This window comes from Aestuariivivens insulae (genome assembly GCF_022662195.1).
GTDB lineage: Bacteria > Bacteroidota > Bacteroidia > Flavobacteriales > Flavobacteriaceae > Aestuariivivens > Aestuariivivens insulae.
This window is the reverse complement of sequence record NZ_JAKMCS010000015.1, coordinates 1-57,671: the sequence shown is the minus strand read 5'-3', so window position 1 is coordinate 57,671 and position 57,671 is coordinate 1. Positions and strand designations below refer to the sequence as shown.

42 protein-coding genes (1 of these 42 running past the window's edge) are annotated in these 57,671 nt (G+C 37.2%); 27 read left to right on the top strand and 15 right to left on the bottom strand.

The genetic code is table 11. The features are described from left to right. Positions 1–441, bottom strand: the beginning of a protein-coding gene (locus MR062_RS15150) for a DEAD/DEAH box helicase (RefSeq protein WP_242205786.1). The gene continues 912 nt to the left of window position 1, outside the view; the window shows 441 of its 1,353 coding nt (coding positions 1–441); it begins with the start codon at positions 439–441; the stop codon falls past the left edge of the window. Positions 442–477: 36 nt separating this feature from the next. Next, the gene (locus tag MR062_RS15145) at positions 478–1,368 is read right to left on the bottom strand and encodes an aldose 1-epimerase family protein (protein WP_242205784.1); all 891 of its coding nucleotides are present in this window, start codon (positions 1,366–1,368) and stop codon (positions 478–480) included. Positions 1,369–1,447: 79 nt separating this feature from the next. Between MR062_RS15145 and pabB the strand changes: the two genes are divergently transcribed. Then, on the top strand, positions 1,448–2,743 hold the full coding sequence (gene pabB, locus MR062_RS15140; protein WP_242205783.1) for an aminodeoxychorismate synthase component I: 1,296 nt from the start codon (positions 1,448–1,450) through the stop codon (positions 2,741–2,743). 12 nt (positions 2,744–2,755) lie between these two features. On the opposite strand, the gene MR062_RS15135 is transcribed toward pabB, so the two are convergent. Beyond that, positions 2,756–3,448, bottom strand: coding sequence for a hypothetical protein (locus MR062_RS15135; protein ID WP_242205781.1), 693 nt, complete (start codon positions 3,446–3,448; stop codon positions 2,756–2,758). Between the two features lie 369 nt (positions 3,449–3,817). On the opposite strand from MR062_RS15135, the gene tilS reads away from it, so the two are divergent. The 3 genes from tilS to MR062_RS15120 all read left to right on the top strand — a co-directional run bounded on the left by tilS (position 3,818) and on the right by MR062_RS15120 (position 7,907). Further along, positions 3,818–5,128, top strand: coding sequence for a tRNA lysidine(34) synthetase TilS (tilS, locus tag MR062_RS15130; protein ID WP_242205778.1), 1,311 nt, complete (start codon positions 3,818–3,820; stop codon positions 5,126–5,128). A gap of 136 nt (positions 5,129–5,264) precedes the next feature. Further along, a complete protein-coding gene (ade, locus tag MR062_RS15125) occupies positions 5,265–6,887 on the top strand; it encodes an adenine deaminase (RefSeq protein ID WP_242205776.1) in 1,623 nt (540 codons plus the stop codon). A gap of 3 nt (positions 6,888–6,890) precedes the next feature. Continuing rightward, entirely contained in the window at positions 6,891–7,907 is a 1,017-nt protein-coding gene (locus tag MR062_RS15120) for a YheT family hydrolase (RefSeq protein WP_242205774.1), read from the top strand. A 16-nt stretch (positions 7,908–7,923) separates the two neighbouring features. Here the strand turns inward: MR062_RS15120 and MR062_RS15115 are convergent, their stop codons facing one another. Beyond that, positions 7,924–8,517: an RNA polymerase sigma factor gene (locus tag MR062_RS15115; protein WP_242205772.1), complete on the bottom strand. Its 594-nt coding sequence runs from the start codon at positions 8,515–8,517 to the stop codon at positions 7,924–7,926. Positions 8,518–8,634: 117 nt separating this feature from the next. Here MR062_RS15115 and MR062_RS15110 point away from each other — a divergent pair, with 117 nt between their 5' ends. The 13 genes from MR062_RS15110 to MR062_RS15050 all read left to right on the top strand — a co-directional run bounded on the left by MR062_RS15110 (position 8,635) and on the right by MR062_RS15050 (position 30,521). Then, positions 8,635–9,783, top strand: a complete 1,149-nt coding sequence (locus tag MR062_RS15110) for a FecR family protein (RefSeq protein ID WP_242205770.1) — start codon at positions 8,635–8,637, stop codon at positions 9,781–9,783. Positions 9,784–10,021: 238 nt separating this feature from the next. Next, a complete protein-coding gene (locus MR062_RS15105) occupies positions 10,022–13,243 on the top strand; it encodes a TonB-dependent receptor (protein WP_242205768.1) in 3,222 nt (1,073 codons plus the stop codon). Between the two features lie 25 nt (positions 13,244–13,268). Beyond that, the gene (locus MR062_RS15100) at positions 13,269–14,924 is read left to right on the top strand and encodes a RagB/SusD family nutrient uptake outer membrane protein (RefSeq protein WP_242205766.1); all 1,656 of its coding nucleotides are present in this window, start codon (positions 13,269–13,271) and stop codon (positions 14,922–14,924) included. A 16-nt stretch (positions 14,925–14,940) separates the two neighbouring features. Next, positions 14,941–15,510: a discoidin domain-containing protein gene (locus tag MR062_RS15095; protein ID WP_242205764.1), complete on the top strand. Its 570-nt coding sequence runs from the start codon at positions 14,941–14,943 to the stop codon at positions 15,508–15,510. Between the two features lie 320 nt (positions 15,511–15,830). Then, positions 15,831–19,163 (top strand): VCBS repeat-containing protein, encoded by a 3,333-nt coding sequence (locus MR062_RS15090; RefSeq protein WP_242205762.1) that lies wholly within the window; start codon positions 15,831–15,833, stop codon positions 19,161–19,163. Positions 19,164–19,519: 356 nt separating this feature from the next. Beyond that, on the top strand, positions 19,520–21,346 hold the full coding sequence (locus tag MR062_RS15085; RefSeq protein WP_242205760.1) for a DUF3472 domain-containing protein: 1,827 nt from the start codon (positions 19,520–19,522) through the stop codon (positions 21,344–21,346). Between the two features lie 208 nt (positions 21,347–21,554). Continuing rightward, the gene (locus MR062_RS15080; protein WP_242205759.1) at positions 21,555–22,010 is read left to right on the top strand and encodes a (2Fe-2S)-binding protein; all 456 of its coding nucleotides are present in this window, start codon (positions 21,555–21,557) and stop codon (positions 22,008–22,010) included. 11 nt (positions 22,011–22,021) lie between these two features. After that, a complete protein-coding gene (locus MR062_RS15075; protein WP_242205757.1) occupies positions 22,022–24,226 on the top strand; it encodes a molybdopterin cofactor-binding domain-containing protein in 2,205 nt (734 codons plus the stop codon). Positions 24,227–24,233: 7 nt separating this feature from the next. After that, positions 24,234–25,262 carry an XdhC family protein gene (locus MR062_RS15070; RefSeq protein WP_242205755.1) on the top strand — a complete coding sequence of 343 codons (1,029 nt, stop codon included), beginning with the start codon at positions 24,234–24,236 and terminating at the stop codon, positions 25,260–25,262. After that, on the top strand, positions 25,262–25,879 hold the full coding sequence (locus tag MR062_RS15065; RefSeq protein WP_242205753.1) for a nucleotidyltransferase family protein: 618 nt from the start codon (positions 25,262–25,264) through the stop codon (positions 25,877–25,879). Before MR062_RS15070 ends, MR062_RS15065 begins: the two co-directional genes overlap by 1 nt. A gap of 183 nt (positions 25,880–26,062) precedes the next feature. Continuing rightward, a complete protein-coding gene (locus MR062_RS15060; RefSeq protein WP_242205751.1) occupies positions 26,063–27,550 on the top strand; it encodes a xylulokinase in 1,488 nt (495 codons plus the stop codon). Positions 27,551–27,574: 24 nt separating this feature from the next. Continuing rightward, positions 27,575–28,900, top strand: coding sequence for a xylose isomerase (xylA, locus tag MR062_RS15055; protein ID WP_242205749.1), 1,326 nt, complete (start codon positions 27,575–27,577; stop codon positions 28,898–28,900). 4 nt (positions 28,901–28,904) lie between these two features. Then, complete coding sequence (locus MR062_RS15050) at positions 28,905–30,521, top strand: sodium:solute symporter (RefSeq protein WP_242205747.1); 1,617 nt, start codon at positions 28,905–28,907, stop codon at positions 30,519–30,521. 4 nt (positions 30,522–30,525) lie between these two features. Here the strand turns inward: MR062_RS15050 and MR062_RS15045 are convergent, their stop codons facing one another. Beyond that, entirely contained in the window at positions 30,526–31,554 is a 1,029-nt protein-coding gene (locus tag MR062_RS15045; protein ID WP_242205745.1) for a LacI family DNA-binding transcriptional regulator, read from the bottom strand. A 124-nt stretch (positions 31,555–31,678) separates the two neighbouring features. On the opposite strand from MR062_RS15045, the gene MR062_RS15040 reads away from it, so the two are divergent. The 9 genes from MR062_RS15040 (at position 31,679) to MR062_RS15000 (ending at position 47,478) form a co-directional block, all read left to right on the top strand. Further along, the gene (locus MR062_RS15040) at positions 31,679–33,961 is read left to right on the top strand and encodes an FdhF/YdeP family oxidoreductase (protein ID WP_242205743.1); all 2,283 of its coding nucleotides are present in this window, start codon (positions 31,679–31,681) and stop codon (positions 33,959–33,961) included. A 189-nt stretch (positions 33,962–34,150) separates the two neighbouring features. Next, a complete protein-coding gene (nirB, locus tag MR062_RS15035) occupies positions 34,151–36,670 on the top strand; it encodes a nitrite reductase large subunit NirB (protein WP_242205741.1) in 2,520 nt (839 codons plus the stop codon). 236 nt (positions 36,671–36,906) lie between these two features. Further along, positions 36,907–37,284: a nitrite reductase small subunit NirD gene (gene nirD, locus MR062_RS15030; RefSeq protein WP_242205739.1), complete on the top strand. Its 378-nt coding sequence runs from the start codon at positions 36,907–36,909 to the stop codon at positions 37,282–37,284. A 19-nt stretch (positions 37,285–37,303) separates the two neighbouring features. After that, positions 37,304–37,891 carry a DUF4202 domain-containing protein gene (locus MR062_RS15025; RefSeq protein ID WP_242205737.1) on the top strand — a complete coding sequence of 196 codons (588 nt, stop codon included), beginning with the start codon at positions 37,304–37,306 and terminating at the stop codon, positions 37,889–37,891. 17 nt (positions 37,892–37,908) lie between these two features. After that, positions 37,909–39,729 (top strand): sensor histidine kinase, encoded by a 1,821-nt coding sequence (locus tag MR062_RS15020; RefSeq protein WP_242205735.1) that lies wholly within the window; start codon positions 37,909–37,911, stop codon positions 39,727–39,729. A 92-nt stretch (positions 39,730–39,821) separates the two neighbouring features. Then, positions 39,822–40,484 carry a response regulator transcription factor gene (locus MR062_RS15015; RefSeq protein ID WP_242205733.1) on the top strand — a complete coding sequence of 221 codons (663 nt, stop codon included), beginning with the start codon at positions 39,822–39,824 and terminating at the stop codon, positions 40,482–40,484. A gap of 208 nt (positions 40,485–40,692) precedes the next feature. Then, positions 40,693–42,216 (top strand): MFS transporter, encoded by a 1,524-nt coding sequence (locus MR062_RS15010; protein WP_242205731.1) that lies wholly within the window; start codon positions 40,693–40,695, stop codon positions 42,214–42,216. A 298-nt stretch (positions 42,217–42,514) separates the two neighbouring features. Next, entirely contained in the window at positions 42,515–46,036 is a 3,522-nt protein-coding gene (locus MR062_RS15005) for a nitrate reductase (protein ID WP_242205729.1), read from the top strand. Next, positions 46,036–47,478, top strand: coding sequence for a rubredoxin (locus tag MR062_RS15000; RefSeq protein ID WP_242205727.1), 1,443 nt, complete (start codon positions 46,036–46,038; stop codon positions 47,476–47,478). The genes MR062_RS15005 and MR062_RS15000 overlap by 1 nt, the downstream gene beginning before the upstream one ends. A gap of 529 nt (positions 47,479–48,007) precedes the next feature. On the opposite strand, the gene moaA is transcribed toward MR062_RS15000, so the two are convergent. From moaA to MR062_RS14955, 9 genes are all read right to left on the bottom strand, one after another. Continuing rightward, the gene (gene moaA, locus MR062_RS14995) at positions 48,008–49,015 is read right to left on the bottom strand and encodes a GTP 3',8-cyclase MoaA (RefSeq protein ID WP_242205725.1); all 1,008 of its coding nucleotides are present in this window, start codon (positions 49,013–49,015) and stop codon (positions 48,008–48,010) included. Between the two features lie 55 nt (positions 49,016–49,070). Further along, positions 49,071–49,982, bottom strand: a complete 912-nt coding sequence (moaCB, locus tag MR062_RS14990; protein ID WP_242205722.1) for a bifunctional molybdenum cofactor biosynthesis protein MoaC/MoaB — start codon at positions 49,980–49,982, stop codon at positions 49,071–49,073. Positions 49,983–50,205: 223 nt separating this feature from the next. After that, positions 50,206–50,649 (bottom strand): molybdenum cofactor biosynthesis protein MoaE, encoded by a 444-nt coding sequence (locus MR062_RS14985; RefSeq protein WP_242205721.1) that lies wholly within the window; start codon positions 50,647–50,649, stop codon positions 50,206–50,208. An 85-nt stretch (positions 50,650–50,734) separates the two neighbouring features. Beyond that, positions 50,735–50,968 carry a MoaD/ThiS family protein gene (locus tag MR062_RS14980; protein ID WP_242205718.1) on the bottom strand — a complete coding sequence of 78 codons (234 nt, stop codon included), beginning with the start codon at positions 50,966–50,968 and terminating at the stop codon, positions 50,735–50,737. Continuing rightward, on the bottom strand, positions 50,952–51,536 hold the full coding sequence (gene mobA / locus MR062_RS14975) for a molybdenum cofactor guanylyltransferase (protein WP_242205716.1): 585 nt from the start codon (positions 51,534–51,536) through the stop codon (positions 50,952–50,954). The genes MR062_RS14980 and mobA overlap by 17 nt, the downstream gene beginning before the upstream one ends. Continuing rightward, positions 51,536–52,276, bottom strand: coding sequence for a sulfite exporter TauE/SafE family protein (locus MR062_RS14970; protein WP_242205714.1), 741 nt, complete (start codon positions 52,274–52,276; stop codon positions 51,536–51,538). The genes mobA and MR062_RS14970 overlap by 1 nt, the downstream gene beginning before the upstream one ends. Before the next feature lie 377 nt (positions 52,277–52,653). Then, the gene (locus MR062_RS14965; RefSeq protein WP_242205712.1) at positions 52,654–53,004 is read right to left on the bottom strand and encodes a four helix bundle protein; all 351 of its coding nucleotides are present in this window, start codon (positions 53,002–53,004) and stop codon (positions 52,654–52,656) included. A 351-nt stretch (positions 53,005–53,355) separates the two neighbouring features. Then, positions 53,356–53,694, bottom strand: coding sequence for a winged helix-turn-helix domain-containing protein (locus MR062_RS14960; protein WP_242205710.1), 339 nt, complete (start codon positions 53,692–53,694; stop codon positions 53,356–53,358). Between the two features lie 2 nt (positions 53,695–53,696). Continuing rightward, a complete protein-coding gene (locus tag MR062_RS14955) occupies positions 53,697–54,923 on the bottom strand; it encodes a molybdopterin molybdotransferase MoeA (protein WP_242205708.1) in 1,227 nt (408 codons plus the stop codon). Between the two features lie 199 nt (positions 54,924–55,122). Between MR062_RS14955 and MR062_RS14950 the strand changes: the two genes are divergently transcribed. After that, on the top strand, positions 55,123–56,208 hold the full coding sequence (locus tag MR062_RS14950) for an amidohydrolase family protein (protein ID WP_242205707.1): 1,086 nt from the start codon (positions 55,123–55,125) through the stop codon (positions 56,206–56,208). Positions 56,209–56,377: 169 nt separating this feature from the next. Here MR062_RS14950 and MR062_RS14945 read toward each other — a convergent pair whose 3' ends face one another. Next, complete coding sequence (locus tag MR062_RS14945; protein ID WP_242205705.1) at positions 56,378–57,172, bottom strand: hypothetical protein; 795 nt, start codon at positions 57,170–57,172, stop codon at positions 56,378–56,380. Between the last annotated feature and the right edge of the window lie 499 nt (positions 57,173–57,671).

The following is a 57,671-nucleotide window of genomic DNA, read 5'->3' as shown; positions in this document are numbered from 1 at the left end:
TTTTTGTATCGATTTTAATTGAAGCACCCTGCTTACGGCCAAATCGTATAAGCGGCCTGGTGTAGCTACTAAAATATCCAACCCTTCGGCAACAGCTTGCTTTTGGGTATTGATATTGGTACCTCCATAAACGCCCAATACACGGTTGTTAATGTATTTAGAAAGTTTTTCAATTTCTTCAACAACTTGTATGACCAGTTCTCTTGTAGGCACTAAAACCAAAACCCTTGGGTTCTCTTGCCTGGAAAACGGCAAGTTTTTTAAAATGGGCAGCATATAGGCAAAGGTTTTACCTGTACCTGTTTGAGCTATGCCAACGGTATCTTTACCAGAAGCCACAACGTTAAAGGCTTTTTCCTGTATGGGAGTGGGGGTGATAAACCCTAAATCGTCAAGGGCATTTAAAAGTGGCGTGTTTAATTTTAAATCGGAAAATGTCACAGCAAGTATTTAGATTGCAAATCTACCACTAATTTATTAGACCAAAAGGGAATTGTTAATTTCTATGGTATAACTGGCTTTAAACAATTTGTTGGGAACCAATGTCAAGATGCCTTCCTTGGTTTTAAAATCCTGGTTGGTAGTTTCACTATCAGCGATGCCTAACCAAGGTTCTATACATACAAAATCACCTTCGGGTTTTGCCCAAATACCCAAATAGGGGAAGTCAGGATAGCTTACCGTTAGGATAGCACCATATTTGTTGCTCATTAAGGTTACTTTTCTAGATCTTAAATTCTTAAAAACCAAAGCATCATTATCAAACAAGTCGTGCCTTAATTTTATAATGTTGGAATCATTAAAAACAGGTTCTGTATTATCAGCTATCAGTCCGTTTTCTAAATTGATTAAGTGCCTTTTTGCGGTTTCGTTGTGTTCTAGTTCTAATTTGTAGTCGTTGTAAGTTTCATCATCAAAAACAGGGCATTTAAAGGCAGGATGGCCTCCCACCGAAAAATATATGGTTTTATTATCACGGTTTTTTACGGTATGGGTTACTTCAAGCGTGTTATCTTTAAGCAAGTAGCTTATATAAAATTCAAATTTAAAAGGGTACATTTTCAATAGCGCTTCATTGTAACCCAATTTGAAAATTAGACTATTACTGTTTTTTTTATCCAATAGCATGTTTTCATTATGCCTAATAAAACCATGTTTAGGAAGTTTATAATCAGCACCATTAAAGTTATATGAACCATCCTTTAGCGCTCCAATTATTGGGAAGAGAACTGGCGAAATCCCGTTCCAAATATTTGGGTTGCCATCCCACATAAAATTGGTGTTGTGCTTTGCCGATTTAATTTTACACAGTTCAGCTCCAATTTGCTTTATGGTAATTTCCAGTTTGTCGTTTTTAAGTGTGTGCATCAAAATTCATTTAAAGTAGGTGCAAAATTCCTGATTTTTTAAGTAATCTAACTAACTTTACGGCTTAATCTTTTTTTTGTTGAGAACATCACAGACTTTTAATATAGATTTTATTGATGAGTTTAAGAATAAGATACTGCTTTGGGGACAGCAATACGACGATGTCGTTTGGCTAGATTCCAATAGCTATGAGCAGGAGTACTCTAATTTTGATGCTATTTTAGCTGTAGATGCCTTTACGGGGATCCAGACCGATTATTATCAGGCTTTTGAAAAGTTAAAAGAATATCAAATCCATACCCAAGATTGGATTTTTGGCTATTTAACTTATGATTTAAAAAATGCTGTGGAGCATTTAAACTCCGCCAATTTTGACGGATTGGCTTTTCCCGATTTATACTTTTTTCAACCTAAAAAGTTGTTTTTGGTTAAAGGGGACACCGTAGAAGTACTATATTTAAAATGTGTTGAAGCTGAAGTTGCCCAGGATTTAAAAGCAATTGAACAAATAACCACACCAAATAATTCACCAAGCAAAGATGATGTTAGAATAAAGTTGCGTATCCATAAGGATGAGTATTTTGAAAAGGTAACCCAAATGCTTGATCATATTCGTAGGGGAGATGTTTATGAGGCGAATTTTTGTCAGGAGTTTTATGCTGAAGATACTCAAATAGATCCGCTAGAGACGTACAATAAATTAAATAAAATTTCCAAACCGCCATTTGCGTCGTTTATAAAGTTACATGATAAGTATGCCTTAAGTGCTTCGCCGGAGCGTTATTTAAAAAAAAAGGGGCAAAAGGTCATTTCCCAGCCCATAAAAGGTACAGCAAAACGGTCGGTGGATTTGGAAGAGGATAGGCTGTTAAAATCGGCTTTATTAAACGATAGCAAAGAGCGTAGTGAGAATATTATGATCGTGGACTTGGTACGTAACGATTTATCCAAAACAGCTATAAAAGGTAGTGTTGCGGTTGAAGAATTGTGTAAGGTATATACCTTCAATCAAGTGCATCAAATGATATCGACCGTTACGGCAGATGTTGATCCTGCTATTCATCCAGTTGACATTATTGAAAGTACTTTTCCTATGGGAAGTATGACGGGCGCTCCCAAAATCTCGGCCATGCAAATTATAGAGGCCTTAGAGGAAACCAAGCGAGGTGTTTACTCTGGAGCCATTGGTTATTTTACACCCCATGGTGACTTCGATTTTAACGTAGTTATTAGAAGTATTCTGTACAACGCTTCTAGGCAGTATGTATCCTATTCGGTAGGTAGTGCCATTACAGCAAAGAGTGACCCGCTAAAGGAATACGAGGAATGTTTGGTTAAAGCCAAGGCTATGCGTACTGTTTTAGAGAATTCGTAATTAAACAGGCTTTTAGTCTAAATTCTTTTTTATGGCTTCTTCAGCTAAGGTTAGAATACGCTCAACACGTTTTGGTTCAATGTTTTTTACTTTGGCAATGGCATCAAAGTCCAATCTACCAAAAACAAAAAGATCGATAATATCAGACACGTTAAAAGGTAAAAAGGAGTAAAATTTACCAAGCGTATTTTTTAGCTGTAAACCTTTAATATTTTCAATTTCAAAAGCACTGGCCAAAGTGATATCTGTATCGTCGTAAACAAAAACATGTTGGTGCTTACGGCTTTGTTTATATGAAATATCATTTAATTCCTCATGCATAATAAAATCAAAGTCTTCATCAACGGTAAAATTTTCCTCCAAGCCGTCGAGCTCTTCATTTAAAATAGCATCAGTGCTGAAGGTATTTTTGTGAAATGCTTCTTTTTGGAAAAGGCTATCTATATCGGTATCAACAATTTTAAAGAGTTTCAGTTTAATAGCTAAAGTATCAGCATCAATATTAAAGCCTTGTTCGTAGAATTTAGCAATAGCTTCATCTATCAAGTCATTGGAATTATACATGTTTTTGGGGATAATTCCTGTAGATTCAGCAATATATAACCTATGCTTTACATAAGCCCTTAAATGCTGTGTTACAGAAACTACTTTTTTATTGAAAGCCTTTTGGGCTGTTTTATCGTTTAATCTTTCTAAAGAGCTCATAATACTAAGGTTTAAGATGATACTCTAAAGTTACAAAATTACTAGAGTTGGTTTATGACAAATATCAACTTTGCATAAGGTTTTTTAAGCCAAATAGATGACAAGTCATCGTTTCCCTTCAGTGTTCAGTCGCAGTATTCAGTGTTCAGTAATCAGTAATCAGTAATCAGTATTCAGTATTTAGTGTTCGGTTAATCAAATTTCGTTAATCGTTAATCATCAATCTTCAATCTTCAATCATTAATGTTTTCATCATTATCAATCCCTTCAATTTTTATCAATCCTTTCAATCTTTAAAATGATGTATGCCGTAGATTCAATAAAAAGTATCATGCAAATTTCAAAAGGCAATGTTGTATATTTGAACACATGCTAGAGACATTCAAAAACCATATAAATTCTCGATTGCCTTTTTTAAATGATGGGAAGCTTTTAATTGCCATTTCTGGCGGTGTGGATAGTGTTGTATTGACCCATTTATGTTATAAAATGGGCTTAAATATAGCGTTGGCCCATTGCAATTTTAATTTAAGGGGTGATGAAAGTGATTTGGATGAATCCTTTGTACTGGATTTGGCCGAAGACTTAGATGTTGAAGTTTTTGTTGAAAGTTTTGATACAGAAACCTATGCCAAAGCACAGAAGCTTTCCATTCAAATGGCCGCTCGGGAACTGCGCTACAACTGGTTTACGGAATTGGCAGAACAATTGCATTTCAACTATATTTTAACGGCACACCATGCCGATGATAATCTGGAAACCTTTCTAATTAATTTCACAAGGGGAACCGGCTTGGAAGGGCTTACAGGAATTCCAGAAGTTAATGATAAATTTGTTAGGCCATTATTACCTTTTTCTGAAGATGATATTGTGGATTTTGCTAAATCCCATAACATTAAATGGCGGGACGATAGCAGTAACAAATCGGTTAAATACTTGCGGAATAAGCTAAGGCATGAAGTGGTGCCAATTCTAAAGACCATTAACCCAAGTTTGTTGCAAAGCTTTCAAACGACTTTGGATAATTTAAATGCGTCGTCAAATATTATAAAGGACAGTATTGAAACGTTTTTAAATAACACCATGGAACGTTTGGGTGGTAATGTTATGGCGTTTAAAGTTTCAGAATTTAAAAAGCTGGATAACCCCAAGGCCTATCTATATGAAGTCTTTAAGAGCTATGGTTTTACCGAATGGGAAGATGTTACCCATTTGTTAGATGCCGAAACCGGCAAGTATGTGCTTTCCAAAACCCATCGTTTAATAAAAAACCGGACGCATTTACTGTTAAGTGAAATTAATAAGGGAGAGCGTGAAGCTGTGTTGGTTTTAGAACAATTGTCAGCTGTAGAAACCCCTTTAGGTACATTGCGTTTTACTGAAGTTGATACAATTTCAGAAACAAACGCAAATTGCATTTATGTAGATAAAGCCCTGTTGCAATTTCCGTTGAAGCTTCGAAAAAAGAAGGAAGGCGAGTATTTTTATCCTTTGGGCATGACCGGAAGAAAGAAGTTGAGCAAATATTTTAAGGATGAAAAACTATCGCTTTTAGATAAAGAAAATGCTTGGTTGTTATGTACAGAAGATGCCATTGTATGGGTAGTTGGCAGACGCGCAGATAACCGTTTTCGGGTTACAGACCATACCAAACACATTCTTAAGATAGAATTGAGATGATTTGTCATTCCTGCGTATTACCCTGAGCTTGTCGAAGGGGAGGCAGGAATCCACATATAAAAATTAAAATATAAATGAAGCCACTTAATAAGTAATCGAGAATATATTGAAAGAAATATTGAAATAAGTTTATAAATTGAAACTACAAGGCCAAATAGTAGACATCCCAAACCAACGCATTTTTAAAGGAGAAATAACGATCTCTAATGGACGTATTGCTGCTATTGAAGCCAAAGACCATGATGTTAATCATTATATCCTTCCTGGTTTTATTGATGCACATATCCATATAGAAAGCTCTATGTTGGTGCCAAGCGAATTTGCTCGATTAGCGGTTAAGCATGGTACAGTTGCTACGGTTTCCGATCCGCATGAAATTGCCAATGTATTGGGTGTTAAGGGTGTTGAGTTTATGATTGAAAATGGCAAGCAAGTGCCTTTCAAATTTAATTTTGGGGCGCCGTCCTGTGTGCCGGCAACAGCGTTTGAATCGGCTGGAGCGGTAATAGATTCAGATGGCATAAAAAAGCTTTTAGAAAATCCAGATATTAAGTATTTGGCAGAAATGATGAACTATCCCGGGGTGTTGCTTAATGATGAAGAAGTCCTAAAGAAACTGGCCTGGGCAAAACAGAATGGAAAACCCATAGATGGCCATGCACCCGGTTTAAGAGGAGATGCGATTTCCAAATATATCAGCAGTGGGATTTCCACAGATCATGAATGCTTTACTTATGATGAAGCCTTGGAAAAGCTACAAAAAGGCATGAAGATTTTAATTCGGGAGGGGAGTGCAGCCAAAAACTTTGAAGCCCTTATCGAGTTGTTGCCTGATCATTTCGAAAACATGATGTTTTGTAGTGACGATAAGCATCCAGACGATTTAATGCTTGGGCATATCAATCAGCTATGTGCCAGGGCAATCGCTAAAGGGATTGATCTTTTTAAAGTCTTGCAGGTGGCTTGTATCAATCCGGTTAAGCATTATAATTTGGAAGTGGGGTTGTTAAACGAAGGTGATGCAGCCGATTGCATTGTTGTTGAGGATCTTAAGACGTTTAAGACGCTACAAACCTATGTTAATGGTGAGTTGGTTTTTAACCAAGGAAAGTCTTTAATAGAGTCAGTAAAAATAGCCATTCCCAATAATTTTAATTGTAATAAGAAAGAGGTTTTAGATTTTAAAGTAGAATCTTCCGCTAGGCAAATTAGGGTTATCGAGGCCTTGGAAGGGCAATTGGTCACCAATGAAATAATTGGCAATGCAACTCTAGAAGGTGGTAATTTAGTATCAAATACAAAAACAGATATTTTAAAGATGGCTGTGGTAAACCGCTATAAAAATCAAAAACCTGCTTTAGCGTTTATTAAGAATTTTGGATTGCAGGAAGGCGCTATAGCCTCTTCAGTGGGACACGATTCCCATAATATTATTGCTGTTGGAGTTTCAGACGAGGCTATTTGTAAAGCCGTTAACTTAATCATAGAACATAAAGGAGGTATTTGCGCCATATCTGATACAGAAAGTCATATAATGCCACTACCTGTTGCTGGAATCATGAGTGATAAAGATGGAGATACCATTGGACAGCAATATGCCAAATTAGATGCCATGGCTAAGCGATTGGGATCTATGTTAATCGCACCATATATGACCTTGTCCTTTATGGCATTGCTGGTTATTCCTGCGTTGAAATTAAGCGATAAAGGATTGTTCAACGGAAATACTTTTGAATTCACAACCTTAGAAATTAATTAGTTTATGCCCATAGTAGAACCTACCTACAAACCTCCATTTTATTTTAAAAACGGATTTATAGCTACCGTTTATTCAGGATTGGTAAGACGCATTTCGTTAAACCAAGAACGTGAACGCATTACTTTAAGTGATGGGGATTTTTTGGATTTGGACTGGAGTTTTTCAAAGGAGAAAAACAACAAACTTATTATTTTATTGCATGGGCTTGAAGGCCACGGTCAGCGTCCCTATGTAACAGGGGCAGCTAAGCTTTTTAATGATAATGGTATAGATGCCGTTTGTGTGAACTTTAGAGGCTGTAGTGGCTATGATAATTTAAAATATTACAGTTACCACTCTGGTGCTACCGACGACTTAAAAGCAGTTGTAGAACATGTTGTAAATGAGAAGGAATATGAAGAAGTATATATAAAGGGTATTAGCCTAGGGGGTAATATGGTTCTAAAATATTTAGGAGAACGGAACGAAGTGCCTTTCCAGGTTAAAGCAGCAATAGCGGTATCGGCACCCTGCTATCTTTATGGATCGGCCAAGGAATTACTTCGTACAAAAAATAGGTTGTATCACGATAGGTTTAAGAGACACCTAGTAAATAGGTTAAAGAAAAAGCAGCAACGATTTAAGGATGTTTTGAGTGAAAATGACATATATTCCATAAAGACACTAATTGATTTTGATGAAGTGTATACAGCAAAAGCACACGGCTTTAAAAATGCAAGGGACTACTATGAAAAGGCCAGTAGTTTGCAGTATTTGCATGATATAACAACACCAACCTTGGTAATAAATGCCTTAAACGATTCGTTTTTATCTCCAGAGTGCTATCCGGTAAAAGCGGCCAAAGAAAATCCTAACTTATATTTGGAAATGCCTAAGCATGGAGGGCATGTAGGTTTTATTGATAAAAAGAACATTTATTATAATGAGCACCGTGCTTTGGATTTTATCAAAACCCAATTACAAGAGATTGAAATAACAAGGGATATACAAAAAAAACTGGACGAAGGATTGAGGAGCTAAGCGCTAGTTATTAAATCTATTCAGTTTTTATATGTCTATCAAACAATAAAAATAGCACGCCGTTTATTTTATGGCCTACTGCTTTACGAAGCAATGCAAATGCTTTACTAATATGAGCTTCAACAGTTTTAATGGATACATCCAAGTATTCTGAAATCTCTATATTGGAGAGACCTTCTTCTTTACTTAATAAAAATGTTTTTTTACATTTTGGTGGCAGATTTTCTATTTCTTGCTTAACAATAGCGATGAGGCGTTCCAATGATTTTTCGTCTTTTTCTTCAACAATAGAACTTAAGGCATCTATATGTTTCTTTTCCAGAACCAAGGTTATTTTTTGCTTTCGGTATTGATCAATAAATTCGTTATATATCATTTTATATAAATAACTTTTAACCGAAAAGTCATCTTTTAACTTGCTGCGCTTTCTCCAAATTTTAACAAAAACGTTTTGGACGATATCTTCAGACTGGTCATTATCGCTTGTAAGGCTGTATGCATAAACACAAAGTTTATGATGATAATTCTTCACCAGAAAGGTATAAGCCTCAGGGTCTCCTTTTTTTAAGGACTTAATAAGGGCAATGTCATCTGTGAAAGAAAATCTCATATTTTTTAACGAAATGATAATGATTTAATATCAAACGAAGCGAAAATAAAAAAAAAGTTATGATAAAAGTTAGGGTTATGTAAAATTATAACGTTGTAGTACTATAGATTAAAAGAAATGATATCACCAAAAATCCAAAAAATAATAATAAAATACTTTACCAAACAGGCTTCATTTTCAGATATGGAAACATTGGAAGCATGGCTAGAGAATCCTGATCATGTAGAGGAGTTTAAGAATTATGTTGAAGTTAATTATGCTATAGACTTTAATATTCAAACCTTTAATGAAGAACTTTCCAATAAGAGATTGCTAGAATACATTAATAAAGATAAACGCGTGTACCGATTGCGTAAAGTAAAGCATGTATTGAAATATGCTGCTATTGTTATTGTGCTTTTAGGAACGGGCTTTATGTACCAAAAAGGTTACTTTACGGCAAAACAAGAACCCATTATACCAGAGGAAAGCATAACACTCCAGTTGGATAATGGTAATATAGAAGTGATTAAAGAAGATGGCTCTACTCAAATTGTTGATAAAGAAGGGACAGTAATAGGTCAGCAAAAAGGAAATCAGTTAACCTATAGTAATAATATCACAGAGGACAAGTTGGTTTATAACACATTAACCGTGCCTTATGGTAAACGTTTTGAAGTAAAGCTATCAGACGGAACGAATGTGCATTTAAATGCGGGTACGTCTTTAAAATACCCCGTTAAGTTTATAAAAGGAGAAAAAACAAGACAGGTATTCCTTGATGGGGAAGCTTATTTTGATGTGTCTAAGGATATAGACCACCCATTTATTGTGCATGCCGATAACTTAAACATACAGGTATTTGGTACAGAGTTTAATGTAACAGCTTATCCTGAAGATGCAGCTACCGATGTGGTTTTGGTAGAAGGCTCGGTGGGCTTGTACACAGATGAAGAATCGCTAAAGGAAAATACAACAATAACGCCAGGGACCAAAGGGTCGTTTGATAAGGGACTGTATAAAATTACAACCGAAGCGGTTGATACAGATCTTTATACGGCGTGGATGCAAGGCGGTTTAATGTTTAGGAACATGCCGTTCAAAAATATCACCAAAAAACTAGAGCGCTATTATAATGTAAATATCATCATAACCGATAGGGAATTGAATGATGAAATCTTTTATGCGAATTTTAATGAAGAGCCCTTGGAGAATGTGCTAAGTTATTTTAGCGACAGTTACGATCTGGAATATAACATTAAAGGGAATACCATATTTATTAACTAACAATATACTTTAACCAAAATAAAACCATAATCTATGAGATAAAACAACGCTAAAATCAAATCAACAAAATTCACTTTCAAACACCGATAAAAAAAACGGGAAATGATGCCACATTTCCCGAGAGTTTGAGTGAAATACCAACAAAAATTTAGTATTCACTATTTAACACCTTAAAAGTATGAAAAAACTCCATGAGAAAAAAGGGAGGCGCCTTCCTTTTATTAAACTCGATTTAAAAATGAAATTAACTTTACTATTGGTCTTTGCTTCTTTTTTCAGCATGTTTGCTAATGATAGTTACTCTCAGACAATTTCATTGGATGTAGAGGACATGACTGTCGCAAATGTTATAAGTAAAATTGAGTCTACCACCGAATATAGATTTGTATACAATACCAAGTTTGTTAATTTAAAACGAAAGGTTACTGTAAATGCAAAAGAAACCGATATAGCCGATTTTTTGGAAAACCTTTTTGGCAATACGCAAACCTCGTTTAAAGTAAGAGGAACACAAATTGTTTTGAAGAAAAAGAAAAAAGCCGATTTGGTATTAAACACTACAGTACAAGCACCAAAAGTTCAGGAGCTTGAGGTTACTGGACAAATAATAGATAATACTGGAATGCCATTAGCAGGAGCTACCATTACAGTAAAGGGGACGTCTAGGGGGGTAACTTCAGATTTTGATGGTAATTACAAGATTAAAGTCAATGAAAATGAGGTTTTGGTATATTCTTATGTAGGCTATAAAACCCAGGAGCTTCCAGTAAATGGACAAACCGTTATTAATGTGACCTTATTGGAAGATGTAGATTCATTAGAAGAAATATTAGTTGTTGCTTACGGTACACAAAAGAAAGAGGCTATAACATCATCTGTTGTAAGTATTAAGTCTGATGAGTTAAAAGATATTACAACACCCGATGTGTCTTCAATGCTACAAGGTAAAGCGGCAGGGGTACAAATTACACCTGCTAGTGGAGAGCCTGGTTCTGTACCTAGTATTTTAATACGAGGTAAATCAACTTTTAATGGCTCTAATGCTCCTTTATGGGTTGTAGATGGTGTTATACAGCATGATACACCAATAATAAACCCTAATGATGTGGCTTCTATTTCTGTATTAAAAGATGCTTCGGCAACAAGTTTATATGGTTCTTCAGGAGCTAATGGAGTTGTAATAGTTACTACAAAACGAGGTTCATTAGGAAAATCGGAAATTACTATTAGTTCAAAGATTGCAATGAACGAACTTAATACAGGTGGTTTTGAGGTAATGAATTCTCAGCAATTGTACGATTACCACACCCAATTTGGAAATTCGAATCCTTGGTTTTCAGAAGATTTATTGAGTCGAGATACAGATTGGTTAGAATTAGGTTCGCAAACAGGTATTGTAAAAGAAACCAATGTTACATTCACTTCGGGGACTGAAAAACTGAACTTATTTATAAATGGAGGTATTTATAATGAGACTGGTACATTGCGAGGAAATGAATTGGATCGTTATACGTTTAGAATGAATTTAGACTATAATATCTCTGAGCGCTTAAAAATAATGCCTAAAGTGTCGTTTAGTTTTGACGATAGGGATAGAATAGCACAAGCTCCTTTATATGAACTGTACTTAAACTTACCTTGGGATTTACCGTATGATGCAGATGGAATGCCGGTTCATGCACAGGAATCTCAGGATTGGTTAGGAAGGGATTCAAGAAACTACCTATACGATCAGCAATGGAACTACTCGTCCAACAATACATTTAATATGAGTGGTAATTTTGATTTTGAATACAAAATCATTCCAAATCTTAAATTTAATTCAGCAAATAATTTTACACTTTATAGATACTTATCTAAAGATTATACAGACCCAAGGTCAAATTCAGGGCAATCTAATGGCGGAAGTATATCAGATTACACAGCCAACAGATTAACCCGATATACATTACAATCGTTAACGTACTCTAACTCTTTTAACGACCACAGTATTAAGTTAATGGGCGGCTATGAATTTAGGGATTACGCTTATGAATCTTTTGGGGTATCTGCTAATAATATCACTGCAGGTTCGGAAATATTGAACAATGCTACTGAACCAGGTAATTTTTCTGGGTTAAAAAATGATTATGCCTTTCAAGCTTTCTTCTTATATGCAGAATATGACTATAAAGACCGTTATTTTTTAAAAGCGTCTATCCGTAGGGATGGGTCATCAAGATTTGCTGGTGACAAAGAATACGGGAATTTTTATTCTGTTGGAGCCAGTTGGTTAATTCATAAAGAAGACTTTTTTAAGAGTAACATAGTTAATGAACTTAAATTAAGAGTTAGTCAAGGCGAAGTGGGTAATTTAACCGCTGGTTTATACCCTTACCAGGGCACTTTTAGATTGGGGCCTCAATATATAGGAGAACCTGGGGTTCAAGCAAGGCAGTTCCCAAATCTTGACTTGGGCTGGGAAAAATCTAGTGAAACCAACATAGGAATAGATGCTAAGCTTTTTGATAGAATAGATATTTCTTTAGATTATTATAATAAGGATACAAAAGATTTAGTTTGGAGAGTTCCTTTAAGAGATTCACAAGCCTTTAGCCATCAATGGCGTAATGTAGGAGGAATAACCAACAAAGGGGTTGAAGCCGTTTTATCTGCTGATATCGTACAAAATGAATCTTTTAATTGGAACGTAGGTGTCAATATCGGAGCTAACAAAAATAAAGTTGCTGGACTATTTGAAGGAGATGAGTTGCCACGAGGTAATAAGATTTGGAAAGTAGGAATGGATCAAGATACATGGTATATGCGTAAATGGGCGGGTGTACACCCTGCTAATGGTGATCCTTTATGGGAAAAAGTAGATACTAATACAGGTGAGGTGTCTTATACCAGTTCGTACGACGAAGCCACAGTACAGATTTTAGATAAATCTTCAACACCAGATTTTATTGGAGGCTTTAATTCCAGTTGGAATTATAAAGGATTATCATTAGCTGTTAATTTCGATTTTTCAAGTGGCAGTTATTTATACAACGCTTCTAGGGAGTTATTTGATTCAGATGGATTCTATTCAACGTTTAACCAACAAGTGTTGGCCGATAGTTGGAGTAGATGGGAAAACCCAGGAGATATGGCTACTCATCCACGTGCTGTTGATGGGGGTAACCAAAATTCAAATAAACCTTCGTCTCGCTATTTAGAAGATGCTAGTTATTTAAGAATGCGTAATATAACCTTATCATATAACCTTCCTCAAAAGGTATTACAAAAGATAGGATTATCTAAAGCCAATGTTTATGTTTCTGGAGATAATTTGTTTACCATAACCAACTACTCTGGAGTATCACCCGTGGTAACAGGTAACCCAAATGATAATGATGGTCCAGGTTTGTCTGGTAGCCCTAGTTTAACATATCCAATACCAAGACGTTATGTTTTTGGGGTAAACGTTTCATTTTAATAATTAAAATTATAAAATATAAAGTATGAAAAGATTTATAATACTGCTTTCAGTGATGACATTTTCATTAGTGTCATGTGAGTTAGAACGTAATCCATACGATGAAATAGCAATAGATGATTTGTTTAGTGATCCAGGTTCTGTTCGCGCTATTACCGTTGGTAATTACTCTGCTTTAAAAGGTGATGTTGGCTATGATGGATGGGTTGATGATTTGCATAGAATTTCAGAATATTCAGGGGACAATGTGACCCTTAGTGGAGGTACAACAGATCATTTGTTTTTCCTGTATAATTACCAAGCCATTCCTACCAATAGTAGAGTAGCTAGGTTTTGGAGAAACTCCTATAAAATTATTGTAGGAGCAAATACCGTTATAGAGCAAGTTGCAGAAGGAGAGTCTGTGGAGACCGATAACCAACTAGGGGAAAACTATTATTTGAGAGGCTTAGTGTTTTTTCAAATGGGAAATGTGTTTGGTAGACCATATAATCAAGGTGGAGGAAATTTATCAATCCCACTTAAGTTAACTTCAGATGTGGAGGATACTCCAGATAGGCACACAGTACAAGAAGTTTACGATCAGGTTATTAGTGATTTATTAAAGGCAGAAAGTTTAATGACCATAAACCAAGGTGCTTCCTATGCATCTAAAGAGGCAGCTCAAGCCTTATTGTCAAGGGTGTACTTGTATATGGAGAACAATGAAAAAGCTGAAGAATATGCCAATAAGGTTATTAACTCAGGTCAATATAGTTTATTGGCTAATAGCGATTTTAAGGTAATGAATACGCTTATTCCTAGTAATAATGAAGAGGCAATTTTTGCGGTTACGTTAAGTAGTGATTCAGATTTGCTAGGGCAGTGGGATGATTGGTATACTATTGGGTCTTTTTATGCTAATGTTGAAGGATCTGGATGGGGAGAAATGTACGCGTCTAGAACCTATTTAGATTTAATAAATCAAAATCCAGGTGATGCGCGTGGTGCATTTATAGATCCACAATATTTAGATGATGGAAATGGTGGTAAAATACCAGCAGTATATTGGGTAGATTCTAATTATGCCTATCAGTTTGCAAGAACAACAGATAATGGAGGTACAATTACCTTTGATTATGATGGTAATAATTACACTTTAGAATCAGAAGACGTAAATGGTAAAACCGTTTATTATTTTGATGGGCCAAACGGTCGCCAAGATGTTATCTATGATTTTGATATGGAAAAGCGAAATGGCCACCCCAAGTTTTATATCTTAAAATGTTCTTTACAGGAAGACGATTTACACATGTGGTCGCCTATGGTTTCACGTTTGGCGGAAATGTATCTAAACAAAGCAGAGTCTTTAGCTAAAAGAGGGCAAGATCAACCAGCATTGGATGCTATAAATATACTTAGGGCTCGAGCAGGGGTTCCTGAATATACACTAGCTAATTTACCTAGTGGCATGAGTGTATTGGACGTTGTTTTACAAGAGCGTAGGTTGGAATTGGCCTATGAGGGGCACAGACGATATGATGTTTATAGAAATGGACGGACTATGAATCGTCGCTACCCGGGTAGACACTTATCGGGTGCTAACCCATTTTTAGAGATACCGGCTACACATCCTCGAGTAATCGAATTTATTCCGGAACAGCAAATAATATTGCAACCAAGTTTAATTCAAAACGATTAATCAAGCGAAAATAAAAATGAAAACATTTATAAAAATAAAACGGCCTATTATTGTTTTTTACTTAGTAGGTTTAGTAGCAATGATATTCTCATGTAATGAAGAATTAGTTTATCCTAACCCTGATATTAAATTACCTCCAGTACCTTTAGATGCAAGTAACTGGGAGGTAATAGACTACACGAGTCAAGAGGATCAAGATGGGGAAGGAGCAAATAATGGTAGGGTATGGAATACTTTTGACCGTAACCCAGATACTTTTTGGCATTCCTGCTGGAATGGATGTACTGCAGTACCACCACATTATTTTGTTATTGATATGAAAACGTCCCAACAAATTGGAGGGTTTAATTTTATCCAAAGAACTTCAGGGACAAGAAATATTGAGATCTGTGAAATAGAAATAAGTGAAGATAATGCTACCTGGACGTCTTTAGGGCAGTTTGAATTAGAAAAATCCAGTACAGGAGCTGTTCAAAATAAACCCCTAGAAGAAGCTGTAACAGCAAGATATTTTAAATTTAAAGTAGTTAAAGTTTTTGATGGCACAAATAATGCTGCATTAGCTGAAATTTCACCTTACTTTTAGTATGCTTAGATTTAAATAATGTAATAGAAATAATTGATTAAAGAGGCTGTCTGAAAAGAAATCATTATGTCACGTTGAGTACAAAATAAATATTAAATCATTGATAATAAACAATGTATATTAGTTTTGCTTAGCTTGATAATTATTGAATAGTGAATTTCAGATAGCCTTTTCTTTTTTTAGTAAGTATGAACTTAATAATGGTGTTACGTTTACAAGCAAAACCCTATATGTAGGCTAGCATAATAACTTCAAGCGATTATTAATAGAAGTTTGCACACAAAATAGTTGAGTTAAATATGTCATTTTAAAATTTCCCAATGTTGAATAAATATAAATTACTTTTACTAATAGTTCTATCAGTTTCTTGTAAGAAGACTATTGATAAGTTAGAAACTTCTCAACTTTTCACTAAGATTCCAGCTAGTATTTCGGGCGTAACTTTTGAAAATAAAATATTAGAGTCAGAACAACTTCACTACTATAAGTACTTATACATTTATATTGGAGGTGGTGTGGCAGCTGCCGATTTTAATAATGATGGTCTAGAAGATCTATTCTTTACGTCTAACATTTATCACAACAAACTTTTTTTAAACAAAGGGAATTTTCAGTTTGAGGATATTACCATTAAAGCAGGAATAAAGAAAAGGCCTGGATTTGATGTAGGAACTTCCGTCGTCGATGTTAACAATGATGGCTTTTTAGATATTTATATAAACCGAGCTGGTTGGTATAATGGTGATGAAAAGTTGGCAAATATGCTATATATTAATAATGGTGACCTCACCTTTACCGAAAAAGCGCAAGACTATGGTTTGGCAGATACTAATAGATCTATAGCATCTACGTTCTTCGATTACGATAAAGACGGAGATTTGGATGTTTATATTGCCAATGCACCTTCAGGTTTTGCATTATCCGATAAGATTATTGATTTGGATAAAATAAAAAATAGCCAGGAAACAAATTCTTTTAAAGGTACAGACAAACTCTATAATAATGATGGTAATGGTCATTTTACGGATGTTTCATTACAAGCAGGTATTATGCCCGATTTAGGATTTGGGCTTAATGCACAAGTAGGAGACCTCAATAATGATGGGTGGCCAGATATTTATGTAAGTAACGATTTTATAACCCCAGACTTTGCCTATATAAACAATGGAGACGGAACCTTTTCTGAGAAAAGAGATTCTTTATTCAAACACATGTCTTATTATAGTATGGGAAGTGATATTGCAGATATTAATAATGATGGATTTTCAGATCTAATGGTATTGGATATGAGTCCAGAAGATTATGTGCGTTCAAAGACTACTATGTCTATGATGTCAATTGATAGATTTTGGGAAATGATAAACATGGGGTATCACTACCAGTACATGCATAATGTCATGCAGGTAAATAATGGCAACGGTACCTTTAGTGAAGTGGCTAATATGTCTGGACTGGCTAAAACCGATTGGAGTTGGGCGGCCCTTATTGCTGATTTTGATCTGGATGGATTAAATGATATCTATGTTACCAATGGTATTTATAGAGATGTAGTGGATCGGGATACCAATATTGCAATAAATAAGTATATAAACACAAACAAAGAAAATCTAAAAGAGAAGGATTTTTATGAGTTCACCCAAAAATTGCCACAGCAAAAGCTAACAAACTACTTATTTAAAAATAAAGGCGGTTTTAAGTTTGATGATGTTTCATCTGAGTGGGCCGATGAAAAACCCACCTTTTCTAATGGTGCTGTGTATGTAGACTTAGACAACGATGGCGACTTAGATATTGTTACCAATAATTTAGATGAAAATGCGACTATTCTAAGAAATAATGCCAGAGCCATTAATACCAACAATTATTTACAATTGGTATTTAAAGGGCCCAAAACCAATGCCTATGGTGTTGGATCAACCGTAAAGATCTATCAGGATAATGGAGAGGTATTGACCAGACAGCTTTTTAATGCAAGAGGCTATTTGTCGTCAGTATCAAATAAGTTACATTTTGGACTGGGGCAAACCACAACTGTACCTAAAGTTGAAATTATCTGGGGAGATGGAAAAACACAAACACTAAATAATGTAGCGACCAATCAGCTTTTAAGTATAGATTATGCTGAAAGTATTGAAAAACAAAATTCAGAAAGTAATATAGCAACAAATCATACGCTATTTGAAGAGAAACAAACAGATTTAGTTCATGTCGATCTGGATTTTAATGATTTTGACAAGCAGGTATTATTACCCCACAAACTATCGCAAACAGGGCCTTGTGTTGCTGTAAAGGATCTTAATCAAGACGGATTGGATGATGTCTTTATTGGAGGTGGCCATAATCAAGAGGCCCAATTGCTTATGGGTAATAAAGATGGTGGTTTTACATCTGTTACCGTCGAGGATTTTGTCAAAGATAAATCCTTTGAAGATATAAGTGCCAGTTTCTTTGATGCCGATAACGATGGTGATGCCGATTTGTATGTGGTGAGTGGAAGCTATGAATTTGATGAAGATTCACCGTTGCTTCAGGATAGGTTATACATTAATAACGGCAGAAATGATTTCAAACGCTCAACATCAAAATTACCTGAAATTAAAACATCCGGTTCTATTGTGGTGACATCAGACTATGATCAAGATGGTGATATAGATGTATTTGTGGGAGGAAGGGTGATTCCTGGTAAATATCCTTATGCACCCGAGAGCTATTTGTTAATCAATGAAAATGGAACCTTTGTAAATAAAACAAAAGAACAGGCGCCAGAATTGGAGCATATTGGAATGGTAACGAGTGCGCAATGGAGCGATATTGATAATGATGATGATCTCGATTTGATCGTTACCGGAGAATGGATGGGCATTGAAGTTTTTGTTAACAATAAAGGAGAATTGTCTAAAGATGATACATATAAAAACCTGTCCGATACCAAAGGCTGGTGGAATACCATCTTAGTTCAAGATATCGATAATGATGGAGACCAGGATATTGTGGCAGGTAATCTAGGGCTTAACTATAAGTTTCATGCTTCAAAAGAAAAACCGTTTCATGTTTATACCAAGGACTATGATGGTAATGGTACAGAAGATATCATGCTCGCTAAATATTATAACGATAAACAAGTGCCCGTAAGAGGTAAAGGTTGCACTGCGCAGCAAATGCCTTATTTAAAGGAAAGAATAACCTCTTATAACGAATTTGCAAACAGGGATATAGCAGGTATTATAGGCGATAATTTTTCGGAATCATTGCACTACGAAGTTGTTGAATTCCAATCTGGAATATTCTTGAATCAAGGGGATAAAGGTTTTGTGTTTTCTGCATTTCCAATAGAAGCCCAAATAGCACCAATTAATAGTATCATATTCGATGATTTTGATGGCGATGCTATTAAAGACCTATTAATGGCGGGGAATAATTACCAATCGGAAGTAGAGACCACACGAGCAGATGCAGGAACAGGGGCATTTTTAAAAGGTCTGTCTGGTGGAGCATTCAAATATATAAACAATAGGGAAACAGGTTTTTATGCCGATGGTGATGTACGAGCCATAAACAAACTGAATACAACTAATGGAGGTGAAGTTTTGGTGGTAAATAATAACGATTTCCACCAAATATTTAAAATATCCAAAGACAGAAAGTTAGATTAACTCTACCCATCGTGTATTTTGAATCAAAGCAGTAATAATATGTCAGTCAGTTCGAGTGTGCCGACGTTTACTGTCGGTATGTATCGAGAACTATTTTTAAGACTAAAATTCTGTCGACTTGTACAAAGGGTTGAGTCTGCTATGTGATATTGTTTAAATAAAAAAACCGCTTTTTTATGATGTTGCTTTAAAGGTTTAATTGTCCTATTATAAAGCGGTTATGAATAAACGTAGAGGCGAAAATTATTTCAAAAAATGTTAAAATATTACTGTTTGGAATAGTACTTCGCATCTTTATAACTGTATTATAAGTAGATACTTAAACCATTTATTAACTATAAAACTAAACTAAAACTATGAAAACAATCAAATTAGTACTATTAGTATGTTTTTCTACTTTGTTGTGTAATTACTCATGCAGTAAAGATGAAGCTACAAGCGGGGATCAAGCAATAGTAGAAGCCGAAGCCAAGGGAGGGCCATCTACTAATAATTTATCCATTTCGGTACCCTGTGAAGGAAACAGTTGGGTGGTCGACAATCCAACAGCCACTTCAAATATAGTAGTGTCGGGAGGTATTAAAAATTGGACAAGTTCAAGCGACAAGATCAGAACTTATTTTTATGCCAAATCAACTGGTAGTATAGAACTTGGGCTTCAAGCAAAATTTTCGGGAAATACCACATTAAAGGTTACTTTCGATGGCGTTTCCCAACAACAAACATTTTCGAGTTCCAATAACTTTAAAAAGCATTATATAGGCTCAGTTACGATCAACCAAACTGGCTATTACTATGTAGAACTGGAAGGGGTTTCTACCAGTGGAAGCTCTTTTGGGGAGATATCCAATGTGTTACTGGGAGATAGCTCTTGGTCGGCTAACATTACCTATGTCGATTCAGATTGGTTTTATTGGGGGAGACGAGGACCTTCCTGTCATTTAGGTTATGATGAACCTGCTAATAAAGATATTACCTGGTTTTACAATGAGTTAACCGTGCCGGTAGGAATGGATCCTGTAGGATCATATTTTATGGCAGATGGTTTTTCGGGAGGTTATTTCGGCATGCAGGTTAACAGCGAGACCGAAAGACGTATTTTGTTCTCGGTATGGAGTGCTTACGATACCCAAGACCCTAACCAAATACCTGAAGAATATACAGTAATTCCTTTGGGTTATGGCGATGGAGTGACTGTAGGGGAGTTTGGAGGCGAAGGCTCTGGTGCCCAGAGTTATTTGGTTTATCCGTGGGTTGCCGGAAACACCTATAAGTTTTTGTTGAAGGGTGAATCGAATGCTAGTAATACTACTGATTATACAGCCTATTTCTATGCCCCAGAGGTTGGAGATTGGAAATTGATAGCCAGCTTTAGAAGGCCATACCCTGCAGCCCCACACCTAACAGATTTACATTCCTTTATAGAGAACTTCAATACGACTATGGGTGACGAAACCAGACGTGTGGATTTTACCAATCAATGGGCGTATGATACTCAAGGCAATTGGAATGAAATGACAACGGCTACGTATACTGTGGATGGTACTGCAAGTAGCGGTGTTAGATTTGATTATGATGGAGGTGTAAGTAGCACTAATTCAAGCAGCTTTTATTTAAAAAACTGTGGCTTCTTTAGCGATAACCAAGTACCTTATTCTTCACATACTAGAACAGCTAGTGGCGTTGCACCAAATATAAACTTTGCACAGTTAGAGGTGCCTACACTTCCAGCAGAACCAACTTTATTGAGCAGAACAGGATGGTCTGTTATCGATTATAGTACCCAAGAAGATAGTGGAGGTGAAGGATCAACAGGACGGGCAGCCGATGTATTGGATGGCGATGTGAATACCTACTGGCACTCATGTTGGTCTGGTTGTACGGCCACACCACCACACCATATTACTGTAGATGCTGGTTCATCGATTACCGCAAGCGGCTTTCGATTTGTACAAAGACAAAGCCTTAGTAGGGCCGTAAAGGACGTTGAAATTCAGGTAAGTACCGATAATTCAAGCTGGCAGAGTCTAGGTGATTTCGTTTTAGGTAATTCGTCGGCACCACAAGATATTAATTTGTCTTCTGCAACGACATTCAGGTATTTCAAATTTATAGCCAAGTCGGCTCACGATGGCACCAATAATGCAGCCATGGCCGAAATTTATGCCTATACTACCGAGTAGTATTACCCTATAGTTATCTTTTAAACAAGTAGGTTGTCTGGAACATTTTCCAAGGCAACCTATTTTTTTTGTGGTAAAGCTATATGCTGCTCTACCAAAAAAGTAAGCGTTAGGGTTTTATTAAAACAATGTTAAAACCCATTTGGTAATAAAGAGGGGTGTTTATATTTTTTGTACTTTAGAAAGCAAACTTCTAATACACTTAGCTATGCCAACTTTCACTTTAAAAATTAATGGTAACAAACATACTGTTGAAGCAGATATGGATACGCCTTTATTATGGATTTTAAGGGATCATTTAGATCTTTTGGGAACAAAATATGGTTGTGGTATTGGGCAATGTGGCGCATGTACAGTTCATGTTAACGGAAATGCAGTTCGTAGTTGCTTGCTCCAGGTATCACAGGCTGAAGGCATGAAAATCACAACTATAGAAGGCCTTTCTGAAGATGCAGACCATCCAGTACAAAAAGCATGGCTAGAACACGATGTTTATCAATGTGGGTACTGCCAGAGCGGACAAATTATGAGCGCAGCTGCCTTGTTAGAGAACAATCCAAACCCTTCAGATGAAGATATTGATGCAGCCATGAATGGAAACATTTGCAGATGTGGAACCTATGTAAGAATAAAACAAGCTATTAAAACAGCATCTAAACTTTAAATCCAGGAATCATGACCAAAATAAAAACACAATACAACCGTCGTTCTTTCTTGAAGATATCCGCCGCAGCAGGTGGTGGGATGCTTATAGGCTTTAGTTGGTTTACAGGATGCACTTCAGATAAAAAAATAAAGGAAACAGTAGCCATTCCTAAGGAGTGGTTTGAAATCAATGGCTACATAAAGATTGGGGATACCGGTATGGTAACCATATATTCTCCCAATCCAGAGATCGGTCAGAATGTAAGAACCTCAATGCCTATGATTGTAGCCGAAGAACTGGATGTGGATTGGAATAATGTAGTTGTGGAGCAGGCACCATTGAATACAGGGATATATCAAAATCAATTTGCAGGAGGTAGTTTATCCATCCGATTGAGTTGGAATGCCCTTAGAATGGCGGGCGCCACCGGAAGAAGGATGTTATTGGAGGCAGCTGCCAAAGAATGGGGTGTAGCAGTTTCAGATTTAAGTGTGGCTAAAGGCATTATTAAAGAGATAAATGGAGAACGAAGCATTGGTTATGGCGCTATTGCCTCTAAAGCCGTAGGTATTGAAATTCCTGAGGAAGTTGAGCTTAAGGATATCCATGATTTTGAATTAATAGGGACCAGTAAAAAGAATGTTGAAGGCGAAAAAATTGTAACCGGAAAACCCATGTACGGGCTGGACTTTAAAAGAGAAGGCATGCAATTGGCCATGATACAGCATCCACCAGCATTCGGCATGAAGTTGAAGGATTTCAATGAAGAAGAAATTAAAGCGATGCCCGGAGTGAAAGATGCCTTTACTATTGATATTACAGTTGAAGACCCAGCGTGGTGTGATGAAAAAGGCTTTCTACAACTTATAGCCCTAGTAGGAGATTCCACATGGCAATTAATGAAAGCCAAAAAAGCCATTAAGGCCAATTGGGAAAAGGCTTCAGAATTGGAAAATTCAGAAATGCATACCAACCTATTGGAAACCGCATTGGTTTCTGGAACAGTTAAGGATAGTAGAAAAGATGGCGATCCAGATGATGCTTTTAGTAAAGCAGTTAAAGTGATTGAGCGGAGCTATAGTTCACCGTTTCTACCACACAATACCTTGGAACCGATGAACTTTTTTGCAAATGTTACCGATAGTTCTGCGGAACTTATAGGACCTACACAAACGCCTGAAGCACTGGAAACCTCTGTTTCTAAATTGCTGGGTTTGCCAATAGAAGATATTACGGTGAATATGACCCGTATAGGAGGAGGCTTTGGTAGAAGGTTATATGTGCATTTTGGAGTAGAGGCTGCAGCCATATCCAAAAAAATAGGAGCACCTGTTAAGATTATATACACTAGGGAAGACGATATGACCCAAGGAACCTATAGGCCAGCTTACCAGTTGGTTTATAAAGCAGGTTTGGATGAAAGCAATAACCTAGTTGCCTTTAGTGTGAAAGGCGCTGGTTTACCAGAAGGATCAGTATTTAAAGACCGTTTTCCAGCAGGAACGGTCGATAATTATTTAGCTGAAAATATCAATGTGGAAACCAATGTAACAACAGGGGCATGGCGGGCTCCTAGATCACATTTTACGGCAGGGGCCGAACAAGCCTTTTTGGATGAGGTCGCGGAATTAGCAGGAAAGGATCCCATAGATTTCCGTTTAGAATTATTCGATCGAGCCATTAATAAACCTGTTGGAGAAAAGAACGAATATGAACCCGAACGGTATGCTGGGGTTTTGAAATTAGTTAAGGAAAAATCAAATTGGGGAGAAACCAAACCAGGTATATATCGCGGTGTGGCCGCTTATTTCTGCCATCATTCTTATGTTGCCCAAGTGGTTGATGTAGCTATGGAAAATGGAAAACCAAAAGTTAAAAAAGTTTGGTGTGCGGTCGACTGTGGTATCGTTATCAATCCAGATGGTGCTGAAAATATCATACAGGGTGGTGTAATAGATGGTATAGGCCATGCAATGTACAGTCAGTTGACCTTTGAGAATGGTACTCCTAATGAAACTAATTTTGATAGGTATCAACTTATTCGTCATTCGCAAGCTCCAGAAGCTATTGAAGTATACTTTGTTGATAGCGATGTAGATCCAACTGGTTTAGGTGAACCAGGGCTGCCACCCGTAGTGGGTGCTTTGGCAAACGCTATATATCAGGCGACAGGACAACGACTTTACAAACAACCATTTGCAAATAATATGGCAATGGAAAAAGTGGTTGGATAATACTGCTATGACACACGAATTCAAGAATATAGTAGAGCAAGCCCTATCGGCGAAGCAAAGCGGTGTTGCATCGGTTTTAGCTTCGGTAGTCGCATTGGATGGTTCGTCCTATCGTAGACCTGGTGTTAGAATGTTGGTCTTGGAAAATGGCACTATGGTTGGAGCTGTAAGCGGTGGTTGTGTGGAAAAAGAAGTGCAGTTGCAATCGCAGTCGGTTTTTAAAACCGGAACTTCAAAAATCATGACTTACGATGGACGCTACCGTTTAGGTTGCGAAGGGATATTATATATTTTATTGGAACTATTCGATCCAGGTAATACATTCTATAAGGCGTTTTCTAATTGTATAGACAACAGATTTTCGTTTGAAATCCTTTCCTATTTTGAAAAAAAAGAGGGATCTAACAAGGGCTTGGGCTCTTATGTGAAAATAGAAGATGCCATATTTTCAATTTCAAACCCTTCTTTGGATTACGACACCAATACACTTTCTGTTTTTAGGCAACCTATGCCGCCGCGTTTTAAGTTAATGATTATTGGTGCAGAGCACGATGCGGTGAAATTATGCCAGTATGCCGCATTGACTGGTTGGGAAGTTGTAATCGTAGCAGGGGTAAAAGAGCAAAAATCAATAGCAAACTTTTCGGGGGCCCATGCTTTTATTTGTAGTACACCAGAACAGTTAGAAGTAGATAAAATTGATGGTCAAACAGCGATAGTGCTTATGACCCATAATTTTGCCAATGATCTGCGATACTTAGTGGCTCTTAAAAATACGACACCGGCTTATATTGGTTTATTGGGGCCTTCGAAGCGAAGGGACGATATGTTAAACCAGTTTATGGAATATTGCCCCGAAATCGACGATGCTTTTTTAGATTCTATCCATGGCCCTGCAGGATTAAATATAGGGTCGGAAACTCCAGAGGAAATTGCGGTTTCTATTGTTTCAGAGATTTTAGCTTTTACTCGAAATCATGAGCCCATATCATTAAGTAAGAAGATAGGCAAAATCCATACTAAAAAGACAATCTAATGTTGTCTACTGAATCGTCAAATATTGCTTTAGTTATTTTAGCAGCAGGAGCTTCAACCAGAATGGGAACTCCCAAACAACTCTTACAGTGGGGGGAATATAGTTTGATTCTTCATACGATAAAGACCGCCTTAAAGACCAAATCCAAAGAAATTATTGTTGTTTTAGGAGCAAACTATGCCATTATAAAGAAAGAAATAGAGCATTTACCAATAACAATTTTAGATCATAAGCAATGGGCACAGGGTTTAGCGTCTTCAATAGCTTTCGCTTCAAATTATGTAAAGCAACAAACCATAAAGCCAGATGGTCTGTTAATTACCCTAGCAGATCAGCCATTGGTATCTTCTGAATACCTCAATACTTTGATTTCAAATTTTTCAACAGGCAAGAAACAAATCATTGCAACATTTTATCAAAATGGAACACAAGGGGTGCCCGTCCTGTTCGATGCTAGCTATTTAGTGCAATTATCACAGTTAAAAGGTGACTTAGGAGCAAAGGCTCTATTGAAAAAGAATCAGGTCTTTGTTAAAATCTTAAACTGTGCATTTAAGAATGTTGACTTGGACACCTTAGAAGATTACAAAAACTTACATACCCAGAATTTTAAATAGTCGTAGCCAGAGTAAGCTAAGGAAATCACGAAAACCTTTAAGTAGTGTAATTTATTAATTATACATCTTAAAATCAGGTTGTTATGTTTTTTGTGGTATTGAGTTCTTCTGACTGAATAAAGCATATCGAATAAAAATAAGGGATCTCTTCTTAAATTTGAATCAACATTATTTTTATAGACATTGTATTATTTAGGATTAGATATAGGTAGTTCCAGTATAAAAGCAGCTTTAGTAGAAGCAGCATCAGGAAGGAGCATAGGCGTTGTTCAAGAGCCAAAAGAAGAAATGGATATGCAGGCCCTAAAAAGTGGATGGGCGGAGCAAGAACCAGATGATTGGTGGCTACATAGTTGTAATGCCATAAAACGTTTAAAAGCGCAATACAATATATCCAGTGACCAAATTAAGGGCATTGGGATCTCGTATCAAATGCATGGGTTGGTTGTTGTTGATAAACAGGGGGTTCCGCTAAGAAAAAGTATCATTTGGTGTGATAGCCGGGCGGTTGGAATTGGTAATGAGGCATTCTCTGGTATAGGAGATGAAAACTGTACATCCAATTTGTTAAACTCACCAGCAAATTTTACGGCTTCAAAATTAAAATGGGTAAAAGATAATGAGCCACAGCTATATGAGCGTATACATAAGTTCATGTTGCCCGGGGATTATATCGCATATAAATTATCCAATACTATAAATACTACCATATCTGGTTTGTCTGAAGGTATTTTTTGGGATTTTAACAAACATGATATCGCCCAATTTTTACTCGATTACTATGGTATTGAAAGGGCATTGATCCCAGATGTTGTTGAAACTTTTGGGTTACAAGCAATGGTTGATAAGAAAGGGGCTGAGGAAAGTGGTTTAGCCAAGGGAACACCTATATACTACAGAGCGGGCGATCAACCAAACAATGCATTATCACTAAATGTGTTCAACCCTGGAGAAGTAGCGGCAACAGGAGGCACTTCGGGCGTTTTATATGCCGTGACCGATAGCATGTCTGTAAAAGAAAGTTCTCGTGTCAACAATTTTGCACATGTTAATTATACAAAACGAACTGAGCTTCGTATAGGTAAATTATTGTGCATTAATGGGGCAGGTATCCAATACCGTTGGTTATTGAACAATTTAGCTGTTAGCTCTTATGAAGAGATGAACCAGTTGGCTTCAGATATAGCTGTAGGATCAGAGGGCGTTTGCTTAATACCTTTTGGAAATGGAGCCGAACGCATGTTGAATAATAAAGAAATAGGCACACGAATAATTCATTTGAACTTAAATAAGCATCATAAAGGGCACCTATGTAGGGCCGCTTTGGAAGGCATTGCGTTTTCGTTCGTCTATGGCATGGAATTATTAAAGTCAGATGGTATAAAAGCAAAGGTTATACGTGCTGGAAATGATAATTTATTCCGCTCAGGGATATTTGCAAATACAGTAGCCACATTAATAGACCAAGACATAGAAATATACAATACCACCGGAGCTATTGGTGCTGCTCGGGCAGTAGAGCTGCATAAGGGCGACTTTGAAAGTTTTGGAAAAGTGATCATGGATAATGATCACGTTATGACCTTTAAACCTCTAAGCAATAAGGAGCCGTACTTAAAAGCTTATAAAAATTGGAAACAGGAACTTGAACTTATATTGAACAAAGTTTAATCATAAAATAAATAATAAATATAGATGGCAATAATAGGAAACACAGAGTATTTTAAAGGTATTTCAGAGATACAATACGAAGGAAGGGAGTCAGATAATCCCCTGGCATTTAAATATTACAATCCAGACCAAGTGGTAGCGGGTAAGACCATGCGAGAGCATTTTAAATTTGCAGTGGCCTATTGGCATACCTTCTGCGGACAGGGAGCCGATCCTTTTGGACCAGGAACCCAAAACTTTAAATGGGACCAATCTACAGACCCTATACAGGCGGCGAAGGATAAAGCCGACGCAGCTTTTGAATTTATAAGTAAAATGGGCTTTGATTATTTCTGTTTCCATGATTATGATTTAGTTGCAGAAGCTTCCTCTTTTTCAGAATCTGAAAAACGATTGGCAACCATAACCGATTATATTAAGGACAAGCAAGCTGCCTCAGGAATAAAATTGCTGTGGGGTACGGCTAATTGCTTTTCCAATCCGAGATATATGAATGGAGCTGCAACCAATCCAGAATTTAATGTCGTGGCCAGAGCGGGCGGGCAGGTAAAACTGGCTTTAGATGCTACCATAAAGCTTAATGGTGAAAACTATGTGTTCTGGGGCGGCCGTGAAGGTTATATGTCTTTGTTGAACACCAATATGGGTAGAGAATTAGATCATATGGCACAATTTTTAACTATGGCTAAAGATTATGCCAGAAGCCAAGGTTTTAAAGGAACGTTTTTCATTGAGCCTAAACCCATGGAGCCTTCTAAGCACCAATATGATTTTGATACGGCTACGGCTATTGGCTTTTTAAAGGAATATGGTTTAGATAAAGACTTTAAGATAAATATAGAAGTTAACCACGCAACATTGGCCCAGCATACTTTTCAACATGAATTGGAAGTCGCGGCAAAAGCCGGTATGTTGGGTAGTATCGACGCCAATAGGGGAGATTACCAAAATGGATGGGATACCGATCAGTTTCCCAATAATATCCAAGAAACAACCGAAGCCATGTTGGTATTCCTTAAGGCAGGCGGACTGCAAGGTGGTGGCGTAAATTTTGATGCCAAAATAAGAAGAAACTCTACCGATATAGACGATGTTTTTCATGCACATATCGGTGGAGCAGATACCTTTGCACGCGCCTTATTGACAGCTAATAAAATTTTAACCTCTTCACCCTATGAAAAATTAAGAGAAGAACGTTATAGTTCGTTCGATTCAGGGAATGGTAAAGCATTTGAAGAGGGCAAACTTGCGCTAACCGATTTGTATAAAATTGCCCAGGAAAATGGAGAATTGCCATTGGTGAGCGGCAAGCAAGAGTTATTTGAAAATATTATAAACCAATACATTTAGTCTTATGAATTCAGTATTAGAAGGTTTAGATTGGGTCGTATTAGGTGCTTATTTTTTGGCTCTAATGGGAGTTGCTGTGTGGGTGATCCTACAGAGGAATAAAAATACCGAAGATTATTTTTTAGCAGGACGAAATGTGGGATGGTTTGTGATAGGAGCTTCTATTTTTGCGTCTAATATAGGCTCGGAACATGTGGTTGGTTTAGCCGGTACAGGAGCCGAGTCGGGTATGCCCATGGCACATTACGAGTTGCACGCTTGGATAGTACTCCTTTTAGGATGGTTGTTTTTGCCATTTTATATTAGAAGTGGAGCTTTTACCATGCCAGAATTCCTGGAAAAACGTTTCGATGCACGTTCCCGTTGGTTTTTATCGGTATTTTCACTTGCGGGGTATGTTGTTACCAAAGTATCGGTAACCATTTATGCTGGCGGTATAGTGGTATCAGAATTACTAGGTATTCCGTTTTGGTATGGTGCCATAGGTATTGTGGTCTTCACAGGAATATATACCATTATAGGCGGCATGAAAGCCGTTATTTATACTGAAACATTACAAACCGTTATCCTTATTGCAGGATCTGTAATTATAACTTATTTAGGGTTACAGGAAGTTGGAGGCTGGGCTGAGTTAAGAACTACGGTTGGTTCGGGACATTTTAATATGTGGCGCCCTATAGACGATCCAGAATTTCCCTGGACAGGGCTATTGTTTGGAGGAACAGTCGTTGGGGTCTGGTATTGGTGTACAGACCAATATATAGTACAACGAACCTTGGCGGCGAATAACATCAAAATTGGTAGAAGAGGTGCCATTTTTGGAGCCTACTTAAAGATATTACCCATTTTTATTTTTTTAATCCCAGGTATAATTGCCTTTGCCTTGGCACAAAAAGGCGTGCTCTCGTACGATAGAGCAGATCAGGTTTTTCCTGTTATGGTTAAAACATTGCTTCCGGTTGGACTAAAAGGTTTAGTAGCTGGAGGTCTAATGGCGGCCCTTATGAGTTCGTTGGCTTCGGTATTTAATTCGTGTTCTACAATTTTTACCATTGATATATACAAGAAATTAAAGCCTAACATGACCGAGAAGCGATTGGTTAGAATAGGTCAAATTGCTACAGCTATTGTGGTAGTATTGGGTATTATATGGATTCCCATTATGGAAAAAATAGGTGGCGGCACACTGTATAAATATTTACAGAGTGTACAGTCTTATATCGCACCACCAATTACAGCTGTTTTTATACTGGGAATAGTATGGAAACGGGTTAATGCCAAAGCTGCAATAGTTACCCTAATGTCTGGATTGGTTGTTGCTGCATTACGTATTACAGCAGAAATAAACATCGATAGTCTAACAGGAGTGGCCCATAGTTTTGCAGCTATCAATTTTGCCCATATGGCTATATTTATGTTTATATTTTCTGTGATTGTTTGCGTTATCGTAAGCTTGGTCTCTGAAGCGCCAAACTATCAAGCCATTAAAGGCTTGGCTTTTGGGACCCTTTCCGAAGAACAAAAACAGGCCAATAAAGCTAGTTTTGATACCATAGACGTTGTATTGTCCATCGTATTGGTTATTGTAGTGGTTACTATACTAACCTACTTTACGGGATAAGGAATTATTTAATAGATTTAGTACTTTCACGCTCAATCAAGCTTGTTTTTACCATTTTGGTTATAAAGGGCTTATTGGGCGTATTGTTTTCAATACGATCAATAAGCATCGATATGGCCGTTTCCCCAATATGTTTCCCATGTTGGCTAATAGCTGAAATAGAAGGGCTGAGGTGTTGTAAAATCTTTCCGTTGGTAAAACATACAATAGAGATGTCTTCGGGGATTTTATATCCCATCTGTTTAACCAGTTTTGTAGTATTAACCGTAGCATCCTCCTCTAGGCAAATGAGGCCATCAATAGTTTTATCGGAAAGCGTAACTTTTAATATCGCATCAAAATCTTCATGATTGCCAATGCGAACAATAAGCCGATCTTCAATAGGCATGTTAAATTCGGTAATTGCTTTTTTATAGCCTTCAACACGAAGCTTGCCAACACTTAAATTATCGATTATGGAGATTAACGCCACACGCTTACAGCCAGATTTAAGTAAGTGATGGGTTGCACTATACGCACTTTCCATATCATTAACAATAACCTTATCGCAAGCAATATTCTCAGTAACCCTATCGAACATGACTATGGGGATTCCTTCGTCCAGCGTATTTTGTAAGTGCGTGAAGTTTTGCTTTATCTGGGTCTCTTCGGCTAAGGAAATGATAAGACCATCCAAATCACCATGTTTTAGTAGCTCAATGGTTTTAACTTCTTTTTCATAAGATTCATTGGAAATACATGATACAAGCTGATAACCATTCTGAGAAGCTATATTTTCAATACCAACAAAAGCCTTAGCAAAAAAACTATTCATAATATTGGGGATAACAACACCAATGGTTTTAGTCTTGGATTTTTTAAGTAAATTAAGGGCTATAGTGTTAGGCTTGTAATGGTGTGCTTTGGCGTACTCCTGTATTTTTTGCTTGGTCGTAACGCTAATGTCATAGCTGTCATTAAGTGCTTTCGACACTGTAGCAATGGAAACGCCAAACGTGGTGGCTATATCCTTTAAAGTAATTTTCTTCTTCATTTTTTAATTTCCCAATATCAATACTCTAATATAGAATATTTATTTGCTCTTTAACAAGTAACTAGGTGTAATATTTATATATAATGTTATAAAAAATACGATATTTGAAATAGAATAAAGTGTTATGGATAAAAAGGCATTAACGCCAGAAGTGTTTAACGATCTAAAAATCAAAGCACCGGCCAAGAACAGTGCGGGTTTTGGTGGTGTTTCTAGTGCCGTTGGGCATGCCAGTAAGTATATGAATATGGTTGATGCCTTAAAGCTTTCCTTTAAAATTAATCAAAAGGGAGGTTTTGATTGCCCAGGTTGTGCATGGCCCGATCCCGATGACGAGCGCTCATCGTTAGGGGAATATTGCGAAAATGGTTTAAAGGCCATAGCCGAAGAAGCCCAAAATAAAACCATAGGCCATGCCTTCTTTGCCAAACATTCGGTAGACGAATTAGCGAGTTGGTCCGATTTTGAATTAGGGAAATCGGGGCGCTTGGCAGAACCTTTATTTCTGGCAGAAGGCGAAAGCCATTATAGGCCCATTTCTTGGGAAGATGCTTTTAGGAAAGTAGCCACACATTTAAACGCACTTAATAATCCTGACGAAGCTGTATTTTACACGTCGGGGAGAACTACCAACGAAGCCGCTTTTCTCTACCAGTTGTTTGTTCGTGAATTTGGCACATCCAATTTACCCGATTGTTCCAATATGTGCCATGAAGCCAGTGGTAAAGCGCTATCTGAAACCTTAGGTATTGGAAAAGGATCTGTAACACTAGACGATCTATATAAGGCGGAGGTAGTTATGGTTATAGGGCAAAACCCCGGAACAAACCATCCTAGAATGCTTTCTGCATTGGAAAAGTGTAAAAATAATGGAGGAAAAATAATAGCTGTCAATCCGTTACCCGAAGCAGGTCTTATCAAATTTACCAATCCGCAAAATCCCATAAAACTATTAACGGGAGGAACGCCAATAGCAGACGTTTTTGTTCCTCTAATGATTAATGGGGACGTCGCTTTTTTTAAATCCATTTTGCTTAAGCTATTGGAAAAAGAAGCAGAAACAGGACGAGTGTTTGATAAAGATTTTATAGATGAGTATACACATGGTTATCATGATTTCATTGTAGATTTAAAAACCTATAATTTCGATGATTGCTTAAAGGCGGCAGGAGTGTCCCAAGCAATTTTTGATGAGGTGTTTGATTTAATCCTTAACAACAACAAGATTATTATCTGTTGGGCCATGGGTTTGACCCAGCACGAAAATGCAGTAGACAATATTAGAGAACTGGTTAACCTTTTATTGTTAAAAGGGAGTATTGGAAAAGAAGGTGCTGGAACATGCCCGGTGCGGGGGCATTCCAATGTACAGGGCGATAGAACCGTAGGTATTTGGGAAGCAGCACCACAAGCCTTTTTAGATAAAATTGAAGCCAAATATGGTTTTAAGCCATCAGCTAAACAAGGTTATTCTGTAATTGATGCCATTAAGGCCATGTATGAAAAGAAAGCCAAGGTATTCTTTGGGGTGGGGGGAAATTTCATTTCAGCAGTACCAGATACGTTATATTCGGCACAAGCACTATCTAACTGTAGTTTAACCGTGCATGTGAGCACAAAATTAAACCGCTCGCATTTGGTAACAGGTAAGGAGGCCCTTATTTTACCATGTCTAGGACGTACCGAAAAGGACTTCCAAAAAACAGGAGAGCAGGTACAGAGTGTAGAAAACTCAATGGGTATTGTTTCATCAACCAAAGGTGTTTTGGAGCCTTGCTCTACGGATTTATTAAGTGAAGTGGCTGTAGTTTGTGGTATAGCGCATGCCACATTAAAAGGACGTTCAAATATAGATTGGTTAAAATATAAAGCAGATTATAATCTGGTACGGGATGATATAGCAGAAGTTGTTTCCGGTTTCGAAGATTATAACAAACGCTTAAAAATACCATCAGGTTTTTATTTGCCCAATGGAGCCCGTATTAGACAGTTTAAGACCCAAACAGGTAAGGCGAATTTCACGTTGAATAAACTGCCCAAATGGATTTTGAAAGACGGTGAATTAATAATGATGACCATTCGTAGCCATGATCAATTCAATACCACTATTTATGGTATGAACGATAGGTATCGCGGCATTTATAATGAAAGGCGAATTATTTTTATGAACCGTAACGATATGAAAGCGCGTCATCTTAAAGATGGGCAAGTTGTTAATTTAAAATCACATTACAAGGGTAAGATCAGAACAGCCAATAATTTTAAAGTGGTAGGGTACGATATTCCCAAAAGTTGCTGTGCGACTTATTTTCCCGAGACCAATGTGTTGGTACCTTTAGAAAGCTTTGCGCATACGGCTAAAACGCCTGCTTCTAAAAGTGTCATTATAACAGTCGAAGCTTCATAAATAGGATTGTGTTGCCTTAATATATGGGTTTGTATTTTCTTAAAAAATATCCCGTTTTTTGAGTTATGAATAAAGAAGCCTAATTCCATTTACGAAATTCCTAATAATTTACTTTTTTACTAAAATTGACACTATTACGTATCAATTAATACGTATATATACTTATTTTTGTTTTATAAATACGTAGATATGAAAAGAGTAATCGTCGTAGGTAATGGTATGGTTGGTTATAAATTCTGTGAGAAGTTTGTAGCACAACCAGATAGTAATGGATTTGAAATATTGGTTTTTGGTGAAGAGCCAAGACCAGCATACGATCGTGTTCATTTAAGTGAATACTTCGAAAATCAAGATGCAGAAGCTTTGGAAATGGCACCGCGTTCCTGGTATGAGTCTCAAGGTATTAAGTTGATAACCAATGAACGGGTTACAGATATCCATAGGGCTTCGAAAAAGGTTACAACCTCTAAGGATCTACATTATAAATACGATTACTTAGTATTAGCTACTGGATCGGCACCTTTTGTTCCTAATATCGATGGAATCGAAAAAAAAGGCGTTTTTGTATATCGAACTATTGAAGACCTTGAAGACATGTTGGCTTATGCTGAAACCTTAAAAACCGATAAGGAAGAAACCATAAAAGCAGCAGTGCTTGGTGGTGGACTTTTAGGACTGGAAGCAGCCAAGGCTGTACTGGATATGGGGTTTGAACCTCATGTAGTAGAGTTTGCTCCAAAGTTAATGCCAAGGCAATTAGATACGCGTGGCAGTAAGGTGTTACAGGAAAAAATAGAATCCTTAGGTATAAAGGTCCACTTGTCTAAGGCCACCAATAAGATTTTGGGCAAGGGAGCTATTACAGGCATGCAGTTTGGCGAGTATGATAAAATAGATGTAGAGATGTTAGTGGTATCTGCTGGTATAAGACCACGTGATGAACTGGGAAAAACATGCCATTTAGAAATGGGAGTTCGAGGGGGTATTGTCGTTAATAATAGGATGCAAACATCAGATCCCGAGATTTATGCCATTGGAGAGGTGGCCTTGTTTAACCAGATGATTTATGGTCTGGTGGCTCCTGGCTATGATATGGCTGAGGTTGCAGTTCAACAAATTTTAGGAAACCCAGATGTTTTGATGGAGGATAATATTGATATGTCTACCAAACTGAAATTGATAGGTGTTGATGTGGCAAGCTATGGCGAACCTTTTATGCCGGTTGAAAAAGGCTATTCTATTGTTTATGAAAATAAGACAAGAAACCTTTATAAGCGTATTAATGTGAGTCATGATGGTAAATCGCTATTGGGAGGTATCTTAGTTGGTGATGCTTCCGATTATAATATGCTTCATCAAATTTATTTAAATGGTCTGCCAATACCCGAAGAAGCAGAAGAATTGATTATTGGAGGACGTGGAGAAGGCGGATCTTCGTTTGGTAGTGTTATGGATATTCCAGATGTCGCTCAAGTGTGTTCATGTGAAAGTGTGACCAAAGGCGACATCTGTTGTTCCATTACCGAAGGAGGCTGTAATAACCTGGGGGATGTTATTGCTAAAACAAAGGCAACCACTGGCTGTGGTGGATGTAAGCCCATGGTGGTCGATTTGGTTAATGAAACCTTGAAATCGCAAGGAAAAGAAGTTAAGGAAACGGTTTGTGAACACTTTGCCTTTAATAGACAGGAATTATATGATCTTATAAAAATTAATAAGGTAAAAGATTACGATGAAGCCTTGAACTTATTTGGCGAAGGCCATGGTTGTGAAACTTGTAAACCGGTAGTGGCGTCTATTTTTGCAAGCATCCATATGGAAACGCCTAACCGTCAGGTAGCGATACAAGATACAAACGATCGCTTTTTAGCCAATATTCAGCGTAACGGTACCTATTCGGTGGTACCAAGGGTTCCTGGTGGAGAGATTACTCCCGACAAATTAATTGTTATTGGAGAGGTCGCTAAAAAATATGACTTATACACAAAAATAACTGGCGGACAGCGTATTGACCTGTTTGGGGCACAATTACATGAATTGCCCCTTATTTGGAAAGATTTAATCGATGCCGGATTTGAAAGCGGGCACGCCTATGGTAAATCACTACGTACCGTAAAAAGTTGTGTGGGATCTACATGGTGCCGCTATGGTATGCATGAGAGTGTGACCTTTGCCATAGAGATAGAAAATAGGTATAGAGGCTTACGATCGCCCCATAAGCTAAAAGGAGGTGTGTCTGGATGCATACGGGAATGTGCCGAGGCTAGAGGTAAGGATTTTGGATTGATTGCCGTTGAAGGCGGATGGAACCTCTATGTATGCGGTAATGGAGGGGCAACCCCAAAACATGCGGTTCTTTTTGCAGAACAACTGGATGACGAAACCGCTATAAAATATTTAGACAGGTTCCTTATGTATTACATACGAACCGCCGGACCTTTGGTAAGAACAGCGCCTTGGTTGGATAAACTGGAAGGCGGTATCGATTATTTGCGTCAAGTAATTATTGAAGATTCACTAGGTATAGCCGAAGAGTTGGAAAAAGAGATGCAGGGATTGATCAATAAATACGAATGCGAATGGAAACAAGCGATTGAAGATCCAAACATGCTTAAACGCTTTAAGCACTTTGTTAACTCTGATGATACAGACGACAATTTAGTGTTTGTGCCAATGCGCGATCAAAAAATGCCTAAGGCCTGGGTTTAATAAAGTTTGAAGTTGAAAAAATGAACTTAGAATTGGGTTTGCGTTAGGGATTGAAGTGAAAATCCTTTTTGTGTCGCCCTGAACATAGGTTGAAAATAATATATATATTCTTTGAACGCACCATGCAAAGCAACGAAAGGTGAAGCACAAAAAGATTGTAACGGAAAGCCCGACCCTGACCTTTACCGTCAGGGTAACGCCCAAAAAAGAATAATTTAAAGATAAAATTTAGAGTGATGCAAGATTTTTTAGAACAGTACCAAACAGTTTTAGAGCATGAAGTAGCGACTTGGTTTAAAGTGGGTAGTGTATCCGATTTTCCAGAGAATAGCGGCGCCTGTATAAAATATAAAACCAAGCAAATAGCAGTCTATAATTACACAAGAATGGGGAAGTGGTATGCTTGCCAAAATATGTGCCCCCACAAAATGGAGAATGTATTGGCTCTTGGGATGATAGGTGATAAAGATGGTATTCCTAAAGTAGCCTGCCCCATGCATAAAAAGAACTTTTCATTAGAGGACGGATCTAATTTGGGAGGTGAAGATTATAAAATTGCTACTTATCCTGTTAAAATTGAAGAAGGAAATGTGTATATTGGCTTTGTAGATTAATCATCCCAATAGCATCATTATGAAACCAACACGATTTGAGACGGCCATAGCATTAATTGATAAAAAAAACGCAGAAGACATAAATACATACCCAGTTAGTGGTATGGAATACCCGAAGGAATTGCTGTATTCACAGCGTATGACGCGAAAATTGTTGCAGTTTGAACCTAATGCATCTAAAGCTTTGCAAATAGCGGCACGAGCACAACATATTTGTAGATGGAAGATTGCAAGGGATGAATACCCCATGGATAGAGTAGGGTATTTAAAATGGCGTGAAACCCTTAAAAAGATGCATGCCGAAATTACTGCTGATATTTTAAAGCAAGTAGGGTATGACGACCAATACATAGAGCGGGTTTCCCAACTTATAACCAAAAAGTTAATTAAGAAGAACGAAGAGTCCCAAACATTGGAAGATACAGTTTGCTTGGTTTTTCTTGACTATTATTTTGAAGAGTTTGCTGCGAAGCACCCCGAAGAAAAAGTAATAGATATTCTTCAAAAAACCTGGAAAAAAATGTCTGAAAAAGGACATGAAGCTGCATTGAAGCTCAATTATTCTGATAAAAACCTTTCGTTGGTAAAGCAGGCTTTAGGGATATAATAAAATAACGGTTGGTAATGGCTAGCAAACGTAATTCATTAGATCAAAGTACTTTTGAACGATTACGTCGTTTATATATTATAGCATTAAGTGCCATTGCTTTGTCGGTTATTGTTAGTCAGTTTTTAATTAGAAAACACTTAAAAGATCAAGAAAGCGACTCGGGTGTTATCAACGTAGCCGGTAGGCAGCGTATGTTGAGCCAGAAACTCACCAAGGAAATTTTATCACTTTCAACAGAGAATGATTATAGTCAAAGGATTGTTACAAAAGATAATTTAAAGCATACTTTATCTGTTTGGACCCTATCGCATAATGCATTACAAAAAGGAAATGATAACTTAGGCTTGCCAGGAAACAATAGCATGATTGTTTCTAAAATGTTCGATGAAATCAATCCGACATTTAAGGCTATCAAAGAAGCTTCTGAAACTATTATACGACAAATTGAAGGTACCCCCAATATTTTAACCCAAGACTTTTTTAGTAGTGTTGAAACCGTAAAACAAAATGAAGTAGGCTTTTTGCAGAAAATGGATGCTATTGTAAACCAATACGATCTAGAAGCCGAAGAAAGGGTGGCATGGTTACGAAAACTGGAACTCTTGTTAATGGCATTTACCTTGTTGGTGTTATTGGCAGAATTCCTTTTTATTTTCTGGCCCACAGCCAAAACCGTAAAACGAAGTTTATCTGAATTGATCCTTGCCGAAAAGAAAGCCAAGGAAATGGCCTATAATGCGGATGTTTTAAGTGAAGCCAAAGAAAAGTCTATTAAAGAATTGCGGGCTTTGACCCATGCTATGGATGAAACACTGTTGTTTGCTCGAATCACTTCAGAAGGAAGGGTTGTTCATATGGGGAATAAGTTTTCGAGGCTTTTTAAATTTAATAGATTTAAGGCCAGTGCCAGTTTTTCCGAAATCCTGTCCACCCATGAAAATGAGCGCATGGTTATTGATGATTTGGTCTCGAAATATAAAAAGACAGGCTGGCAAGGCGAACTTAAAGCAACTACAAAAGACGGTGAAGGCATTTGGTTGGAAATGGCAATCATTCCGTTTAGTCCTACCGACGATAAATCTGAATTACTTATTATAGCTTCCGATATTACAAAACGAAAAGCAGGGCAACTTGAAATTGAGCGACTGACTAAGGAAAGCTTTGAGGAGAAAATGAATCAGCAAAAGATCATCTCCAGCAAAATTATTGAGAACCAAGAAAAAGAGCAAAACCGTATTGCAAAAGATGTACATGATGGCATAGGCCAAATGCTAACAGGGTTAAAGTATAATTTGGAGAGTATCGATGTTTCAGATACCGCCAAAACGGCTACTAAAATTGAGCATTTAAAAGAGTTGACAACCAACATAATTAAAGGCGTACGCACGGCAACTTTTAACTTAACCCCACCAGAATTAACAGACCATGGCATTGTTCCCGCCTTAACAAAACTCACCAAAGAGTTAGCTAAACTTACCGGGAAGGACATATTGCTTTTTAATAAAACCGATTTTAATGAGCGCTTAGATTCGCTCACCGAAATCAATATTTACAGGATAACACAAGAAGCTATTAACAATGCTATAAAGTACGCCGATTCAACCCATATTTTAGTGTCGTTGTCCAGTAGCAAGAATATATTAAGTGTTGTAATAGATGATAATGGAAAGGGTTTCGAACCAGATAAGGTGGAGCGTGTTAAAAATGGCGATGGCGGAATGGGGTTAACTTTTATGCGCGAACGTATTAAGTATATTAACGGTCGCTTATTCCTTCATTCCGAACCAGGAAAAGGAACACGTGTGACGCTTAATATTCCATTAGGAAAAATGTAGTTTCATCCTTTATTTAAGCTACAGTATTAAAAAACAAGTAATTACGTAGTGATACTTAATTTTCTTATTTTTGCTGAAATAACGAGTAACTTATGGACAAAATTCAAGTAGTACTGGCAGATGACCATGAATTAGTAAGAGATGGCATAAAAGCCCTATTAGAGGACCAGAAAGGTATTGAGGTGATCGCCGAGGCTTCAGATGGAAAGGAAGCCTTGGAAGTTATTGCGGAGCATAAACCACATATACTAATTGTGGATATTAGAATGCCAGAAATGAATGGTATTGAGGTTGTTAAAGAAGTCAATATACACCACAAGGATGTTCGTACATTGGTACTGTCTATGCACGATTCAGAAGAATATGTTGTAAAGTCCATTCAAGCTGGTGCAGATGGTTATTTGCTGAAAGGCGCTAGTAAGGATGAGTTCTTAAAGGCCTTGAATAGGGTGGCCTCTGGAGGTAAATATTTTACAGGAGATGTGTCTGCTATTATTATGAATAATTTTGTTAATAGACCCAGCATAGCTCAAGAGCCCCAAAAGCAACCCGTAGAACTTCCCTTTAAGCTTACCAAGCGCGAAAAGCAAATACTCAGTTTGGTTTTGGAATTGAAAAACAATAAAGATATCGCCGAAGAGTTAGGAATTAGTAAGCGTACGGCAGAAGTCCATCGATTTAATTTAATGAAAAAGTTGGAAGTTTCTAATTTAAAAGAGCTTACAGAAAAGGCTAAGACGTATCAGTTATACTAAAGTCCTTACGTTTATGGATTAATAAAATGAATTTATTAATCCCCACTTTTATTTAAATTGAAAAAATAGCTCCAGTTAATTGTCAATTTCATATTTATTTTAAAAACACTTATTTTTTCTAAGTATTATTACGTAAAATTACTTAGTTTTGGTTTTAAGAATACGTAGTTTATTCGTGTAAAAGTTTTAAAACCTTAATTAAATTGTAATGAACGTAACAAAAGGAGCTAATAAGACCCTGTTTTTAAACACCCTATCATTTACATTCTGTTTTGCCGCTTGGCTGTTGAATGGGATATTAGTTACTTTTTTAGTTGATAACCAGGTTTTTGACTGGAGTGCAGTGGAAATTGGTTGGTTAATTGGAATTCCGGTATTAACTGGAGCTATATTTAGGTTGCCCGCAGGCATATTAACAGATAAGCTAGGTGGCAAACCAGTTTTTGTGGGCTTATTGGTAATATGTGCAATACCCATGTATTTGTTGTCTTATGCAAATGATTTTTGGTCCTTTGCACTCTGTAGCTTAGGCTTTGGTATTACTGGTGCAAGCTTTGCCGTCGGGATTGCTTTTTCGTCCATTTGGTTTCCCAGAGAAAGGCAAGGTGTTGCTTTGGGGATATTTGGAGCAGGAAACGCTGGTGCTGCGATAACTACTTTGGTAGGACCTAAACTTTTAGATTATCTTACCGATGGAAAAACCAATTTGGAAGGCTGGAGAGAGATGCCCAAAATTTATGCAGCCTTTTTAATACTCATGGCCATTGTTTTCTTTTTTACTACTAAAAACAAAAAACCAATTTCGAGTACTAAAAACTTGGCTGGCATGTTGCAGCCCCTTAAAAGTGTAAGGGTTTGGAGGTTTGGGTTATATTACTTTTTGGTATTTGGTTGTTTTGTTGCATTTGCTGGTTGGTTAGTGCCATACTATACCAACGTGTATGCCGTTGACTTAGCAACAGCGGGCTTTTTGGCCTCATGCTTTAGTTTGCCATCTGGTGTTATTAGGGCATTTGGAGGCTGGCTTTCGGATAAATTTGGAGCTAGAAAAGTGATGTATTGGGTTCTAGGTACGTCGCTAATATTTAGCGCGGCCTTGATTATCCCTAGAATGAATATTTATGCTGCAGGTAAAGGAATTATGGCGAAAACATCTGGAGTTGTTACCAACGTCACTCCAACCTACATTGAATTGGACGGCGTTGCATACCCACTGCAGGTAAAAGGAGATAAATTAGCTAATGCAGATGATGGGTTTCACCTATTGCCTGTTAAGGAATCATGGCAACAAGCCTTGGTAAAAAAAGGAGATGTTGTTAAAAAGAAACAGTTAATAGCTGAAGGGAAAACACATATATATTTTCAAGCCAATCTTTGGATATTTGCTATAATTGCTATAATAATAGGTTCTATATGGGGTATAGGGAAGGCAGCTGTTTATAAGCATATTCCAGATTATTTCCCCGAAGAAGTCGGTGTTGTTGGAGGTATGGTTGGTGTCCTTGGGGGACTTGGAGGCTTCTTTTGCCCAATAATTTTCGGGTACCTTTTAGAAGGCACAGGATTATGGTCTAGCTGCTGGATTTTAATGTTGATTTTATCGGCCATATGCTTGGTTTGGATGCATAGGGTTGTTCAAAAAATGGCAGATAAAGCCACACCGCAGCTAATGAATAAATTTGAAGAGTTTGAAGAATTTGATACGGTTGAAACGATTAAAGTTAAGGTTTAAACTAAAGAGAGGTTAATTTAAATTGAAGCCAGTAAAGGTCATCTTTACTGGCTTTTTTTATAGGATAGGATATTTATCGATTTTATAGTCAAGAATTTAATACTAACTTTTTTTTACCAATTCCTTAAAATCACTATTCTATATTTATCAATCTAATATTTTTTGTTGATTACTTATTATACTTGTACTGTAATTAAGTATTTATACGTAATTTTACATTACCTAGTGTATTGAAATACATTTTTGATTTAAAATGGTTTTTGAAGAGATTGTTTAAAATTCGTAAAAATGCTGATGTATGGTTAAAAATGAAGTAAAAACAACATGTTCCTATTGTGGTGTTGGCTGCGGTATTATTGTTAAAAAGGATAACAACAATAAGGTTATTGTTGAAGGCGATAAAGATCATCCAGTTAATAAAGGGATGCTTTGCTCTAAAGGAAGGAACCTGCATTATGTTGTTAACGATACTTCAGACAGAATTCTATATCCAGAAATGCGTTGGAGCCGTTCGCATCCCTATGAACGGGTGAGTTGGGACACTGCTTTGGATAGAGCGGCAAACGTTTTTAAATCAATTATAAAGAAACACGGGCCCGATAGTGTTGGATTTTATGTTTCTGGACAAAGCTTAACAGAAGAGTATTATATAGCCAATAAATTAACAAAAGGGTTTTTGGGAACAAATAACATAGATACCAATTCAAGGTTATGTATGAGCTCTGCTGTGGTTGGTTATAAAAAGACTTTTGGAGAGGATAGTGTGCCTATTTCTTATGCCGATATTGAATTGGCAGATACATTTTTAATTACCGGTGCTAATCCTGCATGGTGCCATCCCATTTTATTCAGACGCCTAGAAAAACATAAAGAAGAGAATCCAGATGTTCAGATTATAGTAGTTGATCCTAGGAAAACAGATACAGCAAGTTTTGCAGATTTACATTTACAGGTTTTGCCTGGAACAGATGTCATTCTATATAATGCTATTGGTAGGAGGTTATACGAACGTGGACTTATAGATGAGGATTTTATAAAACATCATACCGAAGGGTTTGAAGCCTATAAAGCGCAAATATTTGAAACCAAGATAAGTAAGGCGGCCAAACTGTGTGGTGTAGCCGAAAAAGATATTAAAAAGGCCGCCGATATTATCGGGTTGTCCAAAGGCTTTATTAGTATGTGGGCAATGGGGCTTAACCAAAGTGTGGTTGGGGTAAATAAAAATGTAGCCCTGTTAAACCTTTCTTTAATAACGGGCCAGGTAGGAAAACCTGGTTCCGGACCATTCTCGCTTACAGGGCAACCCAATGCTATGGGAGGTCGCGAAGTAGGAGGAATGGCCAACCTTTTGGCTGTTCATAAGGATTTGATGAACGAGGAACATAGACGGGAAGTAGCCCAATTTTGGGGTGTTGAAAAAATTAACCCTAAACCAGGGTTAACAGCCACGGAAATGTTTGATGCCCTAGAGTCTGGCAAATTGAAAGCCATTTGGATAGCCTGTACCAATCCGTTGGTAAGCCTTCCAAATACCAACCGTATAGAAAGGGCGATGAAGCAAGCAAAATTCGTGGTAGTACAAGACATTTCACATCGTTCAGATACGGTTAAATTTGCCGATTTGGTATTGCCGGCAGCAGGTTGGCTGGAAAAAGAAGGCACTATGACCAATTCTGAGCGCCGTATTTCATATTTGCCAAAAGAGATAGACCCACCAGGAGAGGCAAGACCAGATGTAGAGATCTTTTGCGATTTTGCACAACGTATGGGCTTTCGTGGGTTTAACTACAATAGTGCCGAAGAGATTTACGACGAGTACTGTGCCATGACCAAAGGGACGAATATAGACGTATCCTATCTAAACTATGACAGACTGAAAAATGAAGGGACATTCCAATGGCCGGTAAATGAATATAGACACGAAGGGACGCCTCGCTTGTTTCAGGATAAAGTATTTTATACCCCATCAAAAAAGGCCATTTTTAATGTCGTTACTACGATAGAGAATACATCGGTACAGCCTAGTCCAGATTACCCCCTAATACTAACAACGGGTCGTGTTCGAGACCAGTGGCATACCATGACCAAAACAGGAAAGGTATCACGTTTAAAGACGCATTATCCAAAACCGGTGTTGGAAATCAATCCAGTTGATGCGTATTTAAACAAGATTAAAGATGGGGATATTACCGAGGTTTTAGGAGAAAATGGTCAGGTAAGAGTTAGGGCCAAAGTAACGGAATCCATTAAAAAAGGCGTGGTGTTTTTACCCATGCATTGGGGAAAACAGTTGCAAAACGATTTTAATAGGGCCAATAACTTAACCAATACCCATGTTGATCCGGTATCTAAGGAGCCTGATTTTAAATTCACAAGGGTGTCTGTTTCTAAGTACGAAAAACCAAAAGAGAAAATTGTCATCGCCGGTGCAGGCGCGGCATCGTTTCGTTTTATTCAAGATTATAGAGATCAAAACGAAAAAGACGAGATTCATGTGTTTTCAAAAGAACCTAACTTGTTTTATAACAGGGTACTGCTTCCAGAGTACGTCACTGAAGAATTGAGTTGGGAGCAATTATTAAAAATTAAGCAATTAGAATTAGATAAGCTTAATGTACACTTGCATCCAGAGACCTTTATAACAAAACTGGATTCCGAGAAAAAAACAGTAACAGATAGTAATGGAGAAGCCCATACATTCGATAAATTAATTTTGGCTACGGGTAGTCGTGCCTTTATTCCTAGGGATGTTCAAATAGATCTTCCAGGGCGCTTTACCATGCGTAATAAAGTAGATGCCGACAGATTTAAAGCCTATTTAGAAGATACTGGTTTGCCTGCAGAAGAACAGCATGTCGCTATTGTTGGTGGCGGGTTATTGGGCTTGGAGCTGGCAGCGGCCTTAAAGCATAAAAATGTAAAAGTTACCATAGTACAACGCGCTTCACGACTCATGGAACGCCAGTTAGATAAAGTTTCAAGTAAGTTACTGGCATTGGACGTTCAGGAACGAGGCATTCAGATTTATTTTGATAATGAAGTGAGTACCGTATTTGATGATGAAGATACAGGTGAATTAAATATAAGCCTAAAAAGTGGAAAGCTCTTCACCGCAAACGCCATTGTATATGCCATAGGAACCATACCAAATATTGAAATAGCCAAGGAAAGTGGAATTAAATGCGGGCGAGGCGTGGTCGTAAATCAGCATTTACAATCGTCTGACCCCGATGTTTTTGCCATTGGTGAAATTGCAGAATTTAACAATCAGTTATTCGGAATCACTTCAGCGGCTGAAGAACAAGCTGTTATTTTAGCAAACTTTATTGCTGGCGATGTTAGTAGTACCTATGACGGTTCTGTTCTTATGAATATATTGAAATTCAATGATTTAAATTTATGCAGCATCGGAGATATTAATGTGCCTGAAAACGATTTGAGCTATGAGGAAGTGGTATTTACAGATATTTCAAAGCGTTACTACAAAAAATGTATTGTTAAAGATGATTTATTGGTTGGAGCGGTTCTAATGGGGGATAAGAATGAATTTGCAGAATTCAAGACCTTAATAGAAAGTAAAATTGAAATGTCCGAGAAACGCAATACCTTGCTAAGAGGGACTTCAAATGATAAACCGGTAATAGGAAAGCTAATTTGTTCCTGTAGCCAGGTTGGTGAGGGCAACGTAGAGGAAGCTATTGCAAAGGGATGTACGGATTTTACTGAATTATGTAAACAAACAGGAGCTGGTTTAGGCTGTGGTAGTTGTAAAACCGAAGTTAGGGATATACTTCATAAATCAAAAGTATTGGCATAATGGAAGAACGATATAGATTAATGATAAGCGGAGGTGTGTTGTCTCCAGGAGAACTAAAGTATATTTGTGAAGCCGCAGAAGGCCTGGGGTTGGACGCCATTTCTTTTGGATCTCGACAGGATATTATTTTTCCAGAAAAAATAGACGAGGCAAAATTTAATCAGTTTGATAAGATTAAGTTTGTAAAACCTAAGCGTGACAAGGTTGAAAATATAGCTTCTTCCTATGTTTCAGCAGAAATTCTATCCAGTACATCATGGCTTACCAGTGATAAGTACCTGTATATTTTAGAGCAGTTTAAATACAAGCCTAAATTACGTGTAAATGTTACCGATCCGAAGCAAAGACTGGTGCCACTGTTTACCGGAAATGTCAATTTTATAGCCTCACAGCATGAAGATTATTGGTATTTGTATGTCAGGCTACCAGGTTGGAAAAAAACGTTAATGTATCCTGCGCTTATCTATAGCTGGGACATGAGTAAAATTGTAAGCGGTATAGAAGGGGTTTTAATTGAAGAACCAGAAACGATTGAGACGGTTTTTGAATTGGTTAGTGATGCCGTGGACACCAATAATAGGACCGTAGATAAACCTTTGGATGTACCATTTTATCCTTTTCCATATTATGAAGGAATGAACCGTATTGGTACAGATCGCTATTGGCTTGGGCTATATTGGAGAAACAATAGGTACGATCTGGCGTTTTTAAAGGCTATGTGCGATTTATGTGCTGAAAACAAAATAGGTAAAATATCAATAACCCCTTGGAAATCTTTTATTGTTAAAGGTATCCCGGAGAAGAATAGGCTACAATGGGAAAAGCTTTTGGGTAAGTTTGGTATAAATGTGAGGCATTCTATGTTGGAGATGAATTGGCATGTTCCAGTAAATGATAAGGACGCTTTAAACCTAAAAAAATATTTAGTGACCAATTTTGACCAAAATGATATAAGCACCTATGGTTTAACTTTTGGTATTACCAGTTACGATAGCGATACCTATAATTTCACTTCAATTGTAGTGGAAAAGAATAGGCAACCCGATAATATAGGAGACTTTAAAATAAGGGATACCTATAACCTCTTGTACGCTAAAAATTTCGATCCAAATACCAGAGAGTATATTATGCACGTACAGGACGTAGATAAAGTAGAACTTCCTGGCCTGTTAATGGAACTGAGTAAGCTCTATTTTGAACAATTAGGAAATGAAAGAGAGGAAGAAGAAGAACAAGCTCAGCAAAAAGAGATGGTTGAAGAAAATGTCTATCAGTGTACAGATTGCTTAACGGTTTATAACGAAGTTTATGGCGATATTACCCAAGATATAGCGCCCAATACACCTTTTGAAAAACTCCCAGAGACTTACCAATGTTCATTATGCGAAGCGCCTAAAAGTAGTTTTGAGAAAAAAACATTGATAAAAACGCGTAAGGTTTAAGGCTTCATTTTAGGTGCTCATGGGACTTCTAAGCTTGTTGGCTTTCTTGGCCTTAATTAACATAGAAACTCACGTTAATTAGTATTTAAGGTGAATAATGTTTAAGAGTCCTAATGTCTCTTCGAGTTAAATTCTGGAAGAATTTAGTATCGAGAAGTACTTTAAAAGGGAGGTTTTTTTTGGATTTTCGATACATGCCAACAGTAAACGTCGACACACTCAAAACTGACATAAATTACTTATCGGTTATTCTCGTTATTTAATAAAAGTTTTAAGCTCTACAATTTCATAACTGTAACTTTAGTTTTTAAAACTTTTTTTGAAAGGATTATCAATGTTGACAGAGCGAAGTACAAGCAACGAGAAATCTCATAAAAAAATCATGATGTGATTCCTCATCGTTTGCTCTTCAAAGTACTTTCAATCAAAATATATTTTGATTTCAGTAACTTTCGGAATGATAACCAATGCTTCAGGATATTTTATTGTTCTATAAAAACAAAGGATTTGAAAAATTATTACGGTTTGTTTATCCTCCTATAGAAATCATACTACGGTTGTTAGAGTGCAATTTGGGGTCTTGTAACTTCTTTAACGTATTCATGCTTCCACGTATTTTAAATTTGCCTAAAACCGCTTTTTGAATAATGGGTTCAATAGATTTTCCTTGGCGTAAGGATGTTAATAAATCTGATTCGGTAGAGGAGAACAGGCAGTTTTTGAGTTGGCCATTGGCCGTTAACCGTAATCTATTACAGGAATCGCAAAACGGATTGGTTACCGAGCTTATAATCGCAAAGCTACCTTGAAACCCTTTTATCCTATAGTTTTTAGAGGTGTCGTTGGGTGCATCTTGCAAACGGTGTACTTGGTCTTCAGGAAAAGCATTGTACACGGTTTCCATAATAGATTTATAGGAAACCATTTTAGCCATATCCCATTTGTTACCGTCAAAAGGCATAAATTCTATAAAGCGAATGGTTAGGGGAAGGGTCTTGGTTAAATTAATAAAATCGATAATTTCATTATCGTTAAAATCCTTCATTAAGACGACGTTTACTTTAACTTTAAAGCCTTCAGAATTTAAAAGTAAAATATTGTTGTACACTTTTTCAAAATAATCCCGACGTGTAATATGCTTGAATTTTTCAGCATTGAGCGAATCTAAGCTTACGTTAATGGTTTTAATACCATTGGTCTTTAGGGTGTCGATATGTCTATCAACATTCACGGCATTTGTGGTAATACTAAGTTCAACAGAAAGCGAGGCTAATTTTTCCAAAATAACTGAAATATCTTTTCTCACCAAAGGCTCACCACCGGTTAACCGAATCTTGGTAACGCCATGCTCAACGAAGGTTTTGGCGATTTCGTAAATTTCCTCATAGCTCATTAAATGACCTTTAGGAGAAAGCTGTACCCCTTCAGCCGGCATGCAATAGGAACAGCGCAAATTGCAACGTTCTGTAAGCGATATACGCAAATAGCTATGCGCTCTACCGTGTGTGTCCTTCAATATATTTTTATGTTCTTTCATAATTCAAACCTCTAATCAAATCTCCAACTTCTAATGTCTAACATCTAATGTGCAACTAATCATGTCTTGCCCCCTTTAAAATTCTAAAGCTATGGAGCACAGCAGGGAAAATGGCGTCCATAGATTCTTTGGCGCCGTTTGTTGAGCCTGGCAGCGCCAATATTAAAGTATCTTTTATAGTGCCTGCCACACTACGTGATAACATAGAAAAAGGGGTGCGTTCTTGCCCATAATTACGGATGGCTTCTTCAATTCCGGGAATGTTTCTATCAAGAATAGGGCTTAAAGCCTCTGGTGTTACATCCCTGGCAGAAAGTCCGGTACCGCCTGTATAGATAACCATATCGATGCCCTGTTCTTGGTATGCTTTGGCTTTTTGCTGAATGATTTCCTTTTCATCAGGGATAATAACATACTCCGTTACTTTTACATTACAGGATTCCAGTTTTTTAATGATAGCCTTTCCGGCTTTGTCTTCTTTATGTCCTGCCGATATGGTATCACTACAAACGACAACGGCAGCCGTTAAATCGTTTCTAAAGCGGTCTTTAAAATCGGATTTCCCACCTTTTTTGGAAAGTAGTTTAATTTGGTGTATTTCAATGCCTTTGTCAATGGGTTTTAGCATGTCGTACATATTCAATGCCACAACGCTGGCGCCGTGCATGGCTTCAACTTCTACACCAGTTTTATAAATCGTCTTAACGGTAAACAAAACCGTGATTTCCAAACCGTCGATTTCGTATTCAACACCCGTAAACTCAATAGGTAAGGGGTGACAGTCCGGTAATAGGTCTGGTGTTCTCTTTACGCCCAATAAACCGGCCGCTTTGCTCATGGCAAAAACGTTGCCCTTAGGAACCGTATCGTTTTTTATGGCTTCTATGGTTTCTGGCTTACTAACCTTTACAATGGCCTGGGCCGTAGCGGTTCTTAATGTGGTGCTTTTATGTGTAATATCTACCATTGTTTGTTGTTTAGTGTTTGTTGTATAGTTGTGTTCGAATTAACGACTGTGTGTGCGACAAAAATCATTATTGTAGCTATTTAGTGTCCAGTCAATCGTAAATTGTTTAAAAGTTTAACATGTTTAGAGACTTGGCTCTTGGCTCTTGGTTCGTAAATCATAAATCGTTAATCGTTAATCGTTAATGCTATGTCGTACACCCTTAATAACTCATAAAATAACATCAATTATTCACTTTCCACTGATGCGTATCGTCTTCAAAAATTTCTTTTCCAAAAACAGGAACATCGGCTTTTATACGTTCTACGATATATTCCAAAGCTTTAAACACTTCTTTTCGTCTGGGAGAAGACACAAATACGAATAAGCATATTTCTCCAGCTTTTACCGTTCCCAGACTGTGGTAAATGTGCATGCATGTTAAGTTGAACTTTTCAAAAGCCGTTTCTCGTATATCATGGAACTTGGCATTGGCCATGTCTTCATAGGCTGTATACTCGATAGCGGTAATGGTCTTGCCATCGATGACATCGGCACGTACTTGCCCTAGAAAAATATTGTGCGCACCAATGCTGGTTTTGGTCTGGTGCTTGGCAATGGACTCACCAATAAATTCTGAAGGAATGGCCCCTTGCTTAAATACGTTTTTATGTTTGTGTTCTTTCATTTTTTTGTGTTTTTATTTATCGTATAATCATTAAAGGATAATCTTTAACTATTTCTTTTAACTGTAACTGATAATACTTGCTTTTTTATCCCCCCGCAAATGGGGGTAATAAAGCAATGTCGCCACCGGTTAGTTTCGTGCTATTGGAAACCAATTCCTGATTCTGTGCTATCTTAAAGCTTTTGTTTTTCAACTCCGGATATTTGACATATAAATGCTCAATAAGCTCCGATACCAAATGATTGGGGAACGAAATGGTTTCATTGGTTTGTTTGGTAACTTCAGCTATTTGTCCAAAATACTTAATGGTGATGTTCATTTTGTATCGTTTTAAATTCTTCTTTGGTGTTGATGTTTAAAGTATAAACCTGTTCTTCTTCTTTTAAGCTTATGGTTTTAACGGCACATTGGTTAACAGCGTATTGCAATCGTTTTTCTCCTTGTTGCAATAAGTTGTAAAAAGTGCTTGAACAGTCTTTTTTATATAGAGCAATAAGCGGCATGGTTCTATTATCGCTTTCAATTTGAATGATTTCAATAGTATCTTCGGAAGCGTCTATCAGTTGTTTTAAAATAGCCGTTTTAATTAAAGGGACATCACAGCTTAACACGAGGTTATAAGCTGTTTTGGAATGTTTTAATCCTGAATATACTCCCGCCAATGGGCCAGCATTTTTTATGTTATCTTCAATTCTTTCATAACCGAACACATCATAACCGGAATGGTCCGAAACAATTATTATTTCAGAAACCAGTGGCTTTAAAGCGTCGATGCAATACTGCACAAAAGGTTTTTGGTTGTATTCCATAAGCCCTTTGTCCGTTCCCATTCTAGTGCTTTTTCCTCCTGCTAAAACAATACCTGTTATGTGTTTTTTTTCTACCATCAAGTAAAAATCAATTTAAAGCAGGCTATAAGTAATACACCTGCAAGGATGTATCTTAGTTGGGTGTTGTTTATTTTTTTACTGCCAAGGTAGCCACCTAAAACCCCGCCAATTAATGCAATGGCAACCAATAAGAATGAGTCTGCTTCTAAAGTCACCCCACTGCTTAATTGCCCTATAAGACCAGAGGCAGAGTTAACCCAGATAAAAAGTGCCGAAACGGCTGCAGCTTCTTTCATTCTGCCCCAGTGCAACAATAATATTATTGGCGTTAAAATAATGCCGCCGCCAATGCCTATTAACCCAGAGAAAAAACCAATAACACCTCCAATAACCAATCCTTGCCATAGTTTTACTGGTTTTATGGTGCCATTTTCTTTTCCAAAAACGTTGAGCATTTTTAAAATGGCGAAGACCAATAGTACCGCTAATATTTTTTTATAGATGGAGGCATCAATTTCAATAGTACCTCCTAAAAAGGCCAAGGGGATGGATGTTAACGCGAACGATACAAACAGTTTTTTGTTGAAAAAACCACTTCTGAAATAATAATAAAATGAAATTCCAGCGACAAACAAGTTTAACAGTAGAGCAGTAGGTTTCATGGTTTCCGGTGCAAAAGAAAATAATGCCATGAGTGCTAAATAGCCACTGGCACCACCATGCCCAACACTTGAATATAAAAACGATACGATGGGTAGTATGGCTAAAAATAAATAGATGTATTCCTTTTGTAACATGTAATAAGTTTAAAGTTATAAGTGTCTAAAGTGCCTAAAGTGCCTAAAGTACTTGGAGTATTTAGAGTACTTAAAGTGCCTAAAGTGTCTAAAGTACTTGGAGTTATAAGTTGTTTTTCTAAACTTGCAGCTAATTCTTTATTGGTCATATTTTTGGTTTTTGTTTGAGTACTTAAAGTTAAAAGTGCCTAAAGTACTTAGAGTTAAAAGTGCCTAAAGTGCCTAAAGTACTTAGAGTTATAAGTTGCTTTTCTATACTTGTAGCAAATTCTTTATTGGTCATGCTTTAACTTTATATTTTTTATTCATTGACTTTAATCATTTTAAGTACTTTTAACTTAAGGCACTTCAAGTACTTATTGTTAGACTATACATTTTTATAATTTATTCGCAATTGAAGTGAAAATAGCTATCAATTCTTTTGCTTCCTTTCTTAATTCGTTTATATTATTGTTTCCCCAATTCAGCTCCTCAATAATTTCAAGCCAATAATCTGTTTCACTAGCTTCACTTAGACTAATTTTTATCTTGTTTTTGAAATCTTTTTTGCTACGGGAACGATTGGCCTCTCTATAATTTGCGCCTATACTTGTGCCCGATTTAGTGAGTTGATTTCGAAGAACCAAAGCTTCAGGAGTATTATGCAAATTCGTAGATAAATTAATCGTGGCAATGGCAAACTTTACAGTTCGCTTTTCTAAACTTGCAGCAAATTCTTTATTGTTCATATTTTTAGTTTATTGTTATAGTACTTAAAGTTAAAAGTGCCTAAAGTATTTAGAGTTAAAAGTGCCTAAAGTACTTGGAGTACTTGGAGTACTTAGAGTTAAAAGTTGTTTTTCTAAACTTGCAGCAAATTCTTTATTGGTCATATTTTGGTTTATTGTTTGAGTACTTAGAGTTATAAGTGCCTAAAGTACTTAGAGTATTTAGAGTACTTAGAGTTATAAGTTGTTTTTCTAAACTTGTAGCAAATTCTTTATTGGTCATGCTTTAACTTTATATTTTTTATTCATTGACTTTAATCATTTTAAGTACTCCAAACTTTAGGCACTTTAAGTATTTTTAACTTTAGGCACTTATAGATGTTCTATTCTTTCGAGTTCTTTATCTAAAAAATCCCAGCAATTTTGGTTGATGTCATCAAAGGTCTTTATTAAGGACTTGCCATAATCGGTTAATGTTGTGCCACCACCATTTTTACCTCCTGTACTATTTATGGTTACTGGTTTTTTAGCCGATTGGTTAACCGAATCCAAAAGATGCCATGCCTTTTTATAGGATAGGTTTAAAGCTTTAGCGGCTTTAGACAGCGATCCTGTTTGTGCAATAGCTTTTAACAATTGTACCCGGCCTTCACCTAATAGTACGTGTCCGTTAGATTCAATCCATATTCTGCTTTTTATAGTATAGCTCATAATTAAACGGGTAATAAAATGGTTTCAAGGGCATCGCCTATATTGATTCGGGTTTGTTCTTCCGACATAAAAACCAAGGCATTGGCAATAGCAAAGGTTTGTAGCATGGAGGAGTTTTGTCCTTCTAATATGCTTGTTTTTCCATTGCTATAAATGGCTTTTAAAAATTGCGGTCTATCACCTTTCTTTTCAAAGTTTGTTAGGGACTCAGCTTGTATTCTGGGTAATTCATCGGTTTGTTGATGCGTCATTTTTTGCAAAGCAATATAAACGTATACATAAAAGCAGGTGAGTGCGGCAGCGGGATTACCTGGTAAGGCAAAAACGGTAGTGTTATCTTTTTTTCCGAAGAATAAAGGCTTGCCAGGTTTTTGTTTTACCTTATAGAAAATGGTTTCAACCTGTAACTCATTTAAGGCCTTGCCCACAAAATCATAATCACCAACCGAAATCCCTCCGGTTATCAATACCATATCGAATTGGTTTATAACTTCATCTAAAAGTTGGTAGGTGCTCTCATAATTATCGGCTACCTTATAAATGGAAATGGCATTGTACCCCAAGCTTACTAGCGCATTGTATAGCATGCCTGAATTACTTTCATATATTTTTCCGTAACCAAGAGGTTGGCCAGCTTCAATAAGTTCATTTCCCGTAGTAACAATAGCGATACTTGGTTTTTTATAAACTTCTATTTCTGTAATCCCTAGTGAAGTCAAGTAGCCTACGCCCGCAGGTGTTATCGTTGTGCCTTTTTTTAGGGCCACTTCGCCAACCATTACTTGTTCACCCAATGGACGAATGTTGTGACCTTCGGGGATTTTAGAATCAAGGCTTATGCTATTGTCTGTTACAGTTACTTTTTCTTGCATCATTATGGCGTTTGCCGTATCTGGTACCGGTGCCCCAGTAAAAATTCTAACCGCATCTCCAGGTTTTAAAATAGGCTGATGTCCATCACCGGCCTTAACTTCTCCTATAAGATTATAATCAAGGTTATTGTGTAAGTTTATGGCATAGCCATCCATAGCCGATTGCCGAAAAGGAGGCATGTTTATGGGGGACAACACTTCATTTGCCAATATATACCCTAAGGCATCCTTTAGTTTTATTTTACTTGGCCCTAAGCTATTTGAATTGCTTTTAACAAGTTGCTTGGCCTGTTCTATTGTAATCATTTCTTGAGATAGAATATAATCGGTTGTATGGGTATCGTTATTTCTTTGCAAATATAACGCTTTTGTTTTTTTTATTCTTATGATAATTATCATTTAACAATTATAAATTTGAACTATATGTTGTCGAAATCTTGTTTTATAGTGCGCTTTAGTTAACATTCTATTGCATTGGGCTTGTTAAAGCCTTCTTAAATAATAGCTTTCCTAAACATAGAAGTGTATTTTTATGCACGCATAAACCAAGATTAAAATGAATAAGCGTACCACTTTATTTTTAGCGTCCTTTTTTATAACATTTTCATTTTTAGCTCAAGATATTTCGTTTGAAGATTATAACCCCAAGTCAACATTAGTTGTACCCGGGAAGGTTATAAAACGGGCTAAGTTTCCGTTTATTGATATTCACGGGCACCAATACCGAATGGCAACACAGGATCTAGCACCCGTTGTAGCTGCGATGGATACGCTTAATATGCAGATTATGGTTAATCTAAGCGGACGTTCTGGTGATGCTTTAAAACAGGCGGTAGCCAACATTAAGAACAATTACCCGAATAGGTTTGTGGTTTTTGCCAATATCGATTTTAATGGGGCAGGGGCACCAGGTTGGATTGAGAAAACGGTGGCACAACTTAAGGAAGATGTTAAACAAGGGGCTAGGGGTTTAAAAGTGTATAAGAGTTTGGGCATGTACAATAAGGATGTGGATGGTAAACGTTTGGCTGTAGATGACGACCATTTGGCCCCCATTTGGGAAACCTGTGGAGCATTGGGTATTCCTGTGCTTATTCATTCGGCTGATCCCAAGCCATTTTGGGATGAATTTAATGGCGATAACGAACGCTGGCTGGAATTGAAAACCCATCCAAGGCGCAAACGTGGCGCTAACGACCCTGCGCCATGGGAACAAATTATTGCGGAACAACACCGTATGTTCAAAAAGCATCCCAATACCACGTTTATCAATGCCCATATGGGATGGTTTGCCAATGATTTAGGGCGATTGGGTAAATTGCTCGACGACATCCCCAATATGAATGTTGGCATAGGCGCCATTATAGCTGAACTGGGTAGGCAACCCCGATTTGCCAAAGCCTTTTTTATCAAGTACCAGAATAGGATTTTATTTGGTAAGGACAGTTGGAAACCAGAGGAATTCCCAACTTACTTTAGAGTGCTTGAGAGTGCCGATGAATATTTCCCCTACCATAAAAAATACCACGCCTTTTGGGCCATGTATGGACTGGACTTACCCGACGAGGTCTTAAAAAAGGTGTACTATAAAAATGCGTTGCGTATTGTGCCGGGATTGGATAGGAGTTTGTTTGATGAGTAGGGGGGTATCCTTTTGATATTTTAAATGTGTAGCACTCGTTAGAGACGAGCCTAGCGGGGGAAATGGATTCCTTTTATATGGTTTTTACATTAACCTGAGGTGGCTTTTACTGCCCTTTAATACGGGTGAACTATGGGTAATCCTATGTTGAACCATTTTTTTCTATACGTTATAGGATCGTTAAGCATTGCATTGCTTTGGAGGTCTCTATTGCTTCGAATTTATCTTCTATAACTGTGCCAAAGGTAATTCCTGTCCATACTGTAATGGCTGCAAGCGATGGCATTGCTTTTGCCATGGGCATTTGTAGTTTGATTTGTATGTGTTGATGTTGTTTATTGGTTTGCAAGGGCTTTGTGTGGCATAGCTCTCCTAAAGTGTCCCAATGGGGTTCTAAAGGCTTATAGGCCGCACTATTGTTTTGCCATTGGTAAACTGAAACGCAGCTTACTGCTCCGGTTAGTTTAAAGTGTGTCGCCTTTTTGGGCTTTCTTTTTAAATTTGCTTCGCTACTTTTGGGAACGGTTATGGTTATTGCACGACTTCCTGTATTATGTTCTATTTTAATTGGCGCTGTATATATTTGCTTAAATGGGTTTGATTTATTGAGTTCGAATCCGATAAGTTTATTGGGTTGGTTTAAGAGGTTTGCTTCGCGTTTTCCTTGCTCTCCTCTTCCTTGTTGGATGATTAACCTACAGACTCCCGTTAAACGGCTTGCCATGTAGGTGTCCTTAAATTGTTTGGTTATTTCTCCCAAACCTGTTCTAATGGCTTTAGAGAGCAATACTGCCGCTGCAAATTCCTGATTGTTTGCCTTTACATTTGCAAAAGCAGGGTCGGTGTTGATGCGCTCTTTTGAAGGCCCTGAAGCTTTACGGGCAATATATTTACCATTAAGTTTGTAATAGCAAACTCCTTGTGTGGTTCCTTTGAGTTTAATGACGCCTTTTTGCTTTGCCACATTTTAATATTTATAGTTACCATAATTAAAACGTGTGTTTTTTATTTGTAGTATGTCGCTTACTTTTTAGAGGTTGGCCTTTTCCAAATTCTGCTTTTAAAGCTACCCTACAATACATTTTACGTCTTTTTAAGCCTCATAATTTTAGGGTGCAAGCAATTTACACGGTAAAATAAAAGCCCTTAAAAGGGCTTATTTGTATCTTGTTTTTAGAAAATTAAGGGTTTGTGCAAAGGCTACCGTTGTTGAACATATTTTTTATTTATTAAACTTCGACTTTATTTTATTCCATAAAGAGCTTTTTTCAACGTAAAGCTTATTAATCGATTCAGCTATTTTTTCCACTTGTCTTGTTTCATGATTCCAGCAATATTGGACTTGCAACAAAAAAATGGACTTTAAGTTGAATGACTAAGCTGCCTGTTTCTGGTTATACATATCTAATTCAAATTCTCTTATAGTTTTATTTCCTAAAAAGGAATGCCTTCTTTTATTATTG

Bases quoted from the DNA above. Each gene is read 5' to 3' on its own strand.
- MR062_RS15145 (WP_242205784.1), bottom strand. From the start codon at position 1,368: ATGCACACACTTAAAAACGACAAACTGGAAATTACCATAAAGCAAATT.
- MR062_RS14985 (WP_242205721.1), bottom strand. From the start codon at position 50,649: ATGAAAGAACACAAACATAAAAACGTATTTAAGCAAGGGGCCATTCCT.
- nirB (WP_242205741.1), top strand. From the start codon at position 34,151: ATGAAAAGAGTAATCGTCGTAGGTAATGGTATGGTTGGTTATAAATTC.
- MR062_RS14960 (WP_242205710.1), bottom strand. From the start codon at position 53,694: ATGAGCTATACTATAAAAAGCAGAATATGGATTGAATCTAACGGACAC.
- MR062_RS15040 (WP_242205743.1), top strand. From the start codon at position 31,679: ATGGATAAAAAGGCATTAACGCCAGAAGTGTTTAACGATCTAAAAATC.
- MR062_RS14950 (WP_242205707.1), top strand. From the start codon at position 55,123: ATGAATAAGCGTACCACTTTATTTTTAGCGTCCTTTTTTATAACATTT.
- MR062_RS15020 (WP_242205735.1), top strand. From the start codon at position 37,909: ATGGCTAGCAAACGTAATTCATTAGATCAAAGTACTTTTGAACGATTA.
- MR062_RS15025 (WP_242205737.1), top strand. From the start codon at position 37,304: ATGAAACCAACACGATTTGAGACGGCCATAGCATTAATTGATAAAAAA.
- MR062_RS15085 (WP_242205760.1), top strand. From the start codon at position 19,520: ATGAAAACAATCAAATTAGTACTATTAGTATGTTTTTCTACTTTGTTG.
- MR062_RS15005 (WP_242205729.1), top strand. From the start codon at position 42,515: ATGGTTAAAAATGAAGTAAAAACAACATGTTCCTATTGTGGTGTTGGC.
- MR062_RS15050 (WP_242205747.1), top strand. From the start codon at position 28,905: ATGAATTCAGTATTAGAAGGTTTAGATTGGGTCGTATTAGGTGCTTAT.
- MR062_RS15115 (WP_242205772.1), bottom strand. From the start codon at position 8,517: ATGAGATTTTCTTTCACAGATGACATTGCCCTTATTAAGTCCTTAAAA.
- MR062_RS15110 (WP_242205770.1), top strand. From the start codon at position 8,635: ATGATATCACCAAAAATCCAAAAAATAATAATAAAATACTTTACCAAA.
- MR062_RS15045 (WP_242205745.1), bottom strand. From the start codon at position 31,554: ATGAAGAAGAAAATTACTTTAAAGGATATAGCCACCACGTTTGGCGTT.
- mobA (WP_242205716.1), bottom strand. From the start codon at position 51,536: ATGGTAGAAAAAAAACACATAACAGGTATTGTTTTAGCAGGAGGAAAA.
- MR062_RS15075 (WP_242205757.1), top strand. From the start codon at position 22,022: ATGACCAAAATAAAAACACAATACAACCGTCGTTCTTTCTTGAAGATA.
- MR062_RS14965 (WP_242205712.1), bottom strand. From the start codon at position 53,004: ATGAACAATAAAGAATTTGCTGCAAGTTTAGAAAAGCGAACTGTAAAG.
- nirD (WP_242205739.1), top strand. From the start codon at position 36,907: ATGCAAGATTTTTTAGAACAGTACCAAACAGTTTTAGAGCATGAAGTA.
- MR062_RS15080 (WP_242205759.1), top strand. From the start codon at position 21,555: ATGCCAACTTTCACTTTAAAAATTAATGGTAACAAACATACTGTTGAA.
- MR062_RS15000 (WP_242205727.1), top strand. From the start codon at position 46,036: ATGGAAGAACGATATAGATTAATGATAAGCGGAGGTGTGTTGTCTCCA.
- MR062_RS14970 (WP_242205714.1), bottom strand. From the start codon at position 52,276: ATGTTACAAAAGGAATACATCTATTTATTTTTAGCCATACTACCCATC.
- MR062_RS15095 (WP_242205764.1), top strand. From the start codon at position 14,941: ATGAAAACATTTATAAAAATAAAACGGCCTATTATTGTTTTTTACTTA.
- MR062_RS15100 (WP_242205766.1), top strand. From the start codon at position 13,269: ATGAAAAGATTTATAATACTGCTTTCAGTGATGACATTTTCATTAGTG.
- xylA (WP_242205749.1), top strand. From the start codon at position 27,575: ATGGCAATAATAGGAAACACAGAGTATTTTAAAGGTATTTCAGAGATA.
- moaA (WP_242205725.1), bottom strand. From the start codon at position 49,015: ATGAAAGAACATAAAAATATATTGAAGGACACACACGGTAGAGCGCAT.
- MR062_RS15105 (WP_242205768.1), top strand. From the start codon at position 10,022: ATGAAATTAACTTTACTATTGGTCTTTGCTTCTTTTTTCAGCATGTTT.
- tilS (WP_242205778.1), top strand. From the start codon at position 3,818: ATGCTAGAGACATTCAAAAACCATATAAATTCTCGATTGCCTTTTTTA.
- MR062_RS15135 (WP_242205781.1), bottom strand. From the start codon at position 3,448: ATGAGCTCTTTAGAAAGATTAAACGATAAAACAGCCCAAAAGGCTTTC.
- MR062_RS15070 (WP_242205755.1), top strand. From the start codon at position 24,234: ATGACACACGAATTCAAGAATATAGTAGAGCAAGCCCTATCGGCGAAG.
- MR062_RS15015 (WP_242205733.1), top strand. From the start codon at position 39,822: ATGGACAAAATTCAAGTAGTACTGGCAGATGACCATGAATTAGTAAGA.
- moaCB (WP_242205722.1), bottom strand. From the start codon at position 49,982: ATGGTAGATATTACACATAAAAGCACCACATTAAGAACCGCTACGGCC.
- MR062_RS14980 (WP_242205718.1), bottom strand. From the start codon at position 50,968: ATGAACATCACCATTAAGTATTTTGGACAAATAGCTGAAGTTACCAAA.
- MR062_RS15065 (WP_242205753.1), top strand. From the start codon at position 25,262: ATGTTGTCTACTGAATCGTCAAATATTGCTTTAGTTATTTTAGCAGCA.
- MR062_RS15090 (WP_242205762.1), top strand. From the start codon at position 15,831: ATGTTGAATAAATATAAATTACTTTTACTAATAGTTCTATCAGTTTCT.
- MR062_RS15120 (WP_242205774.1), top strand. From the start codon at position 6,891: ATGCCCATAGTAGAACCTACCTACAAACCTCCATTTTATTTTAAAAAC.
- MR062_RS15010 (WP_242205731.1), top strand. From the start codon at position 40,693: ATGAACGTAACAAAAGGAGCTAATAAGACCCTGTTTTTAAACACCCTA.